The 46,511-nt window shown below is 64.6% G+C and carries 40 protein-coding genes, 1 tRNA gene and 2 pseudogenes (1 of these 43 only partly in view); 22 read left to right on the top strand and 21 right to left on the bottom strand.

Annotation, left to right across the window (positions count from 1 at the left end; translation table 11 throughout):
• The first annotated feature begins 121 nt into the window (after positions 1–121).
• The 5 genes from OP498_RS10950 to mtgA all read left to right on the top strand — a co-directional run bounded on the left by OP498_RS10950 (position 122) and on the right by mtgA (position 4,963).
• A complete protein-coding gene (locus tag OP498_RS10950; RefSeq protein ID WP_280550230.1) occupies positions 122–1,009 on the top strand; it encodes a branched-chain amino acid ABC transporter permease in 888 nt (295 codons plus the stop codon).
• A gap of 4 nt (positions 1,010–1,013) precedes the next feature.
• Positions 1,014–1,997, top strand: a complete 984-nt coding sequence (locus tag OP498_RS10945) for a branched-chain amino acid ABC transporter permease (protein ID WP_280550236.1) — start codon at positions 1,014–1,016, stop codon at positions 1,995–1,997.
• A gap of 164 nt (positions 1,998–2,161) precedes the next feature.
• Positions 2,162–3,271, top strand: coding sequence for an S-(hydroxymethyl)glutathione dehydrogenase/class III alcohol dehydrogenase (locus OP498_RS10940; protein ID WP_280550229.1), 1,110 nt, complete (start codon positions 2,162–2,164; stop codon positions 3,269–3,271).
• 19 nt (positions 3,272–3,290) lie between these two features.
• Complete coding sequence (gene fghA / locus OP498_RS10935; RefSeq protein WP_280550228.1) at positions 3,291–4,145, top strand: S-formylglutathione hydrolase; 855 nt, start codon at positions 3,291–3,293, stop codon at positions 4,143–4,145.
• A 116-nt stretch (positions 4,146–4,261) separates the two neighbouring features.
• Entirely contained in the window at positions 4,262–4,963 is a 702-nt protein-coding gene (gene mtgA / locus OP498_RS10930) for a monofunctional biosynthetic peptidoglycan transglycosylase (RefSeq protein ID WP_280550226.1), read from the top strand.
• Here mtgA and OP498_RS10925 read toward each other — a convergent pair.
• On the bottom strand, positions 4,945–5,859 hold the full coding sequence (locus OP498_RS10925) for a DMT family transporter (RefSeq protein ID WP_280550224.1): 915 nt from the start codon (positions 5,857–5,859) through the stop codon (positions 4,945–4,947). The two genes, mtgA and OP498_RS10925, sit on opposite strands and share 19 nt — an antisense overlap.
• A 420-nt stretch (positions 5,860–6,279) precedes the next feature.
• Here OP498_RS10925 and dctP point away from each other — a divergent pair, with 420 nt between their 5' ends.
• The 5 genes from dctP (at position 6,280) to OP498_RS10900 (ending at position 13,223) form a co-directional block, all read left to right on the top strand.
• Positions 6,280–7,455: a TRAP transporter substrate-binding protein DctP gene (gene dctP / locus OP498_RS10920; protein ID WP_280550222.1), complete on the top strand. Its 1,176-nt coding sequence runs from the start codon at positions 6,280–6,282 to the stop codon at positions 7,453–7,455.
• Between the two features lie 146 nt (positions 7,456–7,601).
• Positions 7,602–9,800, top strand: coding sequence for a TRAP transporter large permease subunit (locus OP498_RS10915; protein WP_280550220.1), 2,199 nt, complete (start codon positions 7,602–7,604; stop codon positions 9,798–9,800).
• Positions 9,801–9,948: 148 nt separating this feature from the next.
• On the top strand, positions 9,949–10,365 hold the full coding sequence (locus tag OP498_RS10910; protein ID WP_280553525.1) for a DUF4168 domain-containing protein: 417 nt from the start codon (positions 9,949–9,951) through the stop codon (positions 10,363–10,365).
• A gap of 214 nt (positions 10,366–10,579) precedes the next feature.
• On the top strand, positions 10,580–12,490 hold the full coding sequence (locus tag OP498_RS10905; protein ID WP_280553523.1) for a DUF294 nucleotidyltransferase-like domain-containing protein: 1,911 nt from the start codon (positions 10,580–10,582) through the stop codon (positions 12,488–12,490).
• Between the two features lie 10 nt (positions 12,491–12,500).
• Positions 12,501–13,223, top strand: a complete 723-nt coding sequence (locus tag OP498_RS10900; RefSeq protein ID WP_280553529.1) for a 3'-5' exonuclease — start codon at positions 12,501–12,503, stop codon at positions 13,221–13,223.
• Between the two features lie 104 nt (positions 13,224–13,327).
• On the opposite strand, the gene OP498_RS10895 is transcribed toward OP498_RS10900, so the two are convergent.
• The 10 genes from OP498_RS10895 to OP498_RS10850 form a co-directional block, all read right to left on the bottom strand.
• Entirely contained in the window at positions 13,328–15,001 is a 1,674-nt protein-coding gene (locus OP498_RS10895; RefSeq protein WP_280550214.1) for a BCCT family transporter, read from the bottom strand.
• A gap of 49 nt (positions 15,002–15,050) precedes the next feature.
• Positions 15,051–15,479 (bottom strand): universal stress protein, encoded by a 429-nt coding sequence (locus OP498_RS10890; RefSeq protein ID WP_280553521.1) that lies wholly within the window; start codon positions 15,477–15,479, stop codon positions 15,051–15,053.
• A gap of 276 nt (positions 15,480–15,755) precedes the next feature.
• Positions 15,756–16,631 (bottom strand): glycine betaine ABC transporter substrate-binding protein, encoded by an 876-nt coding sequence (locus OP498_RS10885; RefSeq protein WP_280553520.1) that lies wholly within the window; start codon positions 16,629–16,631, stop codon positions 15,756–15,758.
• A 76-nt stretch (positions 16,632–16,707) separates the two neighbouring features.
• Positions 16,708–17,541, bottom strand: coding sequence for a proline/glycine betaine ABC transporter permease (locus tag OP498_RS10880; RefSeq protein ID WP_280553528.1), 834 nt, complete (start codon positions 17,539–17,541; stop codon positions 16,708–16,710).
• Positions 17,542–17,546: 5 nt separating this feature from the next.
• Entirely contained in the window at positions 17,547–18,812 is a 1,266-nt protein-coding gene (locus tag OP498_RS10875) for a glycine betaine/L-proline ABC transporter ATP-binding protein (RefSeq protein ID WP_280553519.1), read from the bottom strand.
• Between the two features lie 337 nt (positions 18,813–19,149).
• Positions 19,150–20,025, bottom strand: coding sequence for an AEC family transporter (locus OP498_RS10870; RefSeq protein ID WP_280553517.1), 876 nt, complete (start codon positions 20,023–20,025; stop codon positions 19,150–19,152).
• A 216-nt stretch (positions 20,026–20,241) separates the two neighbouring features.
• Positions 20,242–20,814: a PRC-barrel domain-containing protein gene (locus OP498_RS10865; RefSeq protein WP_280553516.1), complete on the bottom strand. Its 573-nt coding sequence runs from the start codon at positions 20,812–20,814 to the stop codon at positions 20,242–20,244.
• A 117-nt stretch (positions 20,815–20,931) separates the two neighbouring features.
• Entirely contained in the window at positions 20,932–22,908 is a 1,977-nt protein-coding gene (gene fhuB, locus OP498_RS10860) for a Fe(3+)-hydroxamate ABC transporter permease FhuB (protein ID WP_280553514.1), read from the bottom strand.
• On the bottom strand, positions 22,898–23,785 hold the full coding sequence (locus tag OP498_RS10855) for an iron-siderophore ABC transporter substrate-binding protein (RefSeq protein WP_280553511.1): 888 nt from the start codon (positions 23,783–23,785) through the stop codon (positions 22,898–22,900). Before OP498_RS10855 ends, fhuB begins: the two co-directional genes overlap by 11 nt.
• A complete protein-coding gene (locus tag OP498_RS10850; protein WP_280550201.1) occupies positions 23,782–24,552 on the bottom strand; it encodes an ATP-binding cassette domain-containing protein in 771 nt (256 codons plus the stop codon). The genes OP498_RS10855 and OP498_RS10850 overlap by 4 nt, the downstream gene beginning before the upstream one ends.
• Positions 24,553–24,700: 148 nt before the next feature.
• Here OP498_RS10850 and OP498_RS10845 point away from each other — a divergent pair, with 148 nt between their 5' ends.
• Both OP498_RS10845 and OP498_RS10840 read left to right on the top strand, forming a co-directional pair.
• On the top strand, positions 24,701–26,506 hold the full coding sequence (locus OP498_RS10845; protein WP_280553509.1) for an ABC transporter ATP-binding protein: 1,806 nt from the start codon (positions 24,701–24,703) through the stop codon (positions 26,504–26,506).
• A gap of 113 nt (positions 26,507–26,619) precedes the next feature.
• Positions 26,620–28,824, top strand: a complete 2,205-nt coding sequence (locus OP498_RS10840; RefSeq protein ID WP_280553508.1) for a TonB-dependent siderophore receptor — start codon at positions 26,620–26,622, stop codon at positions 28,822–28,824.
• Between the two features lie 67 nt (positions 28,825–28,891).
• Here the strand turns inward: OP498_RS10840 and fhuF are convergent, their stop codons facing one another.
• Positions 28,892–29,632, bottom strand: a complete 741-nt coding sequence (gene fhuF / locus OP498_RS10835; RefSeq protein ID WP_280553506.1) for a siderophore-iron reductase FhuF — start codon at positions 29,630–29,632, stop codon at positions 28,892–28,894.
• A gap of 145 nt (positions 29,633–29,777) precedes the next feature.
• Between fhuF and OP498_RS10830 the strand changes: the two genes are divergently transcribed.
• On the top strand, positions 29,778–30,821 hold the full coding sequence (locus tag OP498_RS10830) for a hypothetical protein (RefSeq protein WP_280553504.1): 1,044 nt from the start codon (positions 29,778–29,780) through the stop codon (positions 30,819–30,821).
• A gap of 12 nt (positions 30,822–30,833) precedes the next feature.
• Here the strand turns inward: OP498_RS10830 and OP498_RS10825 are convergent, their stop codons facing one another.
• Positions 30,834–31,436, bottom strand: coding sequence for a hypothetical protein (locus OP498_RS10825; RefSeq protein ID WP_280553503.1), 603 nt, complete (start codon positions 31,434–31,436; stop codon positions 30,834–30,836).
• Between the two features lie 155 nt (positions 31,437–31,591).
• Here OP498_RS10825 and OP498_RS10820 point away from each other — a divergent pair.
• Positions 31,592–31,668: transfer RNA gene (locus tag OP498_RS10820), tRNA-Ile, on the top strand.
• A 39-nt stretch (positions 31,669–31,707) separates the two neighbouring features.
• Here the strand turns inward: OP498_RS10820 and OP498_RS10815 are convergent.
• Positions 31,708–32,706, bottom strand: a complete 999-nt coding sequence (locus tag OP498_RS10815) for a site-specific integrase (RefSeq protein WP_280553502.1) — start codon at positions 32,704–32,706, stop codon at positions 31,708–31,710.
• Between the two features lie 298 nt (positions 32,707–33,004).
• On the opposite strand from OP498_RS10815, the gene OP498_RS10810 reads away from it, so the two are divergent.
• Positions 33,005–33,253, top strand: coding sequence for a transposase (locus OP498_RS10810; RefSeq protein ID WP_280553500.1), 249 nt, complete (start codon positions 33,005–33,007; stop codon positions 33,251–33,253).
• 194 nt (positions 33,254–33,447) lie between these two features.
• On the opposite strand, the gene OP498_RS10805 is transcribed toward OP498_RS10810, so the two are convergent.
• From OP498_RS10805 to OP498_RS10795, 3 genes are all read right to left on the bottom strand, one after another.
• On the bottom strand, positions 33,448–34,977 hold the full coding sequence (locus tag OP498_RS10805; protein WP_280553499.1) for an IS66 family transposase: 1,530 nt from the start codon (positions 34,975–34,977) through the stop codon (positions 33,448–33,450).
• Positions 34,978–35,069: 92 nt separating this feature from the next.
• Positions 35,070–35,405, bottom strand: a complete 336-nt coding sequence (tnpB, locus tag OP498_RS10800; protein ID WP_280553498.1) for an IS66 family insertion sequence element accessory protein TnpB — start codon at positions 35,403–35,405, stop codon at positions 35,070–35,072.
• Positions 35,402–35,770: a transposase gene (locus OP498_RS10795; protein ID WP_280553496.1), complete on the bottom strand. Its 369-nt coding sequence runs from the start codon at positions 35,768–35,770 to the stop codon at positions 35,402–35,404. Before OP498_RS10795 ends, tnpB begins: the two co-directional genes overlap by 4 nt.
• A 376-nt stretch (positions 35,771–36,146) precedes the next feature.
• Here OP498_RS10795 and OP498_RS10790 point away from each other — a divergent pair, with 376 nt between their 5' ends.
• Entirely contained in the window at positions 36,147–36,896 is a 750-nt protein-coding gene (locus OP498_RS10790) for an XRE family transcriptional regulator (RefSeq protein ID WP_280553495.1), read from the top strand.
• Positions 36,897–36,898: 2 nt separating this feature from the next.
• Here the strand turns inward: OP498_RS10790 and OP498_RS10785 are convergent.
• The 3 genes and pseudogenes from OP498_RS10785 to OP498_RS10775 all read right to left on the bottom strand — a co-directional run.
• Positions 36,899–37,992, bottom strand: a pseudogene (locus OP498_RS10785) (IS1380 family transposase).
• Between the two features lie 64 nt (positions 37,993–38,056).
• Positions 38,057–38,194 (bottom strand): hypothetical protein, encoded by a 138-nt coding sequence (locus tag OP498_RS10780; protein ID WP_280553493.1) that lies wholly within the window; start codon positions 38,192–38,194, stop codon positions 38,057–38,059.
• A 432-nt stretch (positions 38,195–38,626) separates the two neighbouring features.
• Positions 38,627–38,892, bottom strand: a pseudogene (locus OP498_RS10775) (transposase); the annotation flags it as partial.
• 214 nt (positions 38,893–39,106) lie between these two features.
• Here OP498_RS10775 and OP498_RS10770 point away from each other — a divergent pair.
• Positions 39,107–40,945 carry a hypothetical protein gene (locus OP498_RS10770; protein WP_280553491.1) on the top strand — a complete coding sequence of 613 codons (1,839 nt, stop codon included), beginning with the start codon at positions 39,107–39,109 and terminating at the stop codon, positions 40,943–40,945.
• Between the two features lie 708 nt (positions 40,946–41,653).
• On the opposite strand, the gene OP498_RS10765 is transcribed toward OP498_RS10770, so the two are convergent.
• A complete protein-coding gene (locus tag OP498_RS10765) occupies positions 41,654–42,808 on the bottom strand; it encodes an inovirus-type Gp2 protein (protein ID WP_280553489.1) in 1,155 nt (384 codons plus the stop codon).
• Positions 42,809–43,752: 944 nt separating this feature from the next.
• Here OP498_RS10765 and OP498_RS10760 point away from each other — a divergent pair.
• The 5 genes from OP498_RS10760 to radC form a co-directional block, all read left to right on the top strand.
• Positions 43,753–44,721 carry a DUF932 domain-containing protein gene (locus tag OP498_RS10760; protein ID WP_280553488.1) on the top strand — a complete coding sequence of 323 codons (969 nt, stop codon included), beginning with the start codon at positions 43,753–43,755 and terminating at the stop codon, positions 44,719–44,721.
• A gap of 120 nt (positions 44,722–44,841) precedes the next feature.
• Entirely contained in the window at positions 44,842–45,027 is a 186-nt protein-coding gene (locus tag OP498_RS10755) for a hypothetical protein (protein WP_089712602.1), read from the top strand.
• Between the two features lie 10 nt (positions 45,028–45,037).
• Positions 45,038–45,775, top strand: a complete 738-nt coding sequence (locus OP498_RS10750) for an ERF family protein (protein WP_280553486.1) — start codon at positions 45,038–45,040, stop codon at positions 45,773–45,775.
• Between the two features lie 60 nt (positions 45,776–45,835).
• Positions 45,836–46,447 carry a lambda exonuclease family protein gene (locus OP498_RS10745; protein ID WP_280553485.1) on the top strand — a complete coding sequence of 204 codons (612 nt, stop codon included), beginning with the start codon at positions 45,836–45,838 and terminating at the stop codon, positions 46,445–46,447.
• 11 nt (positions 46,448–46,458) lie between these two features.
• Positions 46,459–46,511: the start of a DNA repair protein RadC gene (radC, locus tag OP498_RS10740; protein ID WP_280553484.1), read on the top strand. It continues 445 nt past the right edge of the window; the window shows 53 of its 498 coding nt (coding positions 1–53); the start codon lies at positions 46,459–46,461; its stop codon lies beyond the right edge, outside the window.

Below are 46,511 nucleotides of genomic sequence, written 5' to 3'. Positions count from 1 at the left end.
ATGCCCGCCGCGGCGGCCTACCGGCCGCTCGCCGAGAGCCAGGGCAAGCTGGTCAACAACTGATTGGAAGCGGAAGCGGCGGCGGCCTCGGCCGCCGCCCCTCTAACGGGAGGTCCATGACATGACGATGATTTTCGGGGTGCCGGTGATGGTGTTCATGGGCCAGCTGATGCTGGGCCTGATCAACGGTGCCTTCTATGCGCTGCTCAGCCTGGGGCTGGCGGTGATCTTCGGCCTGCTGAAGATCGTCAACTTCGCCCACGGCGCCCAGTACATGCTGGGGGCGTTCGCCGCGCTGATGGGCCTGCAATACCTGGGGCTCAACTACTGGGCAGCGCTGCTGCTGGTGCCCCTCGTGGTGGGCGGACTGGGCATGGTGATCGAACGCCTGATCCTGCGGCGTATCGCCCATCTCGACCATCTCTACGGGCTGCTGCTCACCTTCGGCCTGGCCCTGATCTTCGAGGGTACCCTGATCAATTTCTTCGGGGTGTCGGGCTCGAGCTACCCGACACCGGCGGCGCTGCAGGGCGGCGTCAACCTGGGCTTCATGTTCCTGCCCATCTACCGTGCCTGGGTGCTGGTGGCGGCGCTGGTGGTCTGCCTGGGCACCTGGTTCATCATCGAGCGCACCCGCCTGGGTGCCTACCTGCGCGCCGGCACCGAGAATCCGGCGCTGATGCAGGCCTTCGGCGTCAACGTGCCACAACTGATCACCCTGACCTACGGCTTCGGCGTGGCGCTGGCCGCCTTCGCCGGGGTGCTGGCCGCCCCGCTGTATCCGGTGTCGCCGACCATGGGCTCGAGCCTCTTGATCGTGGTCTTCGCCGTGGTGGTGATCGGCGGCATGGGCTCCATCCTGGGGGCCATTCTCACCGGCCTGGCCATGGGCCTGATCGAGGGCCTCACCAAGGTCTACTACCCCGAGGCGGCCAACACCGTGATCTTCCTGGTGATGATCCTGGTGCTGCTGATGCGCCCCGCGGGACTCTTCGGCAAGGAGGCATGACGTGATGGCCACCACCCACCACCTGACCCCCGCCATGCAGCGGCAGCGCAACGCCCGGCTGCGTCGCAATGGCCTCTACCTGGTGCTGATCGTGATCGGTCTGCTGGCGCCGCTCGCCATCTACCCGGTGTTTTTGATGAAGGTGCTGTGCTTCGCGCTGTTCGCCTGCGCTTTCAACCTGCTGCTCGGCTATGCTGGCCTGCTCTCCTTCGGGCACGCCGCCTTTCTGGCCACCGGCGGCTATTTCACCGGCATCATGCTGGCCAGTTACCCGGGGCTGACCCCGGAGATGGGCATCCTGATTGGCACCCTCGCCGCCGTGGTGCTCGGCACCCTCTTCGGGGTGCTGTCGATCCGCCGCCAGGGGATCTATTTCGCCATGGTGACCCTGGCGCTGGCGCAGATGATGTTCTTCTTCTTCATCCAGGCGCCCTTCACCGGCGGCGAGGACGGCCTGCACGGCGTGCCGCGCGGCGAGCTGTTCGGGCTGATCAGCCTCGCCGACAACCTCAACATGTATTACTTCGTGTTGGCGGTCTTCGTGATCGGCTTCGCGATCATCCAGCGCACCGTGCATTCGCCCTTCGGCCAGGTGCTCAAGGCGATCCGCGAGAACGAGCCGCGGGCGGTCTCCCTGGGCTACAACGTGGATGCCTACAAGCTGGTGGCCTTCGTGCTCTCCGCCGGGCTGGCGGGACTGGCGGGCTCGACCAAGACGGTGGTCTTCCAGCTGGCCTCGTTGACCGACGCCCACTGGCACATGTCCGGCGAGGTGATCCTGATGACCCTGCTGGGTGGGGTCGGCACCCTGTTCGGCCCGCTGATGGGCGCCGGCCTGGTGGTCAGCCTGCAGACCCAGCTGGCGCAGTCGCCGCTGGGCAACTGGGTGAGCGTGATCCTCGGCCTGATCTTCGTGGTCTGCGTGCTGAGCTTTCGCAGCGGCATCGTCGGCGAGATCCAGAAGATGGTGAAAAAGAACTTCAAGTAGGCCCAAGTGGCCGTAACGCCATCGGGCGCCCCGCGGGGCGCCCGTCTTCTTGGTGCGCAGTGAGGCAGGCGCAGCAATTGATGGGGGTCGCGGGAGCTTAACCCGAGGCACCGAATTGCCTAAACTGTCGTCAGGCTCATTACATCCCCAAGGAGAACGAAGCCATGAAGTCACGCGCCGCCGTCGCCATGGAAGCCGGCAAGCCCCTGGAACTGGTCGAGATCGACGTCGAGGGCCCCAAGGCCGGCGAGGTGCTGGTGAAGATCGCCGCGACCAGCGTCTGCCATACCGACGCCTATACCCTCTCCGGTGCCGACCCGGAGGGCAATTTTCCGGCGGTGCTGGGCCACGAGGGGGCCGGCGTCGTCCAGGAAGTGGGCGAGGGCGTCACCAGCGTCCAGCCCGGGGACCACGTCATCCCGCTCTATACCGCCGAGTGCGGCCAGTGCAAGTTCTGCCTCTCGGGCAAGACCAACCTGTGCAGCGCGGTGCGCGCCACCCAGGGCAAGGGCGTGATGCCGGATGGCACCTCGCGCTTCTCGCTGGACGGCAAGATGCTGCATCACTACATGGGCACCTCCACCTTCAGCGAATACACCGTGCTGCCCGAGGTCTCGCTGGCCGTGGTCTCCAAGGCGGCGCCGATGGACAAGATCTGCCTGCTGGGCTGCGGGGTGACCACCGGCATCGGCGCGGTGATGAACACCGCCAAGGTGGAGCCGGGCAGTACCGTGGCCGTCTTCGGCCTGGGCGCCATCGGCCTGGCGGTGATCCAGGGCGCGGTGATGGCCAAGGCCGCGCGGATCATCGCCATCGACGTCAATCCGGAGAAGTTCACGCTGGCCGAGCAGTTCGGTGCCACCGACGTCGTCAACCCCAAGGACTACAGCGACCCCATCCAGCAGGTGATCGTCGAGCTGACCGATGGCGGCGTCGATTACTCCTTCGAGTGCATCGGCAACGTCAACGTGATGCGCTCGGCGCTGGAGTGCTGCCACAAGGGCTGGGGCGAGTCGGTGATCATCGGCGTGGCCGGTGCCGGCGAGGAGATCAGCACGCGGCCGTTCCAGCTGGTCACCGGCCGAGTCTGGAAGGGCTCCGCCTTCGGCGGGGTGAAGGGGCGCACCGAGTTGCCGGGCTACGTGGAGCGCTACATGAACGGGGAGATCAACATCGATGACTTCATCACCCACGACATGCCCTTCGAGAAGATCAACGAGGCCTTCGAGCTGCTGCACCGGGGCGAGAGCATCCGCACCGTCCTCCACTACTGAGCCTTCAGGAGCCTGACCCATGACCATGACCGAACACATCGAGCTGGTCTCGGCCAACAAGAGCTTCGGTGGCTGGCACAAGCGCTATCGCCACCGCTCCCGGGCACTGGACTGCGAGATGACCTTCTCCATCTATCTGCCCCCTCAGGCCGAGGCCGGGCGGGTACCGCTGCTCTGGTGGCTCTCCGGGCTGACCTGCACCGACGAGAATTTCATGCAGAAGGCCGGCGCCCATCGGGTCGCCGCCGAGCTCGGCATGGCCATCGTCTGCCCGGACACCAGCCCGCGGGGCACCGACCTGCCGGGCGAAGATGACAGCTACGACTTCGGCAGCGGGGCCGGCTTCTATGTCAATGCCACCCGGGAGCCCTGGAAGAAGCACTATCGCATGTACGACTACGTGGCCGAGGAGCTGCCCTCGGTGGTGCGCCAGCACTTCCCGGTCAACGGCCGCGAGTCGATCAGCGGCCACTCCATGGGTGGGCATGGCGCCCTGGTGATGGCGCTGCGTCGTCCCGGTCACTACCGCTCGGTGTCGGCCTTCGCGCCGGTCGTCAATCCCAGCGAGTGCCCCTGGGGGCAGAAGGCCTTCTCCGGCTACCTGGGGGAGGACCGCGGCCTCTGGACCCAGTACGATACCTGCGAGCTGGTGGCCCGCGGGGCCTCGAGCCAGCCGCTGTTCATCGACCAGGGCGAGGCCGACGACTTCCTGGAGGAGCAGCTCTGCCCCGAGCGGCTGGAGGCGGTGTGCGCCGAGCACGACCACCCGCTGACCCTGCGGCGCCAGCCGGGCTATGACCACAGCTACTTCTTCATCGCCAGCTTCATCGAGGATCACCTGCGCTACCATGCCGAGCGACTGAACAAGCGCTGATCGGGCGCAGGAGCTCGCCAGTATGACAGGCTGCCTCCCTTCGGGGAGGCAGCGTCGTTATACTGGCGGGTATTCAGGACGGGGCGAGGGGAGCCCATGGCCGAGCAGGGGGCGTGATGAGGGAGTGGTGGCAGATGGCCTGGCGGGTGCTGTGGCGCACCGTGCTGGGCTTCGTGGTGTGTTCCCTGTTGCTGGTGCTGCTGCTTCGCGTGGTACCGGTCTTCGGCTCCATGGTGATGGTGGAGCGCAAGGTCCAGTCCTGGGTCGCCGGGGAGTCCCTCGACATCCGCCACCAGTGGCAGCCCTGGCAACGCCTTTCCGACCACGCCAAGCTGGCGGTGATCGCTGCCGAGGACCAGCGCTTCCCGTTACATCACGGCTTCGACCTCGGCGAGATGCGCCGGGCCTGGGAGGCCAGCCGCAACGGCGGTCGCCTGCGAGGGGCCAGCACCATCAGCCAACAAACCGCCAAGAACCTCTTCCTGTGGACCGGGCGCAGCTGGGTGCGCAAGGGGCTGGAGGCCTGGTTCACCCTGCTGATCGAGGCGCTGTGGCCCAAGCAGCGCATCCTCGAGGTCTACCTCAACATCGTCGAGTGGGACAGCGGGGTGTTCGGCCTCGAGGCCGCCTCACGCCACTACTTCGGCGTCTCCGCGGGCCAGCTCAGCGAGGCTCAGGCCAGCCGCCTGGCGGCGATCCTGCCCGATCCCCGTGGCCGTGATGCGGCGCGCCCCGGCCCCCTGGTGGAGCGACGCAGCGCCTGGATCCGCCAGCAGATGCGCAACCTCGGCGGCACCGGCTATCTCGAGCGGCTCTGAGGGCCGCTTCGCACCACCAGCACCACGCCGGCGATGGCGATGGCCATGCCAGCGAGCGACAGGGGCGGCAGGCGCTCGTCGAACAGCCACCACGCCTCCAGCGCCGTCACCGGCGGGACCAGGTAGAAGAGACTAGCTACCCGCGAGGCCTCGCCGCGCTTGATCAGCGCCATCAGCAGCAGGATGGCGGAGATGGAGAGCACCAGCACCAGCCAGGCCAGGGTCAGCAGGAAGGTGGGCGCCCAGTCGATCTGCCGGGTCTCGAACAGCAGCGCGCCCAGTCCCAGCAGCGTCCCGGCGCCGAGATATTGCACCACGGTGCCGGAGAGCAGCGGCATGCCGGTGCAGAAACGCTTCTGGTAGAGGGTGCCCAGCGAGATGCCGACCAGTGCCACCAGCACGCTGGCCACCGCCCCGAGGCCGAACCCCCGGAACAGCATCTCGCCCGGGTCGAGCTTGCCGCCCAGCACCAGGGCAATGCCGGCGAGTCCCATCACCAGTCCTAGCCACTGCAGGCGCCCCAGCCGCTCACCCAGCAGGGGGCCGGCGAGCCCAGCGGTCAGCAGGGGCTGCAGCCCTACCAGCAGGGCGGCCAGCCCCGCCGGCATGCCCTGGTAGATGCCATAGAAGACCCCGCCCAGGTAGGCACCGTGAACCAGCAGGCCGGATACCGCGATGTGTCCCCACAGCTGCGGCCCCTGTGGCCAGCCGCCCCGCAGCAGCACGACCAGCGGCACCAGCAGGGCCAGGGTCAGCACGAAGCGCACGAACAGGAAGGTGAAGGGCTCGGCATGGGGCAGGCCGAACTTGGCGCCGATGAAGCCGGTGCTCCACAGCGCCACGAAGAGGACGGGCATGGTGGCCAGCCAGGCCTGGTGGTGACGTTCCGATGTCATGGCAAAGGCTTCCAAGGTCAGGGGGTGGGGGCATCATCGCGGTCAGGCGCACCGGATGCCACTCTCGCGGCTCGTGCTTTGGTCGTAGGCGTTCCCGCGACGGAAAATTGGTCAGACCATGATTTTGCCAGTATGAACAGGATGTTGGATTCAGAGTGTCCATGGTCTGACCAATGGTTGAAGTGGCCTTGCGTTGAAAGCCGCTATTGGCCGGGGGTGGGGTTTTCGCTAACTTTCGCTATGGAAGACGTTTCCAGATAAGTGGAATCTTCCCGGAGGCCCCTAAGGATGGCGGGTCGTGTGTGCCGGCCGATCATCAGGATGAGTTGGCACGCGAGATGGCACAGGGAAGAAAACAACAAGATCCCGTTGATGCCCGCCCACGAGTGCGGGCTCGCTACCCAACCAGGAGACCATGCCATGCAAGACGACAAGCAGCCGTCAAGCATCTCATCCGTCGACAACGACAACGACAACACGAAAGTCCTCAAGGAGTTCAAGACCCCGAGCCGGCGTAACTTCCTGAAGGCGGCGGCCGTCGGGTCGGCGGCGGCCGTGGCGGCCCCCTGGGTCGGCAACGTCCAGGCGCAGGAAGGCATCCGTATCCGCATGCAGTCCTCCTGGCCGCCAGGAACGCCGGGCTATCGCATCTTCGAGCAGTGGGCCAAGGGGGTGGCGGAGGCCACCAGCGGTGAGGTGACCATCGAGCCCTTCCCCGCCGGTGCCGTGGCCGGTGCCTTCGAAGTCGCCGATGCCGTACGTAACGGCGTGCTCGACGGCCAGAACTGGTTCACCGTCTACTGGCCGGGCAAGATGCCCGCCGGCGTGTTCCTGACCGCCTACCCGATGGGCCTGTCGATGCCCCATCAGTGGGACATCATGTTCGGCGCCTACGGCGGCTTCGACATCGCCAAGGACCTGTACCGCAAGCAGGGCCAGGAGCTGCTGGGCTATGTTCACCATGACATGAACCTGATCCACTCCAAGAAGCCGCTGCGCAGCTTCGACGACTTCAAGGGGGTCAAGCTTCGTATGCCGGGCGGCATCGTCGCCGAGACCTTCGCCGCCGCCGGCGCCCGTACCACCCTGCTGCCGGGCTCCGAGGTGTATCCGGCCCTGGAGAAGGGCACCATCGACGCGGCCGACTATACCGGCGCGGCCAACAACTTCGAGCTGGGCTTCTGGCAGGTCGCCGACTACATCATCATGGGGCCGCCCTCCACGCCCTGCCTGCACCAGGCCGTCGACCTCATGGACATCTCCGTCAACCGTCGTGTGTTCGAGCGCATGTCTCCTCATGTCCAGGACCTGATGCACGATCTGGTGGCCGCCTATTCCCGCGAGCATTACGCGGCAATCCAGAAGGCCAACGCCGAGGCCTGGCCGAAGTACAAGGAGAAGGGCGTCGAGGTCATCCACCTCACGGAGAACGACGCTGACCGCTTCCGCGAGGTTGCCGTGCCGCTGTGGTTCAAGTGGGCCAACAAGGACAAGGACGCCGCGCGCCTGTTCAAGGCACACCTCGACACCATGATGGACCCGGCCGTGGCGCTGATCACGCCGGAAGACATCAAGGACTACGAGCTTAACCTGTAAGCTGACCTGCTCTACCATGCCGGGTGTTGCTGCCTGCGGGCCGCAGCACCCGGCTTGGGTAGAGTGACCACTACTAATCCCGCATCCCGTCGACTCGATGTTCCGTTGCCATCGCCGGGAGGTGATGGTGTCGCGGAGGAGTATCCATGAATCTTGAGATTGATTTCGTTCTTCCGCACTGGCTCTACTGGTCGGTGCTGCTGTTGCTGCCGCTGGTGGTGATGTTCTTCGTCAACCGCAGCTTCCGGCGCGGTGGCACCATCGATGGCGGTGATACCGCCGAAGTGCCCGCCGGCGAGGAGGTCGAGGTTGGCTACCAGCCACCCGGCAACCTGTTCACCACCATTGTCGACCGTGTTTCCGGGTTTTCCGGCCGCTATGTGGCCTACTGGGCGCTGATCGCCCCCTTCGCCTTCGCCTACGAAGTGCTGGTGCGCTACGCCTTCAACTCGCCGACCAACTGGGTCCATGAGTCGATGACCCTGATGTTCGGCATGCAGTATCTGGTGGCCGGGGCTTATGCCCTGCGCGAGGGGGGGCATGTGCGTGTCGACATCCTCTACCAGCGGGCCAAGCCCCTGAACAAGGCGGCGCTGGACCTGGTGACCTCGGTGTTCTTCTTCATCTTCACCATCGCGCTGCTGACGACCGGCTGGAAGTTCTTCTCCCAGTCGGTGAGTGACCAGTTCTTCTTCGGTACCAGTTACGCCAACGAGACCTCCTTCACCGAGTGGGCCATCGAGTTCTATCCGGTGAAGTTCATGATGTTCTTCGGTGCGCTGTTGCTGCTGCTCCAGGGGTTCGGCCAGCTGGTACGTGACGCCCAGGCGTATCGCTACCACTGGCGCCTGCATGCCGGTAGTCGGACCTTCGCCCGCGTGTTGCTGATCATCGCCTTCGTGCTGGCGGCCTGGATGGTCTTCGAGATGATCAACATCGCGGTGACCGACTACGACAGCCTGGCGGGCAGCCTCGAGCACAGCCTCGGCTCCGTTGGCATCGGTGCCCTGACGCTGGTGATGTTCGGCTCGCTGATGGTGGTTCTGGTGGCGGGCCTACCGCTGGCCTTCGTTACCGGCGGCCTGGGGGTGGCCTTTCTCTATCTGATCGGCGACCAGGCCATGCTCAACCTGATGCCCTCGCGCATCTTCCCGATGATGACCAACTACCAGCTCTCAGCCATCCCGCTGTTCATCTTCATGGCGTCGGTGCTGGAGAAAGCCGGCATCATCGAGGAGCTGTTCGATGTCGTCTACAAGTGGATGGGCGGCCTCAAGGCGGGGCTGGCCATCGCCACCGTCATCGCCTCGACCCTGCTGGCCGCCATGGTCGGCGTGATCGGCGCCGCGGTGGTGACCATGGGCCTGATCGCCCTGCCGGCGATGCTCAAGCGCAACTACGACCCGGAGATCGCCATTGGCTCGATCATGGCCGGCGGGACCCTGGGCATCCTGATCCCGCCGTCGATTCTGGCGATCATCTACGGCGTGATTGCCCAGCAGTCGGTCGGTGAGCTCTACCTCGGCTCGCTGATCCCCGGCCTGATGCTGGCCTTCATGTACGGTTTCTACTGCTGGCTGCGTGGCACCCTGAACATCAATATGGCGCCGCCGATGCCGGTCGAGGACCGGGTCGACATGAAGGAGAAGCTGCGGCTGCTGCGCAACATGCTGGCGCCCATCGTGCTGGTGATCCTGGTGCTGGGCGTCATCTTTACCGGCATTGCCACCCCGGTGGAAGCGGCCGGCATCGGCACCTTCGGCTCGCTGATCGTGGCGGCGATGCACCGGCGCCTGACGTGGCCCAACCTCCATGCCGCCTGCATGACCACCCTGGTGGCTTCGGCGATGGTGATGTGGATCATCTTCGGTGCCAGCATCTTCGTCGGCTTCTATATCCTGCAGGGTGGTCAGAGCTTCGTGCAGGAGCTGATCTCCGGCGCTGGCCTTGGTCCCTATGCGGTGCTGATGCTGATGATGGTGCTGCTGGTGGCGTTGGGGATGTTCCTCGACTGGGTCGGCATCCTGCTGCTGGCCGTGCCGATATTCGTTCCCTTGATCCAGGGCCTGAGCTTCAACGGCGTGTTCGGCCTGCCCGGGGTCGACCCGGCCGATGTCTCGCTGTGGTTCGGCGTCATCTACCTGGTCAACATGCAGATGTCCTTCCTCAGCCCGCCGTTCGGCTATGCGCTGTTCTACATCAAGGGCGTCTGTCCACCGCATATCACCATGGCGCAGATCTTCCGCTCCTCCTTCCCCTTCCTGGGCATCCAGGCGGTGGGATTGCTGTTGGTGATCCTCTTCCCGGCGCTGGTGACCTGGTTGCCCAACCTGGCCTATGGTTGACGTCAGGCGCTAGATCCGATGAGGTATCGAAGGCGCTCCTTGAAGGGGAGCGCCTTTTCTTACAACCCGTTACAACACTCTGTGAACTCGCCGCGACGCCGGGCGTCACAGGGTGGCACATTCATAACGCAACACCCTGGAGGTATTCATGCAACGGATGACTGCACTGTTCTCGGCCGCATTGCTCTCCCTCGGCCTCGCTGCCACCCAAGCGCAGGCCGAGCAGGATGACGCTGCGGCGAACAACGCAGAGCAGCCGCAGGCGACTGCCCCGGCCCAGGACTTCTCCGACCAGCAGCTGCAGCAGTTTGCCGACGCCTCTCAGGAGATCGCCGTGATCTCTCAGGAGTACACCCAGCAGCTGCAGGCGGCAGAGGATAAGCAGGCCCAGCAGGACGTCCGCAAGGAGGCCAACGATGAGATGGTCAAGGCCGTTCAGAACAGCGGTCTCGAGGTGGATACCTTCAACGCCATCGGCCAGGCCATTCAGCAGGACCCGGAACTGATGCAGCGTGTTCAGGAAATGGCCAAGGCCAGCGCCGCTAGCGACGGCCAGAACTCGTAACACCAGTCCACCGCAGAGTGGCTGTTCCTTAGGCCACCGAAAGGCCGCCCCGTGAATGCCATGGGGTGGCCTTTTTCGTGACGGGTCTCGGTCATGGCATTCGTACCGAGAAGCCGTGGGCAGGGGTTCGCTCCCGTCGGGCTCGGCCCTGCTTTACAGCGCCGGCAGGCCATTCCAGAATGTTGGCCAGACATGAACGGGCGGGAGCAAGGACATGGACGTGGAACTGCTTGAGATCCGCCAGCACCTGGGACGCTTTCCGCCCTTCGACGGGCTCTCCGACGAGCTGCTCGACAAGGTGGCAGGCAGTATCGAAGTGGCCTACTTCAAGGCCGGCATTGACATCCTGGTGCTCGATCAGGAGGTCCATGAATTCTGCTACATCCGCAGCGGAGCCGTGGAGGTCTACCGCCGCGGTGGTGAACTCTACAATCGCCTGGGAGAGGGCGACATCTTCGGCCACTTCAGCCTGCTGCGGAATCATCGTGCTCGCTTCCCGGCTCGGGCCATGGAAGACAGCTTGATCTACTTCATCCCCGAGTCCACCTTCCAGCGGCTCTGCGAGGTCGACGACAACTTCGCCGATTTCGTCGAGCTCGAGCGCCCGCGCCTCGAGTCGACGGTCAAGGATGACAAGAAGAACAGCGACATGATGATCACCCGGGTGCGCAAGCTGCTGACCCGCTACCCGGTGATGGTCGAGGCCAGCACTACGGTGCAGGAGGCCGCCCGCCAGATCACGGACTCCGGCGCCTCGGCGGTACTGGTGCTCGACGCCCCCGGCGATACCCCCCGCTATACCTTCCGCGACAGCCAGGATCGCCACTGGCAGGTGCAGGGCATTCTCACCGACAGTGACTTCCGCAAGCAGGTGGTGGCCGAAGGGCGCCCCCCTGAGACGCCGGTGGGGGAGGTGATCGGTCCCCGCCTGATCGCCATCCAGTCCGACGAGTCGGTGCACGAGGCGATGCTGTGCATGCTGCGCAACAATATCCATCACCTGCCGGTGATGCACCGTCGCCATCCCGTGGGCATCGTGCACCTCTCCGACATCATCCGCTACGAGACCGGCAGCAGCCTCTACTTGGTGAGCAACATCTTCCACCAGTCCAGCGTCGATGGCCTGGCGCGGCTGGCACCCGACGTGCGTGCCGCCTTCGTGCGCATGGTCGGGGAAGGGGCCGACTCAAGCATGGTGGGCAGTGCACTCTCCACCATCGGCCGCAGCTTCACGCGCCGGCTGCTGGAACTGGCTGAGGAGGAGCTGGGCCCCCCGCCGGTGGGCTACTGCTTCATGGCGCTGGGCTCGATGGCGCGCAACGAGCAGTCCATCGTCACCGACCAGGACAACGCCCTGGTGCTCGCCGACGACTTCGACGCGGCCCAGCATGACGCCTACTTCCTGACGCTGGCCCAGCGGGTCAGCGACGGCCTGGATGCCTGCGGCTACCCCTACTGCAAGGGCGATATCATGGCCACCAACGCCCGCTGGCGCCAGCCCCTCTCGGTGTGGAAGCAGTACTTCCAGGACTGGATCGATCACCCCTCTCCGGAGCGCCTGCTGCACAGCTCGATCTTCTTCGACCTGGACGCCGTGCACGGCGAGAATGCCTTCGTCGAACAGCTCCAGGATCTGGTGGCCAGCCGGGCCCCCAAGAGCCCGCTGTTCCTGGCTGCCATGGCCCGCAATGCCCTGAACCGCACCCCGCCGCTGGGCTTCTTCCGGACCTTCGTGATGGAGAAGGACGGCAAGCACAACAACTCCATCAACCTCAAGCGCCGCGGCACCGCACCGATGACGGACCTGATCCGGGTGCATGCCCTGGCCTGCGGGTCGCGGGCCCAGAACAGCTTCGCGCGGCTCGACGATATCGACCGGACCCAGCTGCTGGCCCCGGGGGTGAACCAGAAGCTGCGCTATGCCCTCGAGTTTCTCTCGATGTCGCGGATCCGCCACCACATGATTTCTATCGAGCACGATCGGGTAGCGGACAACAACATCGACCCGGAGAACGTCTCCGACACCGAGCGCCACAACCTCAAGGATGCCTTCCAGGTGTTGAGCAACGCCCAAAAGTTCCTCAAGTTCCGCTATCCCATGCCGTCGCGCTCCCGGTCTCGCTGACATGGCCGTGATGCGCCTGCGCCCGCGCGCCTCCGCGCCCACCCCGGGCTGGCCCGGGTACCTGGCCGGCCGCGCCGAGGCGGTCAGAGACCCACGCCTGGCCCGCTACTTCGCCGCCGGCCTACCGGCCCCCGAGACTCCCATCGGCGAGGCGTCGATGGTGGCCCTGGACATGGAGACCACCGGACTGGACGAGCGGCGCCACGCCATCGTCAGCATCGGCGTGGTGCCCTTCACCCTAGGGCGCATCGCCCTGTCACGGCGCCGCTATTGGGTCGTGCGGCCCCCGCGCCCGCTCAGCGAGGAGTCGGTGACCTTTCACCATATCACCCACGCCGACATCGCCCGGGCTCCGGATCTCGACGAGATCCTCGGCGAGCTGTTCGAGGCCCTGGCGGGGCGCCTGGTGGTGGTCCACTACCGGCATATCGAGCGGCCCTTCCTGGACGCCGCGGTGAAGGCCAGGGTGGGGGAGGGCGTGATGTTCCCGGTCATCGATACCATGTCGCTGGAGGCACGCATTCATCGCCAGTCGTTGCTGGCCCGCTTCAAGCGCTGGATCGGCAGGCCGCCGGCCTCCATCCGCCTCTACGACAGTCGCGCGCGCTATGGCCTGCCCGTCTATGCGGGGCACCATGCGCTGATCGATGCGTTGGCCACCGCCGAGCTGCTGCAGGCCCAGATGGCCCGCCACTACAGCCCGACGACGCCGGTGAGTGCGCTCTGGAGCTGATCGGCGGCAAGGTATTCGTGTGATCCCCCCCTGAACGCAGCGAGGCGGCCCTGGGACCGCCTCGCTGAGTCTTGTTGGCCGTATCGCGGCCGGTGGATTCCGGGTTACTTGGCTTTCGGCTCACTCATCAGTCCCTTGACGATGGCGTAGCAGCCCACCAGCAGCACCAGCGTAAAGGGCAAGCCGGTGGTCAGGGCCGCCGTCTGAAGGGCGGCGAGGCCGCCGCCGAGCAGCAGGGCGATGGCCACTGCCCCTTCGATCAGCGCCCAGAAGATACGCTGGGGCTTGGGAGCGTCCACCTTGCCGCCGGCGGTGATGGAGTCGATCACCAGCGAGCCGGAGTCCGACGAGGTGATGAAGAACACGATCACCAGCACAATGCCGATGAAGGAGGTGATGGCCGTCAGCGGCAGATACTCCAGCATGGTGAACAGCTGCAGCTCCAGCGCGGCATCCTGCACCTTGGTGATGCCTTGGTTGATCACCTGGTCGATGGCAGTGGTGCCGAAGGCGGTCATCCATACCACCGAGGCCATCGACGGCACCAGCAACACCGAGATCAGGAACTCACGCACGGTGCGGCCGCGGCTGACGCGGGCAATGAACATGCCGACGAAGGGCGACCAGGCGATCCACCAGGCCCAGTAGAAGGCCGTCCAGCCTTGGCTGAAGTTGGCATCCTCGCGCCCGAACGGCATGGAGAGCGCCGGCAGGTGGGTCACGTAGCTGATCAGATTATCGAGCACGCCGGTAGCGATCATCAGCGTCGGACCGACGAAGATCACGAACAACAGCAGCAGGGCGGCGAGCACCATGTTGATCTGTGATAGACGCTGCACGCCCTTGTCGACACCGAGCATGACCGAGCCCAGTGCCACCAGAGTGATGCCCATGATCAGAACCACCAGGGTGGTATCGGTGTTGGGTATGCCGAATAGATAGTTGAGGCCACCTGCCGCCTGGGTAGCGCCAATACCCAGCGAGGTCGTCAGGCCGAACAGAGTGGCAAACACCGCCAGGATATCGATCACATGCCCCGGCCAGCCCCAGACACGCTCCCCGAGGATCGGGTAGAAGATCGAGCGCATGGTCAGCGGCAGGCCCTTGTTGAAGGCGAAGATCGCCAGCGACAGGCCGACGATGGCGTAGGCGGCCCAGGGGTGAAAGCCCCAGTGAAAGATGGTGGCCGCCATGCTCAAGCTAATGGCGCCGGCCTGGTTACCTTCGGCAGCACCCAGCGGGGCCCAGTCGGTACGTATACCATCCTCGCCCATGCTGATACCGCCCATGGAAGTGCCAAAGTGGGTCAGCGGCTCCGAAACGCCGTAGAACATCAGGCCGATGCCCATGCCGGCGGCAAACAGCATCGAGAACCAGCCGAGATAGCCGAAGTCCGGCTTGGCGTCGGCACCACCGATGCGCACCTTGCCCATTGGCGTGAAGATCAACACGATCGCCAGGATCACGAAGACGTTGGCGCTGAGAAGGAAGAACCAGCCCAACTTGGTGGTCAGGAAGCTGAACATGCTGTTGAAGATCGGCTCCATCTGATCCTGCAGGGCCAGGGTGATGATCACGAAAAACAGGATCACTAGCGAGGAAAAGATGAAGACCTTGCCGTGCAGGTCCACATTCACGCCCAGCGGCGAGGCGGTGATGTTGTCCTGACCGATCACGTAGTCAGTATCGATGAGATTCGCCGCCCCCTGCGGGGCGGGAATCCCCTCGGAGCCGGTGTTCGGCTCCTGGGGTTTCTCGTCTTGAGGATCTTGAGCCACGAGACATCTCCCTTGCAGTTATTGATGTGCTTGCTTTCGCTGATCCGGCTTATTCGCCGGCGCCGGGACGTACCAGGAATACAGAGGCCCTGGTATGGGTGGCGATCTTCCCACCGTGGGACGGCATGATCACGTCCAGGTGCTTGGGGGGATGGGTCGGCACGACGACCAGGTCGGCGCCCACCTCGTCGATGGCCTCGATCAGGTCGTCATCGAGATCGGCGATCGGGTCGGGACTGACGATGGTATGGGTGCTGACCGGCTGGCCATGGACCTTGTGCCGCTCCTGGGCGAAGGCCTCGAGCTTCTGCGTGTACTCCTGGGGCGTACGCGCCACGCTGCCAGGCGTATTGGCGGTCACCCCCACGTAGCAGATCTCGGCATCATAGTGGCGAGCAAGATCCGCCACCGCCTGCAGCGACGGCTCGATCAGCTCGAGATGTGCCAGGTCAACCGGCACCATGATCTTGTGGAACATGCCTGTATCTCCTTGTTGGCCACGAAGGTCCTGCGAGTCTGTTCAGTGTGACCGTTCCGCGCCACCTTGCCAGGCGACGATTCAACGGCGGTACTGTACATCTCGAGTGGCCATCGTACCCATCCTCGCCGCGGATTGCAGTGGACCTGTCTGCATTTGGCGACAGAACTCGTCAAGATTGGCCGCCTCGACAACAAGAAGGGGAGGCACCCTGCGGTGCCTCCCCTTGCGCTCGATGCGGTCAGCATCGCCGGACAGGCGAAGCTCGGCATGCCCTTACGATTCGGGCAGCCACTCCTGAACCACGTCCTGGTTCTCCTCGACCCATTGCTTGGCGTTCTCGTAGGGGTCGGCGTCGTCCGCCTGGTTCATCAGCATGACCTCACCCATCTGCTCGGGGGTCCATTCGAAGGCGTCCAGGATCGCGTAGGCCTCCGGCATCTCCTCCTCGAGCCCCTGGCGGACGATGGTGTGGATCTGCTCGGCGCCGCCGTAAACGTTCTCCGGATCCTCGAGGTACTTGAGGTCCCAGCGGGCGAACATCCAGTGCGGCGTCCAGCCGGTGACCACGATGTCTTCTTCGTTGTTGATGGCGCTGTCCAGCGCGGCCGTCATGGTGGCGCCGCTGCCGCTCTGGAGGTCGATCTCCTCGAGCTCGTAGGTCTCGACGACCTCCTCGGTGAGGCTCATGATGCCGGCGCCCGGATCGATGCCGGTGATCTTGCCATTGAAGGCGTCGGCGTTTGCGTCGAGCTCGGCGATGGAGTCGACGTCGGTGTAGGCCGGTACCACCAGGCCGAGCTTGGTACCGTCGAGGTTGGGACCCAGGTCGACGACCTCGTCGCCCACGCGCTCCATGTAGTCGGCGTGGGTGGTGGGCAGCCAGGCGGCGACGATGGCGTCGGCATCGCCGCTGGCCACGGCCTGCCACATGGCGGCGGCGGAGAGGGAGGTCATCTCCACCTCAAAGCCTTGCTGCTCGAGTACGGCGCGCACCACGTTGGTGGAGGCGACCTCAGAGGCCCATTCAACGTAGGCCAGGTGCACGCTGCCCTTGTCCTGGGCCTGGGCGGCACCGGCGGTGAGCGCGGTGCCGGCGACCATGGCCAGGCTGGCGAAACGGATGCGACGGTTCAGCGGGTGCTTGTTCATCGTGTACCTCTTTATTTAGCGTTCAACCACATACCCTTGAGGTGCCCCGGGGTGAATTCAAGGGGCCCCTCATGGATCAGGACTTGCGGCCCTTGCGCAGGGACTGGGTCACGCGATCGAGCAGCATGGCGAGGATCACCACGGCGATGCCGGCCTCGAAGCCGTCACCCGGGCGCAGGCGCTGGATGGCGCGCCACACCTCGCTGCCCAGGCCATCGGCGCCGATCATGGCGGCGATCACCACCATGGAGAGTGCCAGCATGATGGTCTGGTTGATGCCGGCCATCAACGTGGGTAGCGACATCGGCAGCTGCACCTTGAACAGCTTCTGGCTGCGGGTGGCACCGTAGGCATCGGCGGCCTCGATCAGCTCCACCGGTACCTGGCGGATACCCAGGGTGGTGAAGCGGATTGCTGGCGGCATCGAGAAGATCACCGTGGCAAAGATCGCCGACACCGAGCCGATGCCGAAGAAAGGAATCGCCGGGATCAGATAGACGAAGGCCGGCATGGTCTGCATGAAGTCCAGGATCGGCATGATGGTCTTGTAGAGCCGTTCCGAGAGTGCCGCGGCGATGCCCACGGGGAGGGCCATCACCACCGCCACGAAGGTGGCGATCACCACCAGGGTGAGAGTCTCGATCATCGGCTCCCAGAGCCCCAGGTTCCAGATCAGCGCCAGGCCCAGGGCGGCACCGATGCCCAGGCGCAGGCTCGCCACCCACCAGCAGAGGCCGACAATGATCGCCAGCAGGCCCCACTCGGGCAGCCACATCAGGCCATCGTTGAGCCCGTCGATGCCGGTCTGGGTCACCCGGGAGATGGCGCGGGTGACGACGGAGTATTCGCTGGTCAGCCAGTCGAGGCCACCCTCGATCCAATCGCCCAGCGGGATGCTCGGAATCTCGATAGCCATCATGCGTCTCCTGCCGCTGCCATGTTTTCGTTCGCCTTTTCGTTGCCGTCTTCTCTCACCTCAGCAGGCTCGGCGGCCCGGGCCAGCTCGTCGAGGACGGCGCCCTTGACCACCACGCCCAGCAGCCTGTGGCTGTCGTCCACCACGGCGATGGGGAAGCTTTTCTCGCTGAACATGGCGAAGAGGTTGTGCAGCGGTTCCTCGGGGCCGACGGCGCGGAAGTCCTGGGTCATGAAATCGCGAATGCTCTCCCGGCCTTCCTTCGAGGCCTTCTCCACGGCGTCCACCACGACGAGCCCCTGTAGCTTGCGGTCGCGGGTGGTGACGTAGATGGAGTCCAGCCCGTGCTCGTGCATCTTGCGCAAGGTGGTGCGCGGGCCGTCCTCCTCGCGGGCGGTCGCGCGCACCGGCCGCATGGCGTGCTGGGCGGTGAGGATCCTGGACATGTCCACGCCCTCGATGAAGCGTGCCACATAGTCGTCCGCGGGATGGGTGAGGATCTCCTCCGGCGTGCCGATCTGCACGATCTCGCCATCCTTGAGCAGGATGATGCGGTCACCTATGTTGATCGCCTCGTCCAGGTCGTGGGTGATGAACACCGTGGTCTTCTGCATGCGGTGCTGCAGCTCGAGCAGCTCCTGCTGCATGTCGCCGCGGATCAGCGGATCCAGCGCCGAGAAGGCCTCGTCCATCAGCAGCACCGTCGAGTCGTTGGCCAGTGCCCTGGCCAGCCCCACGCGCTGCTGCATGCCGCCGGAGAGCTGATTGGGGAAGGCATCCTCCCAGCCGTCCAGTCCCACCTGGTGAAGGGCGTTGCGGGCCACCCGGGTCCGCTCCTGCTTGTCCACGCCGCGGATCTCGAGGCCGAACTCGGCGTTCTGCTGCACCGTGCGATGGGGGAAGAGCGCGAAGTTCTGGAACACCATGGAGAAGTGGCGACGGCGGCACTCCAGCAGCGCCTTTTCACCGAGCTCGGGGATATTCTCGCCGTCGATGACGATCTCGCCCTCGCTGGGCTCGATCAGGCGGTTGAGGCAACGGATCAGGGTGGACTTGCCCGAGCCGGACAGCCCCATGATCACCAGCAGCTCACCCTCGTAGACATCGAAGTCGATGTTCGACAGGCCCAGCGTCTGGCCGGTCTTGTCGAGGATCTCGGGACGTTTCAGGCCCTGGTTGCGCAGTTCGAGCGCCTTCTTCGGCTGGTTGCCGAAGACCTTGCTCAGGTTGCGTACCCGAATCTTGACGTTTCGGTTCTCGTTCATTGGCTCTGCCTTTTGTCGGCTCTCCGCCACCGGGCGGGAAGCGCCGAAGGGTCGAGTGTCGTGACGTAAGTAAATGACGTCATGATGCCACGCTGCTGCGTTGACAGCGGCATCAGGTGACGATGGAGTGGGGACTACCCTAGAGGTTTTTGAATGATCATTCAAATTAAAACCCCGAGTATCGAAGCCCTTCAGGGTGGCGCAAGGGTGGCCCATGTGTCGAATCTGGCCACCTCTTGGCCCACGACGGGCCGCGTCCGCTCGGCCCTCGTCATGGTCAGTCGGCGGGCACCAGGCGGCCCGGACACTCGGTGACCAGCCACTGGCCGTCGGGAAGCTACATCAGGATCGCCAGCAGGATCGGCAGGTAGACCAGCGACAGCAGGGTGGAGCAGAACACCAGGCTCGCCACGTACTGCGGCTCGCGGCCCGCCTTCTGGGCGAAGAGGTAGTTGAACACCGCTACCGGCATGCTCATCTGCAGCACCAGGATGGCCAGCGCCATGGGCGGAAGCGCCAGCAGGGTGCCGATGCCCCAGGCGATCCCGGCCGCCACCGGGATGCGCAGCAGGCTGAAGCCGATGCCGGAGCCGAGGTTGCGGGCATGGATGCTGGCCAGCGAGACCCCCAGGGTGATCAGCATCAGCGGCACCGTGAAGCCCGAGATCAGGTCGACGCTGTTGGCGAGCCAGCGGGGCAGGTCGGTGTCGGTGAGCAGCAGCCCCAGGGCGACCAGGATGGCGTAGACCACCGGCGTCTTGGCCAGCGCCTTCAGCGGGTTGCCGCGGTTCGCCAGCAGGGTGCCCAGGGTGAACTGGAACAGCGAGACCGTGACCATCACCGTGATGCCGAAGGCGAAGCCGGCGCTGCCGAAGGCGTAGAGCACCACCGGCAGGCCCATGTTGCCGGTGTTGGGGTACATGGTGGGGGCCAGCAGCACCCGCCAGTCCTTGCCCAGCAGCCGGGCCAGCAGGAAGGCCATGCCGGCCATGGCGGTGAGTACCAGCGCCGTGGCGAGCATGGTGCGCCCGAAGCTGCCGGCGTCGATCTCGGCGCCGGCAAGCGAGGCCAGCACCAGGGCCGGGGTGCCGATGTTGAACACCAGTCGGGTGACGAAGGCCACCGGGAAGTCGTGGCCGAGGCGCACCCAGATGAAGCCGAGCCCTGCGCCGGTGAGCACGGGCGCCATCACGGCGAAGAGTTCGGCGAGCATGGGCGGCATCCTTGCGTGGCGGTGGGAGAAGGCCACGTATTGTCGTGAATCCTGGCCCCTCGGGGCAACTTCGGCGTGACGCCGGCATGAAAAGGCCCCGGCACGAGCCGGGGCCAAGGATCGAAACGCCAGCCTCTTCAGAGTAGAACGCGTAGCTGGCGCCCAGCAAAAAGCCCGGTCGATGACCAGGCTTGGCAGGCAGAGGGCGGCCGGGGGTTACTCGGCGGGTCGGTCGGCGGCCTCGCGGGTCCGTTCGCCGACGTTCTCCAGGGCCTCGCCGATGTGGTCCAGGGCGCGGGACGCCCCTTCCTGGGTGGTTTCCCAGGCACTGGCTGCGCCCTGCTTGGTGCTCTCCCAGGCCTGATGGGCCCCTTCCCGGGCGTTCTGCCACCAGTCGTTGGTGTACTGCGGCTGCTGGGCGATCTGCTCCTCGCTGAGGTCGACATTCACCCGGTAGTCGATCTCCTCGAGGCTGTTGCCGTTCTGGGTCTCGACGGTGAACTTGCCGGCCTCGATGACGAAATGCTGGTCGCCCTTCAAGTCGAACAGGTTGCCGGTATCGATGACCAGGGCGCGGACCTGCATGTCGTTGTCGAGCAGGATGTCCTCGACCTCGCCGATCTGTTCGCTGCCGGAGGTGGCGTAGACATCGGCATCCAGCAGTTCGTCGGCCGAGTAGAGGCCCTGGGGCTGGGCCAGGGCACTGCCGGTGACGGCCAGACCGCCGGCGAGCAGCGCCCCGAGGGTGGCCTGCCTGATGGCGTGATTCAGCGGTTTGTGTTCGGCCATGCGTTCACTCCTTGTGATCCGTGAAGGGCCCTGTGATCCATGGCGCCTGTCGACGCCTCACCTGGTTAGTGTGGTCAGCGGCCGGCGAGTTCAATGGCGAGCCCGCCGCGGGCCCGGTCATCGGCGACCGAGGCCCCACATGAAGTAGGCGCCGCCCAGCAGCGAGGCCACCAGGCCGGCGGGGATCTCGGCGGGGAACAGCAACTGGCGGCCCAGCCAGTCCGCCAGCACCATCAGCAGGGCGCCGATCAGCGCGGCCCCCAGCAGGTGGGCGCGGGCCCGGGAGAAGCCCGCCAGCCGCGCCATGTGAGGCGCCAGCAGGCCGACGAAGGAGAGCGGGCCCACCACCAGGGTGGCGCAGGCGGTCAGCAGCGCGACCAGCAGCAGCAGCGCCAGCCGGGCCCGCTCGACCCGAATGCCCAGCGCCGCGGTCGTGGCCGCCCCCAGCGGCAGGATATCCAGCCAGCGGGCGAAGGGGCGGGCCGCCAGGGCCAGCACCACGGCGAGGCCCGCGACCACTGCCGCGCTGACCGGGTCGACATAGTAGGTGGAGCCCGATAGCCAGGCGATCACCTGCTGGCCGCGAGGGTCGCCGCCGGCCAGCACGATGGCGCGCACGGCGTCGAACAGGGCGGTGATGGCCACGCCGCTGAGCAGCAGCCGTTCGGGCACGAAGCCGCTGCGCCGGTTGAGCACGACCAGCACGGCCAGGCTGGCCAGTGCCCCCAGGGTGCCGGCGGCGACCAGGGTCAGGTTGCCGGGAGCGGGCAGCAGGAAGAGCGCCGCGATCAGGGCCATGGCGCTGCCGCCGCTGATGCCCAGCACCTCGGGGCTGGCCATGGGGTTGGCGGTGAGGCGCTGGATCAGGGTGCCGGCGATGGCCAGCATCACCCCGCTGGCAGCGGCGGCCAGCAGCCGCGGCCAGCGCCACGCCAGCACCGCCTCGTCGAGGGTCGCGAACCAGCCGCCGGCCGCCTGGCCCAGCAGCAGCCCGAGCAGGGTTGCGACGAGCAGGCCCAGCGCCAGCCCCGCGGCCAGGCGCCCGGGGGCCGGGTGGCGCGGCGCCAGGGCCGTGGCGTTGGCGGACGGGCGGCCGGCCGCCAGGCGCAGCCGGGGAATCAGCCACAGCAGCAGCGGCGCCCCCAGGGCGGCGGTGGTGGCCCCGGTGGGGATCAGCGTGGGCAGGGTGCCCGCGAAGCGCTGCAGCAGCAGGTCGGTGGTGGCCAGCAGCAGGGCGCCGAGCAGCGTCGACCAGAGGAGCCGAGCCCCCAGGCGGCGCGCCCCGGCCAGGCGCACGATATTGGGCGCCGCCAGGCCGATGAAGCCGACCACCCCCACCACGCTGACCACGCAGCCGGTGAGGAAGACCGCCAGCCCCAGCCCCGCCAGGCGCAGATGCTTCAGCGAGACGCCCAGGCTCCTGGCGCTGGCATCGTCGAGTTCGAGCACCGTCAATGGCCGCAGCAGCAGCCAGGCCGCCAGGCCGCCCAGCAGCAGCCGCGGGGCCAGGAAGGCGGCGTCATGCCAGCTGTTCTGGGCCAGCGAGCCGGCGCCCCAGATCAGCAACCCCTTGAGGGTCTCCTGGTGGAAGAGCAGCAGCACCATGCCCAGGGCCCCGGCATAGAGGTTGACCACCAGGCCGGCGAGGACCACCACCGCGGGGGAGAGGCCGCGGCGCCAGGTCAGGGCGAAGACCAGCACCATGGCACCGGCGCCGCCGGCCAGGGCCACCCATTCGCGCCCGGCCAGCAGCAGGCCGGGGGCGAGCAGGGTGGCGGCCATCAGCGCCAGGTTGGCGCCGCTGGCCACCCCCAGGGTGGTGGGCGCGGCCAGCGGGTTGCGCAGCACCTGCTGCATCAGCACCCCCGCCAGGGCCAGGCCGCCGCCGGCCATCAACGCCATGGCGAGGCGCGGCCACCAGCTGTAGTGGCGCACGAGTGATTCTGCACTGGCCGGCGTCACCGTCGTCAGCGCGCGCAGGCCATCGAACAGCCCCTCCTCGGCGAGCGAGCCGAGTATCAGGGCCAGCAGCGCCAGGCCCGGCAGCAGGCAGACGAGGGCAGGGGCGTGGCGGTGGGCGGTCTCAGTCGTCATGGGGCGCCTCCGCCAGGGCGGCCACCAGGTGGTCGGCGAAGCGCTGCGCCGAGGGCAGGGCGCCGAAGCTCCATACCGGGGGCAGGGTGATCAGGGTGTCATCGCGCACGCTGGGCTGCCGCTGCCAGAGGCCGCTGTCGGCCAGCGCGGCCTCGACCCCCACCGGGTAGGGTTCGACCACCACCAGCCGGGCCTCCAGGCCGGCCAGCTGCTCGAGGCCGACCAGCGAGAAGCCCCAGGCGTTGGTCTCGCCGCGCCAGGCGTTCTCCAGCCCCAGGCGGGCCATCACGGCCTGGTAGAGGCCGCCCTCGCCGAACACCCGGACGTGGCGCTCGTCCATGAACTGCACCACCAGCAGCGGCGGCACCCGCGCGGGTAGCCGCTGCCGCAGGGCCGCCAATCGCGTCTCCGTCTCGGCGATCAGCCGCTCGGCGGCCGCCTCCCGCTTGGCCAGACGACCGACCTCGCGGGTCAGCTCGTGCAGCTGGGGCCAGGGCTCGCGGCCCGGGGCGTAGAGCGGCAGGGTCGTTACCGGGGCGATGCGCGACAGCCGCGGCGCCAGGTGGGCGAACATCGGCGAGATCAGGATGTGGTCGGGCGCGAGGCTCGCCAGCAGCTCCAGGTTGGGCTGGCTGCGTAGGCCGAGATCGACGCTGGCCTCGGGCAGGCGCGGCGCGCGGACCCAGGCATGGTAGGCATCGATCTGGGCGACCCCGGCCGGCGTGACGCCCAGCGCCACCAGGGTCTCGGCCAGGGTCCAGTCGAGGGTGGCAATGGCCGGCTCGGCCAGGGCGCGAGGCGTCGGCAAGAGTGCCAGGGCCAGCAGCAGCGTAGGGACGAGACCGCGGAGCAGCCGGGCGGGCGCGTCATGCGTCATGCATGGACCAGGGCGACGGGATGGTGGCCGGTGGGATGCGCCATCACGCGCATGGGAATGCCGTAGATCGCCTCCAGGGTGGCTTCGTCCATCAGTTCGGCCGGGGTGCCCCGGGTCAGCACGCGCCCGCCGTGCAGGGCGACCAGGTGGTCGCAGTAGCGTGCCGCCATGTTGACGTCGTGGAGCACGATGACCACGCCGAGCCCCAGGGTCTGACTGAGCTCGCGGATCAGCGCCAGCACCTCCACCTGGTGGGCGATGTCCAGCGCGGCGAGCGGTTCGTCGAGCAGCAGGAAGTCGCTGCCCTGGGCCAGCAGCATGGCCAGCCAGACCCGCTGGCGCTCACCCCCGGAGAGGGTGTCGACCAGGCGCTCGGCGAAGGCCTCGGTGTGGGTCGCAGCAATAGCCCGCTCGATGGCCGCCTCGTCCTCGCGGGTGTGGCGGCCCAGCAGGCCTCGCCAGGGGTAGCGCCCCATGCCCACCAGCTCGCGGCCGAGCAGATTCTCGGTGGCGGGCAGCTGCTGGGGCAGGTAGGCCACGCGGCGGGCGAACTCTCGCTGCCCCCAGCGGGCCAGGGGGCGCCCGGCGAAGGCCAGCTCGCCTTGGCTCGCCGGCTGCTGGCGGGCCAGCAGCTTGAGCAGGGTCGACTTGCCCGAGCCGTTGTGGCCGATCAGGCCATGCACCCGGCCGCCCTCCAGGGTCAGGTCGGTGGGGGCGAGCAGCGGCCGGTCGCTGACGGTGAAACCGGCTCCGCGCAGTTCGAACATGCAGGACGCTCCTTCGGCGGGCCCCGGGCGGGGTGGGCGATGGGCGCTACCTTACCCCTGGTGATAATGGTTATCAATAAGATCTGTTTCGGGACGGCCGCCTTACCGGTATGCTGTGGCGTTTCACCCTCCAGGATCCCCGATCCCCATGCCTGACGCCACCACTTCCAGCTTCCGGGCCCTGGCGCGCCTGCTGCGCTATGCCCGCGGCTATCGCCGCCGGATCATCGCCGCCAGTGCCTGCTCGGTCATCAACAAGCTGTTCGACATCGCCCCGGAGATCCTCATCGGCGTGGCCATCGACGTGGTGGTCAACCAGGAGCAGAGCTTCGTGGCGGGGCTCGGCTTCGAGTCCGCCCGCGAGCAGATCCTGATCCTCGGCGCGCTGACCTTCTTCATCTGGGCCGGGGAGTCGCTGTTCGAGTACCTCTTCCAGGTACTGTGGCGCAACCTCGCCCAGCGGCTGCAGGCCGACCTGCGCCAGGACGCCTACGAGCATGCCCAGCGGCTCGACATGGACTTCTTCGAGTCGAGGAGCTCCGGCCAGCTGGTGGCGACCATGAACGACGACGTCAACCAGCTCGAGCGCTTCCTGGACGGCGGTGCTAACGCCATGATCCAGGTCGGCGTCACCGTGGTGGCGGTGGGGGCGGTGTTCTTCGTGCTCTCGCCGTTGATCGCGCTGCTCGCTTTCACGCCGATCCCGCTGATCGTGTGGGGCGCCTTCTACTTCCAGCGCAAGGCCGGGCCGCTCTACGCCGAGGTGCGCGAGCGGGTCGGCGACCTCTCAAGCCGGCTCTCCAACAACCTGGCCGGCATCGCCACCATCAAGAGCTTCACCGCCGAGGCCCGCGAGGCCGAGCGGCTGCGCCAGGCCAGCGAGGCCTATGTGGAGGCCAACCGCCGGGCCATCCGCATCAGCTCGGCCTTCATCCCGGTGATCCGCATGGCGATCCTGGCCGGCTTCCTGGCCACCTTCACCGTGGGCGGGATGATGGCGCTGAAGGGCGAGCTCAACGTCGGCGCCTACGGCGTGCTGGTGTTCCTCACCCAGCGGCTGCTGTGGCCGCTGACCGGCCTGGCCCAGGTGATCGACCTCTTCGAGCGCGCCATGGCCAGCACGCGGCGCATCCTCGACCTGCTGGCCACGCCGATCCGCGTGCGCGACGACGGCGGGCGGGCGCTGGCCGAGCCGGTGCGCGGCGAGGTCCGCTTCGAGGCGGTGGCCTTCCGCTACGGCGACGCCGGGGCCGGGGTCCAGGGCATCGACCTGGCCGTGCCGGCGGGCCATACCCTGGCGCTGGTCGGCGCCACCGGTTCGGGCAAGTCGACCCTGATCAAGCTGCTGCTGCGCTTCCATGACCCCGAGGCGGGGGAGATCCGCATCGACGGCCAGCCGGTCCGCGAGCTCGAGCTGGCCTCGCTGCGCCGGGCCATCGGCCTGGTCAGCCAGGACGTCTACCTGTTCGAGGGCCCGGTGCGCGACAACATCGCCTACGGCAAGCCGGATGCTCCGGAGGCCGACATCATCGCCGCGGCGCAGACGGCGGAGGCCTGGGAGTTCATCCAGGCGCTGCCCCAGGGGCTCGACACCCCGGTGGGGGAGCGCGGCGTGCGCCTCTCCGGCGGCCAGCGCCAGCGCCTCTCGCTGGCCCGGGCACTACTCAAGGACCCGCCGATCCTGGTGCTGGACGAGGCCACCAGCGCCGTGGACAACGAGACCGAGGCGGCCATCCAGCGCTCGCTCAAGCGCATCGCCCACCAGCGCACCGTGATCATGATCGCCCACCGGCTCTCGACCATCGTCCATGCCGACCAGATCGCCGTGGTCCACGGCGGTCGGGTGGTCGAGCGCGGCACCCATGGCGAGCTGCTGGCGCGCAACGGGCGCTATGCCGCCCAGTGGCGGGTGCAGACCGGCGAGATCGAGGCGGCGGACGCCCCTCTGGCATAGCGACATCGGGGCCGGCATGGCCCCGTGGCATGAGCGGGATGAATCATCGTTGTTAAACGTGATGCGAATCATTATCATAATGATTAGAACCCATGACACGAGGCTCATCCCCCATGCCATTCCCTCCCCGCCGCCGCGGCGACATCCCTCCGTTGCTCCGCGCCTTCCGTGGCTGCCTGGGCCTGACCGCCGCCGGCAGCCTGCTGCTCTCCCCGGTGGCCCTGGCCCAGCAGGGGGCGACCGCCCCGGAGGCGGCCACCGACCTGGAGACCCTCACCGTCGAGGCCGAGGCCTTGTCGGTGATTACCGAGGACACGGAGCAATACCGGGTGCCGCTCACCAGCACCGCGACCAGGCTCGACCTGACGCCCCGCGAGACGCCTCAGTCGGTCTCGACCGTGACGCGAGCGCAGATCGACGACTTCAACCTCGACACCACCAATGACGTCCTGGAGAGCACCCCCGGGGTGACGGTGGAGCGCCTGGAGACGGACCGCACCTACTACACGGCGCGGGGCTTCGAGATCTCCAACTTCCAGGTCGACGGCCTGCGCGTGCCGATGCCCTACAACAACGTGCACGGCGACATGGACACCGCGATCTACGACCGGGTGGAGGTGGTGCGCGGCGCCACCGGCCTGATGTCGGGCTCGGGCAACCCGGCGGCGACGGTCAACTTCGTGCGCAAGCGGCCCACCTTCGTGCCCCAGGCCTCGGTCTCGGCGAGCGTCGGCGCCTGGGACCAGCGGCGCCTGGAGGCCGATGTCGCCGGGCCGCTGGACGACGCGGGGCGCGTCCGCGGGCGCCTGGTGGCGGCGGGCATGGAGAGCGACGCCTACCTGGACCGGCTGAGCCGCGAGCGGAGGCTGCTCTACGGCGTGCTGGAGGCCGATGTCACCGACAGCACCCTGGTGACCCTGGGCCACACCTGGCAGCAGAACGACACCGACGGCAACATGTGGGGCTCGCTGCCGCTCTATGATTCCGCCGGCAACCCCACCGACTACGACGTCGAGACCTCCTCGGCGCCCGACTGGTCCTACTGGGACGTGGAGACCCACCGCAGCTTCCTCGAGGTACAGCAGGAACTCGGCGATCGCTGGTCGCTGAAGGGCACGCTTACCCACCTGGACATGCGCTCCGACACCCAGCTGTTCTATATCTACGGCACGCCCAATGCCGCCACCGGTCGCATTTCGGACGACCAGCTGACCCTCAGCCGCTACGACCGCCACCTGGAGCAGTGGGTGGCCGACCTGCATGCCAAGGGCGACGTCGAGGCGTTCGGGCGCAGCCACCAGCTGGTGGTAGGTAGCGACTGGAGCCAGAGCCGCAACCAGCAGCGCTCCCGCTACCCCACGGCGGACTTCGATGCGGGCGGCCAGGGCCTGCCGCCGCTGGACGACTGGAACGGTCGCTACCCCGAACCCGATGCCTGGGTGGCCTTCCCCGGCACCGACGGCGATGCCACGGTCAAGGAGCGCAGCGTCTATGGCGCGGCCAGGCTGGACCTCGCCGAGCGCTGGACCGCGGTCGCGGGTGCCCGGCTGAGCTGGGCCGACGCGGTTGGCGAGCAGTACGGCAGTTCCCAGGAGACCGACGTCGACAACGAGCTGACCCCCTATGCCGGCCTGATCTATGACGTCACCGATTCGGCGTCCCTCTACGCCAGCGTCACCGAGATCTTCAATCCGCAGACCGAGATCGACCGCAACGGCGACTACCTCGACCCCGTCGATGGCGTCAGCCAGGAGGTCGGTCTCAAGGCCGAGCTGTTCGACGGCGGCGCCGATGCGTCGCTGGCGCTGTTCCGCACCGAGCAGAACAATGTCGCCCAGCCGACGGGCGAGAAGCGCGGAACGCAAGACGTTTACACGGGGGCCGACGGCATCACCAGCGAGGGGGTCGAGGTTACGCTGGCAGGCGAGATCGCCCCGGGCTGGCAGGCCAGCGTCGGCTATACCTACCTGGAGATCGAGGACGCTGACGGCGAGGCCACCAACACCTACATTCCACGTCACCTGGTGCGTGCCACCACCAGCTATCGTCCGGCTGCCCTGGATGCCCTCAAGGTGGGCGCACGGCTGCGCTGGCAGGACGATATCGAGCGCGACCGTGACTTCGCCGAGGGCAAGACTCGCCAGAATGCCTACGCCCTGGTCGACCTGATGGCGAGCTACGATTTCAGCGACAGCCTGACCGCCTCGCTGAACCTGAACAACGTTACCGATGAGGCGTACCTGACCAGCCTCAAGTGGGACCAGGCCTTCCACGGCGCGCCGCGCCATGTCATGGCCAACCTGACCTGGCGCTACTGAGCCCGAAGCAAGGCGTACCACCAGGGCCCATCCCGCAACGGGGTGGGCCCTGGCGTTGGTGAGGCGGTCAGGGCGTCTCGGCGGCGCGGGCCCTGCGGCGGCAGGCCAGCGGGCAGTTGCCGCACACACCCAGCTCGTCGATCAGATAGCGGAGGCAGCACAGGCGACGCACCCGCCGCGGGGGGCCGTCCTCGCCCTCGACGTAGCGCACCGGGCGATGGAGTGGATTGCGTCGGCCGTCCGGCAGGGTGCGGCTCGCCAGCAGCGCCCGGGCAGGTTCAGCGACGTCCGCTGCGGCCATGGGATGGTCGGCCAGGGCGCCGGCAAAGTGCTCGACGTAGTTGCCGGCGTTGCTCCAGAACACCCTGGGCGAGGCGCCGCTGGCCGTGGCCAGGGCCTCGACCAGCGGCGTCAGGTGGCCGTCGAGCAGGGTGGCGAAGCGCGAATGGGGCGCGAGTTCGGCCAGGTGGCGGCCGGCATGGGGCAGCACCAGGCCGGTGGTCTGTCCCTCTGGCGATTGCTGGAGATGGAGCTCGTACAGGTCCAGCGGCAGGTCGCGCTCGAGCAGCAGGTTGGCCGCCAGGCCGTGGGCGATCAGGGGGCTGAAATGCCACTTCGACCACAGCGAGGCCACCGCCCGGAGGTCGCCCTCATCGTAGCGGGCGCCGAAGCGCTCGAGCAGCGCCGCCAGGCGTGCCGGGTCGAGGAGCTCGCGGGCTGGCATGCCGTCGGGCGCCACCGGCGCGATCGCCGGCGGGGTGAGGTGCTGCAGGGGGCCGACATAGAGCCGGGCCAGGGACGAGGGCATGGCGAGACCACCGGATCCGCGGAAAGTTTCATTATACAAACAATAATCATTATCGATAATGGCTTTCCGGTCACCGCCCGGACGGTTCCCGGCGCGCGTCCCAGCGTAGTAGGGTGAGGCGTCCATCAATCCAGAGGGTGACGACATGGTGAGTGCCAGGATCCTGCAGCAGGGAACCATCCACTGCTTTCCCGCCGGCCTCAAGGATGCCAGGGGGCGGCTGGTGTACGCCGAGGTCTCGGCGGTGGCCTACGATGGCGAACGCCTGCTGCTGGCCAGCGACAAGCCGATCCCCGGCGAGGCGCGCTCGGCGGTGTTCGCCGTGCCCCTCACTCCCGAGGGCCCCGACGACAGCCGGCTGACCTACTTCACCCAGCCGCTGGTCAAGCAGGCCGAGAAGTACGAGGACTTCGCACTGACCGCCGATGGCCGGCACGTGCTGGCCACCACCGGCTTCGACCGCATCGACGACGAGAGCCACGCCCTCAACGACTACAACCACCTGCTGATCTGGCCGCTGGGCGAGCCGGACCGGGTGCAGGTGGTGGACCCCGACCCGCGCGACGGCGTGGCGGGCTCGCTGGAACTGCGCGACAAGCTGAACGCCGCCATCGGCTTTCCCTACTACAAGATCGAGGGGCTCGCCGCGATCCCCGGCGAGCGGGGCGACGGCCTGCTGCTGTTCGGCGTGCGCGAGCAGGGCCAGTCTCACGACGACTTTGCTTACGTGAGTCGGGTGGTGGGGGCCCACTACGAGATGAGCGAGAGCGGCAACCTGGTGTTCCTCGATGCGCTGCGCGAGCACTATGCCTTCGACCCGGGCGAGCATCCCGAGGTCCGCTACGACTGCGGCCTCTCGAGCCTGGAGTACGACCCCTACCACGCGCGGCTCTACCTGCTGAACAGCTTCGAGGTGGAGGAGGCCGGCGAGGAGCGCATCGGCGGCTACCTGTGGGAGATCGGCCTGGAGGATTTCCGGGCCGGCCGGCGCCCGACCCTGGTGACCACCCCGGCGGGCCTGCCGCTGGAGTTCGAGCACAAGGCCGAGGGCCTGGCGGTGCTGGACCATGATCGCCTGTTCGTCGCCTACGACAACGACCGCAACCTGGGCCTGGGCAGCGTTGACGAGCGCGACGAGCGCCACGCCTGCGAGGCGCCCTTCACGATCCTCGAGGTCTCCGCGACCTGATCAGTCCCCAGCTCAGCGCCTCAGCAGCACGGCATCGAGAAAGACCGGCACCTCGTCGCCGATCTGCTCGTAACCGAGCAACAGCAGCACCGAGCGCAGCGTCGGGTTGGCCATCAGTTCGCGGCCATCCAGCGCTACCCGCTCGGCGTTGGTGACCCGCACCCGGCCTGGCGTCTCGCGGGTGAAGCGCACCGCCAGCGGCTCGCTGTGGGTGGCGCTACCGGACTGCACCGAGAGCTCGAGCACCTCCACCAGCGACTCGCCCACGGCCAGCGCCTCCAGGCGCTGGGGCGGGAAACGCGTGGTCACCGTGGCCAGGGGTTGCTCGGTGAGGCCGGAGAGCCACGGCGGCAGCGCCCCCAGGCGCTCGATCACGTCGCTCTGGGCCAGCCGCAGGGGCAGGCGCAGGGTGCCGTCCGCCTCGGCGGTGCCGGCTAGGCGACGCATCTCGTGCTGATGAGCAATGGGGCCTGTCGGGGCGATCTGCACCACGGTGGCGGCCACCCGCGAGCGTTCGGGGTCCAGCTCCCAGGCGGCCGCCGCCGGCAGGGCCAGCAGCAGGGCGAACAGGGCAGTGCCAAGGGCAGGGAAACGGCAAGAGGGGAAAGATTCCACCGGTCGATCTCCAGAAGGGCAGGCCCCCTGCAGACCACGGCCGGGGAAGGAAGTGCCGCGGCGGGTGATTCGGCCAGCCAAGGGCGGCCGGCTATGGTCACCTCCATCGCCATTCGCTATCATACGGCGGCGCCGCTCGGCGCCATCCGCTGCAAGGGCCTATAGCTCAGTTGGTTAGAGCAGGGGACTCATAATCCCTTGGTCGCAGGTTCAAGTCCTGCTGGGCCCACCAATGAAATCAAGTGGTTATGCGGCCAAGGCTCGGTTCGCACTAATGTGTGGTTGCTGATTGGTTGCTGATCCGCGGCAGCTTCGCCACCACGCTTTCCCACCTTGCCGGGTCGGCATGCGCATAGCGGCTGGTCACCGTGAGTGACGAATGACCGAGCAGGTCCCTGATGCTCGTCAGTGCCTCCCCCTTGCTTGCCAGCAGCGAGGCATAGCAGTGACGCAAATCGTGAAAGCGGATGTCGGGGCGACCAATCTTCTCCCTTGCTTTCTCGAACGCACCACGCACCCTGTCTCCCGTCGTGTCAAACGGCAAACCTTCCACCAGCGGTAGGGCTTCCTCCGTAAGGGGTATGACCCTCGGCTTCCCGCTTTTCGTCTGATTGGGCCGGAGCACGATGCGTCCGTTGTAGACGTTCCCTGATTCCAGTGCCATCAACTCTCCACGCCTCATGCCGGTCAGCATCGCCAGCAAGATCACCTTTCGCTCGACCCTGTAGCGCTCCGGCACTGCTTCAAGCAGTTCGGCAAGCTCCATCTCGGTCAGGTAGACATGGCGCTCGTTCTTGGGCGATGGCTTGCGTAGCTTGCCGTCAAGCGGCAGGTCGAGCCAGTCCCATTCGCGGTACGACAGCGAGAGGACTCGCTTGACGACCTGAATACGATTGTTGATGGTCGACTGCGCCAGTCCCTTCTCCTTGAGGGTTTTCTGCATCCTGCGTGCTGCGTCCAGCAGCTCCTGCCCGATGATCACGCCAGAAGCATGCTCATCCATCCACCTGGCCACCAGCAGGATGTGCTGCTTCTGGGAGCGGACATCGTACTCGCTGACCATGCGTTGCAGCCCCTCGGAGAAGGTGTACTTGGGCTTGCGGCCCATGACACCGTTGAACTCATCCTCCTGACGCTGAGCCTCCGCCTTCAGCGCATACTGCCTTGCCTCTCCTTCTGAGCGAAAAGTTCGCTGAGTACGCTGGCCGTTGACGGTGCAGCGGACGACCCACGTGTCACGATCTTTCCTGTGCGAGACTGTGTATCCCATTTCCGGTCCTCCTTCCGCTGAGGACCGCGCCTGCACCGCTGAGCGTACTCCTCAACCTCTGCCTGATCAAAACGTACCGCGCTGCCGAACTGGATGAAGCCGATTTCGTGCTTGTGTCCGTAGACCCAGCTCAAGCTCATGCCGAGCTTTTGCGCGACCTGTTCTGGGCGAAGCAGTTCTCGTTTCATTTTTGCCCTCCCCCCGCTCTATCTGTGTCCCATCGTTAGGCGTTGCTGAACTTAATAATACTCAAACGAATTGGACAGTCAATACGTTTTCGTATTAGCGGAGGGGTGGCTTGGGGTGGCCCAACCAGTACCGACTGCTGCTCTCAGGGCTGGCCTACCTGCTGCTGGAGCGACTGCGCCGGGTCTACCTGAAGCGCACCACCTTCGCCCACGCCCAGGTCAGTACCATCCGCCTGAAGCTGCTGAAGATCGGTGCCGTCATCACCCGCAACACGCGCACGGTCCGGCTGATGCTGAGCAGCCAGTACCCGGAGCAGGACCTCTTCCTGACGCTGGCCAGCAAGCTGGTGCCGGGATAGCGACTCCGTGCTGTCCCCGGCACAAAAAACACATGGGGGTAGGGGGAAGTGCGTCCTGAGCCCAGAATATTGATCAATATGTAGCCAATTTCAGGCCCCGAGAGCCATCATGTCCACCGAGCCCCACATCTGGGTACATCTGACCAGCCCGGTGCAACATCCGTAAGCGAACGGGCAACACCGCTTGCCAGTGATCAGTCGGTGTGCTGCCAGTGGTGAGGCAGGAGTTCGTGGAGCTGGCTGGCCTTCTGGGTCGGCAGCCGTTCCAACACGTCCTTCAGGTAGGCGTAGGGCTCGTGGCCGTTCAGCTTGGCGCCCTGGATCAGGCTCATGATGGTGGCGGCGCGCTGGCCACTGCGCAGTGACCCGGCGAACAGCCAGTTGGAACGTCCGAGCGCCCAGGGGCGAATCAGGTTCTCCACCCGATTATTGTCAATGGGCAACCCGCCGTCGTCGAGGTAGCGCGTCAGCGCCGCCCAACGCTTCAGGCTGTAATCCAGCGCTTTCGCCGTCGCCGAGCCGTTCGGCACCTTCTCGCGATGAGCCAGCATCCAGCGGTGCAGCGCGTCGGCGATGGGCCTCGCTTTTGTCTCCCGCAGTCGTTGGCGTTCATCAGCGCTCAGTGACTGGGCCTCGCGCTCCACCTGGTAGAGCTGGCCGATCAGCTCGATGGCCTGCCCGGCGATCTGGCTCTTGCCGGCCACGTGCAGGTCGACGAACTTGCGTCGCGCGTGGGCCATGCAGCCGATCTCGGTGACGCCGTTGGCGAAGCTCTGCTTGTAGCCGCTGTAGTCGTCGCAGACCAGCTTGCCCCGCCACTCGCCGAGGAAGTCGCGGGCATGCTGGCCGCCGCGCCCTTCGCTGAAGTCGTAGACCACCGCCTTCAAGCCGGCGTAGGGCGTGGTGGCGTAGGCCCAGAGGTAGGCGCGGTGGGTTCTCTTCTTGCCCGGGGCCAACATCGGCACCGGGGTCTCGTCGGCGTGCAGCACTGGCTCGTCGAGCAGCAGATCACGCAACGCATCGATCAGCGGTTGGAGCCGTACGCCGCAGATCCCGACCCATTCAGCCAGGGTGGAGCGCGGGATCGGCACGCCGGCGCGAGCAAAGATCTGCTCCTGGCGATAGAGCGGCAGATGATCGGCGTACTTGGCGATCAGCACCTGGGCCAGCAGGCCGGCGGTGGGGATGCCCTTGTCGATGATCTGTGCCGGCATCGGCGCCTGAGTCAGCGTCTCGCACTGGTCGCAGACCCACTTGCCACGGATATGGCGCTCGACGTGGAACACGCCCGGCGTGTAGTCCAACTTCTCGCTGACCTCCTCGCCGATCCGCCGCAGCTTGCAGCCACAGGCACAGTGCTCGCTCTGCGGGTCATGGCGGATCTCGGTGCGCGGCAGTTCGGGCGGCAAGGGGGCGCGCTTGGGCGCCTTCTTGGGCGCCGGCGACGTGGAGGTGGAGTTGAGATCCTCCAACTCGGTCTCGATGGCGGCGATGTCGGCATCCACCACCTCGTCGAGCAGGCTGATCTGCAGGACGTTGAGTTGCTCGCTGCGCTTGCCGAAGGCATGGCGCTTGAGCAGCGCCAGTTCGTAGGTCAGCTTCTGGTTGACCTGCTCGCTGTGACGCAGCGCCTTATCCTTTTCCTCCACCTGTGACATCAGCGTTGCCGCCAGGTGGCGGAGCTGATCGGGTGAGAGCTGAGACAGGTCGGAAGGCACATTCATCCGGCGAGTATGCCAGCCCGCCGGGGGCAGTGGGATTAGCGCATCAGCGAATAGCGAGTCGGGAGTTTCTGTGCCGCTCCCGGCCTGACGCATCAGACCAATGAGATCACGCCACCGACGCCGAGACGCTGCCAGGGCAGCCCCTGCACCAGCGCCGTCACCTGCTCGGGACAGAGCTCGACGCGATCACCGTGCCAGTTACCGACCCAGTGGAACTTGCCCTGGTTCAGGCGCCGGGCACACAGCCAGACGCCCAGCCCATCGTGAACCAGCACCTTCATGCGATTGCCGCGCCGGTTGGCAAACAGGTAAGCGCAGTGCGGTCTCGCGGCGCCGAACACCTTCACCACCCGGGCCAGCGCGGTATCCGGGCCGGCCCGCATGTCCAGCGGCTCGGTGGCCAGCCAGATTTCGTCGATGCGGATCATCCCAGCAGTCCCTTCAGCCAGTGGGCACACTGGGCTGCCTCGGCGACGGGCCAACGCACGGTGATCGTGCCCCGTGATGAGGGCAGCTCGATGCAGATCTCGCCAGCGGTGGAAGGTGACGTTGGCAGATCGGCCGGTCCTGGCGGCACCGGCAAGGGCACAAAATCCGGCACGGCCGGCAGTTGGCTCTGCCGCTTGGCCTTGCGGATCCAGGTCTGGACGAGGTTGGTATTGAGCCCATGCTGCAGGGCGACTTGGGCAATGGAGGTATCGCCCTGCAGGCAGGCCGCGACGATCTTGGCCTTGAACGACGGGGCGTAGCGACGGCGACGACGGATCTCACGCTCGGTGTTTGGGGACGTCATGAATAGGTGCCCATCTATTGTTACGTGGGCACCTAATGTCACCGGACAAGGCCTTCCGCGGAAGATGTGTTCAGCAGCCGGTTACCAACATCCGGGCTAAAGCGGCAGTTCCGCTTCAAAGGGTGGCGAGATCGAACTGTTGATCGACAGCGCGGTGCACGTGGTCGATGACGTGCTCCAGGAGGTACCGAGGCACGCCCCCTAAGAGGGCATGAAGAACATCGTTGCCACCATCCAGCGCAACGAGGAGGCCCAGGCGCTGACTGTCAAGGATCAGTTTGCTTAGTATCACTTAACGAGAGCCAAACTGGACAAAGACCCGCCCTATCAATACGATTGCGTATAACGCAATGACTTGACTTGGAGCCAGCCGAACATGACCGATGAGAGCACGATAGGCGCCAGACTCCGCGAGCTCATGGAAGCGGCACAAGTGAGTGAGAACGAGCTCGCGCGCCGTGCAGACGTGCCTCAACCTACTATCCACCGCATCTTGAACGGCACTAGCAAATCACCAAGAAGCTCCAATCTGGAGAAAATTGCACAAGCTCTAGGCACCTCCACCAGCTATCTTGCTTACGGGGAGACCACCCCTCGTCCCACTAGGACTGGAGCCAAGATAAGTGCAGCAGGCTCCCTACTGGGCCCCTTGGGGTCGGTCTTGGTTCCAGTAGGCTTGGCTATTGATGCGATGAGCAATGCTAGGCAAAAACCGGCTTCTCACGTATACAACTACCCCTTTCTCGAATGGCGTCAGACGGCCACACTGGACGCTATCACCTCGTCTGTCATTCGCAACAAAAACTCTTTTGAATCAAGTAGCTACAAGGCACAAGGCATTGGATTCTGGCTTGAGATCAAAGGTGACGCCATGTCGGCCCCTCCTGGAGCGTCTCCAAGCCTGCCTGAGGGCACCAAAGTGCTTTTCGATACAGGATTGACGAGCGTGCCCGGCAAACTGGTGCTCGCTCAACTTCCGGACACGCCAGCCCCCACCTTCCGCAAGCTCATCGAAGATAGCGGGCATTGCTATCTTCAACCACTGAATCCTTCCTTCCCTTTGATTTCATTAGATAAAAACTGCTCGATTCTAGCCGTTGCCGTTGAAGCAAAGACCCTTCTCTAATCCTACCTTCTGGCTGGCCACCATTCGTGGCAGCTGGTGCGGTCTGAGAACAGGAACTGCTGCTCCTTGATGCGATTCTCCATCTCGCCCCGGGCGCAGTAGCGGTGATCGTAGAGCCACTCGGCGCTGCAGCCGCGCAGATTGGTGACCACGTAGCGGGTGTTGACGCCACGCACGCTGGTCTCGGATTTGACGATCACCTTTCGTCGGCGCTTCTTCCAGCTTTCGGCGGCGTACTCGATAAAGCCGAAGACGCGCTGCTTCTCCCAGGTCTTCTCGAAGCGGAGGGCCGACGCGTAGTCGATGTCCAGGGCCAGCTTGGCCAGGCGCTGGTTGCCGGCGAGGCCGATGATGTAATCGACGCCGTGGCGGTCGCACCAGTTGAGGATCCGCGGGCGGCAGAAGCCGCTGTCACCGCGGAATACGACCTTTACCTCAGGCCATGCCTGGCGCAGCCGCCGGACCAGCAAGGCGAGGATGGCGCCCGCGTGGTGAGCGGCATCCCGGTAGGCCGGGCGAAGGTAGCTGACCAGCAGTTGGTCGCCACAGAACACGAACAGCGGCAAGAAGATGTAGTGATCGTAGTAGCCGTTGAAGTGCCGGCCGAGCTGCTGGCCATGGACCCGGTCGTCGGTGGCATCGAAGTCGAGGTAGAGCGGCTGCTTGGGTGGCCGCCGGAACGAGCGGATGAACTGCTCGATCATCTCCTCGTGGATGGTGACCGCCCAGTTCCGGTCGGCTTGCTGCTCGAAGCGACACAGGGTGGACTGGCTGGCCAGCACGCCATCGGTGTCGACGGCGGTCTGCAGGGCGATGTCGTGACGCAGGGCATGATGGTCGTTGAGATCCTCATAGCCCAGCGCCAGGCCGAACACGCCTGTCGGACCAGAGTTTCGGTGCGATGCAGGCAGCGGTGCGGGTCGCGATCATCGTTGAGCCGGCGAGCGACGGCGCGGGTCAGGCCCATCTCACGATCCAGCTGCCGCAGCAGCAGGATACCGCCGTCAGAGGTGACATCACCGCCATCGAAACGGGCGATGATCTGACGGCCTCTACAGCGTGGAAAGTAAGCGGTCGGCGTGATACATTTTGACATGGCGGCTGAAGCGGTTGATTCTTGTGTAGGAGCTTGAATTATAACCGATTTTCAGCCGCCTTTTTCATGTCTGGTGCAATATCAGGGTTAGGAAGGTCTCGCCGGTAACCGGGATCTCGGGGCTCTCGTAGGTGGCGGGGCCGGTCTCATAGTCGTAGAACAGCGAGAGGATGGGCGCCCGCCAATTGTAGACGCGGCTCACCCGGTAGGTCGTTGTGGAAGTGGTTAATGCCGATGTAGACCGGAGCGGCCTTCCCCCCGGGCGAAGTCGAAGCGCTCGAAGTAGGGAGAACTCCGGAACTTCTCGAGGTTTTGGCGTCGGGCCAGGGCGTTGTCGTCGGTCATCACCACCTACTTGATGAATTCCCGCGCCGAGATCTTCTCGATATGGTCAATCTCCTCGCGACTCGTCAGAGATACTCCTTCTGCGCCTTGATGTCATCAGCATAGGCCGCCAGTCGCATGTCGAGCGCCTCCAGGTTGGCCTCGATACGCACAAGGTATGATCGAACTGCCGCCGCTCGGCAACTCGCTCGGGGATATCGGCTTGATGGTTCATCATGGACCGTTCAGGTCGGCATTCGGGGTAAGGGGATTAGGTCGCGCCCACCTCATGGGTGCTGTGGAAGTCGAACTCAGGCCACTCCTCGATGGACAGATCGATGCCGATGAAGTCACGCATGGTCTGGATGTTGTAGATGGCATCTTTCAGCGACTCGTCATCCAGTGCGTACCTCTGCTGGAGAAATGTAGATGCGCATCATGCGCTCTAGAACGATCGGCGGCCAGCCCCGCTTTTGCTGGCGGCGCTCGGAAGTAGGACGGCGACAGCGCTTCGATCAGCCGTTGCCACGGCTCCAGGGCCTCCATCTGGGACAGGAATCGCTCTCGACGGGTAATCTTATTCTTGTTCTGGTATGCCTAGGCGAACGAGATCTGCTTCATCGGGTGGGTCGGTCAGGTGGTGACAGGGTGGCCAGATGTTACCCCGCCGACGACTGTCAGGAAGCTGTGGCGGGATTTGTGCAGCGTTTCTTTAGTAAGAGACGATGTTAGCGATCCCTGTGATAGGCTTTGAGTGATATTCGATGACGCAGCACGCAAGAGGTAGGGGATGACGGATCACAGGCAGAAAAACGGCGATGCTCCCTTTGAGGATGACGAGGGGAGCAATGCTCGTTTTCGTAGGGGGAGGGATGGACTGCGCGAACATATGCGTGAAATGGCCAAGCAGGTGTTATCTGACAAGCCTGATGATGTCTCAGAAGATTCACCAAGGGCTGATGCCAATCTGTATACTCCATCTTCCGAAGTGACATACCATTACTGCCGGCCTGACCCAGTCGATCCTCCGGTCGCTGTAAAGTCTTTGTGGAGAGATTTCAACTTACAAAATTTATCAGATATCCCCTCGCCTGGTAGAACGCTAGGTACTGATCTGACTATATATCCGGAAACTGGGGGTATGGCTTTTCCTGGGCCGAGCCAAGAGCTAAAGCAAACCCGTCGAGACAGGCAAGTGGCGGATGTAGTTTCTATGCTGCAAGGTCAATTTTATCTGACCCAAAATGAGTCTCGAAACTCGCTTTTAACCGATAAGGATACAGGGGAGACCTTGCCTTATACGGACCAAAAAATTCTTGAGAGAGTGAAAGTTTCTTATTGGCGAGCATCCGCAGGGAGGCAGCAGGATATCTCTTTTGGTGTCATTAAGTCGGCCATTAGTATTTTTATTAACAGTTCTTACCCAACCCAAAATCTTCCGTTCTACGGCCGAGCAGGTGTTGACTCATATACTGGAAAACGTTATCTAGCTACGGGGAATAACTGCCTTGTTTTTTTTCCGGGTCTGCCTACCTACCAGAGGTGGGTGGATATTCCACATGTCTTGCCTCGCGAAAGCTTACCGATAATTGTGCCCGAGAACATTGGGAATACCCACCCTCTCATAGTTAATACTTTATTCGATATCACATTACTCCCTACGGGCAGTGATCTGTTGGTGATCGCCTGGATGGTCATGGTCTGGCGATCAGATAGCTCTTCCGTCATGCTTGAGTTGTTAGGTGAACCGACTCCTGGATTAGCTGAGACCCAGCAGATACTCAAGCGCGTGCTCGACCCGGCAAGCTGTCTGCTTGAGAGGGAAGTTCCCAAAACGCTCAAGCAGTTGGATATTCGTGCTCAGTGCCATTATCTGCTGAGCTTCCATCAAGTTGATAAGCTGTCTGATACACAACAGAAAGGTCTGCTCACCCTCATGCAAGGTAAGGTGGTGGAATGGCGAACCAAAGACAAACGAACGGGTGTGGATATTAATGTCCGCTGTCCAGTCATGCTCAACAGTGTTGAGAGTGTGGCGACCTATGCACCTCTGGCAGACTCCACCCTAAGTATAGAGATCTGTAGTGGGGAAAGTGGATCCACGCATGGTCGTCCTGAGCTAGCCCCCAACATGGCGGAGGCAACCATCTTTCACGGCCTGCTCCGAGTATTTGGTCATGTTAACCAATTCTGGAGCCATGTTGAAAATGATCGGCAATTCGACCGCTATGGCGGTTTGCGAGACCTATGCCGGATAGGTGTGTTGGTGGCAGGTGCACTGGGTCGAGAGACTGACGAATTCTGGCAACAATTTCGGGCTAACCAGCAAAGTCGTCGTGATTATGAGCTGGAGGAGAATCCTATCGCAATGGCAGTGAAGAGTGTCATCGATGAGTCGGATGATGGACAGATAGAGGCCACAGTCAAGGATTGGCTTGCGTTGCTCGATGGTTATCGCCCTGAACCTGATCCATCAGGTGCCTGGCCTGCCACATCCCGAGGGTTGGCGGCCAAGTTCAAGCAGAGCCGGGCCTTGCTCGAGACTTTCGGGATTCAGCTCGTACCTCTCGAGAAACGTGGTCCCTATGGGCGCTGGCGTGCCTCATGCGATGCGTCTCGCCAGCAGTAGCAATGGGCTAACGAGAGTCTGAGGACAGGTACAAGGCTAGACATTGTGCCTTTAGAAAATCAAAAAACATGCAAACCGGTATCTTTTGGTGCCCATGTTGGCTTATATTCCACCTCGATGTCTCAATCTCCATCGCTTTGGTGGGTCTCTACCCACTGTCTGAGCAGGGCATGGCCGACCCCCGAAGGCAGCCGTCGACCCTGCTCCCACTCTTGCCAGGTACGTACGTTGATCCCTAACCGGCAGGCGAACTCCGCTTGCGTGAGCCCTCCATCATGGCGCAGCGCAATCGCCGCCTGGACGATGGCCTGAGCGTTTTGACAAGCAGGAAGTATGGCGGGCCGGGGTGTCGGTGAGAACGTTTGTGCATCCCACGGCTCACCACTCCTAGAGGGCGGTAGAGCAGAGGTCGTTGCCACCCTTGGTCGCGCTGGACACGCTGGCGAGGGAAGTGACGAGCCGAGTGGTGAGGAAGTTGTATATCTTGCTCTGGCTTTCTCAGGGTGGTTAGCTTCGAAGTCGCGTACCCAGCGATCGGCAAAGCTTTCTGTCATGATGAACTCCTGTTGGGTTTGGGTAAGGCACGACGGCAATGTCGTGCCATACCATAGGCGTGGGCGAATAACTCCCAATTTTCGGGGGTTATGACCTAGTGAGTCCGTGGCTGACGGAGTCCCGGGAAGTAAAAATGTGACGTGGCACGGCGCCTTAAAATACCGACTGATACTCACGAGGCCGTCCGCGGCACGGCCCATTGGGTAATTGTGGTGTCCTGCTATGAAAGAAGGTCTTACCCGAAACCGCTAAAGAGGCGTACTCATCGACCTTGGTCAGGTAATTGATAAGGTATTGGAGGCCTACGCGCTTTTCAGCATCGTAATAACTCATTTTTCCGAGTGCGTTGTAGCGGTATTTTTTTTCAGCATTGAAATTGCAGTTGTAGTAGGTGCCATCTCCATTTGTGATTGCCTTGCTCCAGAGTTCGCCGATCCATTGAGCTCGTATCACATCTCTCTTAACTTTTGATGCATCGAAGAAGAACAGCAGGTGGTAGTGAAACCCTCTGCTTTTCCCCCACTCCAGCTTCCAAGCATAGCCTATGATGTGCTTAAATATCGGGTGGTAATGAATGGCTTTACACAGCTTCGCACGGTGGTCATTGGCAAACGCGTACGGAACACTGGTCGCGATCTCTTTCCGGTAGCCAACGTCAACTCGTATCACCTGGAGGTAGGCGTTCACTTGAAATAAATCGCTAACCCACCCATTCATGCTGTTTCGATTTTCTCGACTGTTTCTATAGCCCTTATTGCACTGGTATTTGAAGTTTTTGGTCCATATGTAAGCCCGCCAGTTCCGTAGCCGGTTGTTGAGATCGCTCACCGTGCTCTCGGCATCGGTCCAAGACATGAAGGGCATGTCGGTATCGATGCAGGTGTGCAGGAATACACAACCCCTGAAAGAACATAGAAAGCTTTCAGCGTATGGACTGGGACGGTAAAGCTGGCCAATCGATGAACGATTAAAAATTTCCTCGAGCTCCACGAAGGCTTCAATAAGAGTGTCGAGCAGTGGGTCGCCTCGTAGTGCATAGCTATCGCTATTGTACGCAACCGGCTGGGCCAGCATGGACACATCCAGGTAACGGGTCTCAACGCAGCAGGCCTTGAGTTTCTTATCGACCGCAATCAATTCGTTGAGCCACGCTTGATCATTCTCGATGTATTCCGTGGTTCCAGCAGCCGTCGTCATGCCAATAAGCTCGTCGGAGGGTGCAGCCTCCAGCATGATCGCCCGCATGGCGTCTTCGCTGATGATATCGTCATTCAACGGTGTGAGGTTGCCGTCATCAAAGGGAGTCATGGGTAAATCTCGTGTGGGTGAATGAATTCGCTCTTAACATTCTCACATGCTTTAAAAAATTACATGCACCCAGAATATTATTAATCTTTCTTTTAACTCATTGATCCCCATGCTGCGCATGACGCTGACGTTGCTCGTCAGCTCGAAGGGCTATCTACGCTTTGCATGTTTACTCCCAGCCCAATCGTCTTACTCTCCCCCGAGTGATCCTTAGATCACTGAAGGGGTTCTGTTTATTTACAGGACTTCTTGTTTGTAATAATAAATATATCCTAAATTCTTTTTACTTCTATAAGGGGTGTTTCCTGGAGATCGTTCAGTCGATGCATGGATTTTCTGGGGAATATTTTCTTTAGACCGATTGAAAACTAGCGTTATGCGCTCCCGTCTTGTCGGGGTTAGATCCCGTCTCAATATGATTCAAAAAAATCTCAGCCCCATACTACCTCCATGAAGCACTAGACGACTGAATGTTCTCAACCGTCATCATGGAGGTCATGCCATGTCCACAAGCTGCCCAAGCTGTGGCTCTACCCATATCATCTTTCGGCACCATGGCCGCAAGGTCTTTGGTGTCGCAGGCGCTACTGTTGGCACCGCCTCGGGATTGGCAAGGGCACTGAGTGGTGCCAGGGCCGGTGCTCTCGTAGGCGCGTTTGCTGGCCCGGTCGGTATCAGCCTCGGGAGCATCACCGGCGCCGTTATGGGTGGCCTGATTGGCTGTGCCGCAGGCGGTGTCACCGGCGCGCGCCTTGGCGCACAACTCGACGACACGCTGCTCGAAAATCATCAGTGTGGTGATTGCAGCCACACTTTCCGCCCGCTGGGGGACTGACCCCCCCTCCACATCATTTTGATTTCCAACCTTCCTGACATACATCAGCCCGCTGCCATGGGGTGGCGGGCCGCTATGCCGTGCTTTTATGAATCAAGGAGATAGACCTATGGCACATCTGGTCGAGCAAATGGCCTACGTCGGCGACACCCCCTGGCATGGCCTGGGGCAGCAGCTGTCGCGACATCAACCGTTGGAGGTCTGGCGTCAGCAGGCCGGCATGGACTGGCACATCGAGGCCTCCCCGGTGCGCTTCATCGCCGATGGCGCCGGCCACCTCGGCAGCATCCACTCCTTCCCGGAACAGAAGGTGCTCTACCGCTCCGACACCCGGACGCCACTGTCGGTGGTCTCCCAACGCTACAAGGTGGTGCAGCCGGAGGAAGTCCTGGAGTTCTACCGGGACCTGACCGAGTACGCCGGCTATGAGCTGGAGACCGCCGGGGTGCTCAAGGGCGGGCGCAAGTTCTGGGCGCTGGCCCGCAGCGGCCTGGGTACCGCCCTCAAGGGCCAGGACCAGGTCAACGCCTACCTGCTGCTGGCGACCTCCTGTGATGGCTCGCTGGCGACGGTGGCGACCCCGACCTCGGTGCGGGTGGTGTGCAACAACACCCTGACCATCGCCGTGGACGGCATGGCCCAGGGCGTGAAGGTGCCGCACAGCACTGAATTCGATCCCCAGCGGGTCAAGCAGCAGCTGGGCATCTCGGTCTCGCAGTGGGACGACTTCATGTACCGCATGAAGACCCTGGCCGAGCGCAAGGTCAGCCAGGAGGAGATCAAGAGCTACTTCCAGTCGGTGATCTGCAACGCCGAGGCACCGCTGGACGATCCCTCCAAGCTGCCCAACGTGCGGGCACTCAACCGCGTGCAGAAGCTGTTCCATGGCGAGGGGCGTGGCGCCCGGCTGTGTACCGCCCAGGGCACCGCCTGGGGCCTGCTCAACGCCATCACCGAGTACGTCGACCACGACAAGCGCGCACGCAGCAACGACTATCGCATGGATTCCGCCTGGTTCGGCCAGGGAGCCAGCCTCAAGGACAAGGCCCTGGCGTCGGCCATGGCGTTGGTGGGCTGATCCTCAGGGAGCCTTGTGTCACGGCTCGCTCCCTGACTCACCGTCGTAATCCATTGTTCCCATACCACGGCATAGCGCCCGGCCCACCACGGCCGGGCGTTTGCGTTTCAGGAAGTACCGATGCAACCGCCCATGACATTCGAGATCTGCCGCGCCCTGACCCAGCTGACCCGTCAGCTGCTGGAGGCCAGGGAGCACCAAGCCCAGACCCACGTGCTGGCCAAGGGCCATCTCTACCGCGTGGTCGTGTCGCTGGAGCCGGTCCCTACCGACCAGCTCCAGGACGTCATCAACCGCTACCAGTAAGGAGGTCCCCATGGCCACTCCCATCCACCCCGATGCCAATGGCAAGGCACCCGTCACCCAGTCCCTGCAGGAGAGCACCGCGATCATCCAGGTGATCGAGCGGGCCGCCCTCAACCCCGAGGTCGACATCGACAAGATGGAGCGCCTGCTGCAGATGCAAGAGCGGGTGCTCGATCGGCAGGCCTTGATGGCCTACAGCGCCGCCATGGCGGCCATGCAGACGGAGCTACCGAGCATCGCCGAACGCGGCCAGGGCAACAACGGCGCCTACGCCACCCTGGAGGACATCGTCGACACCGTACGCCCGATCATGCAGAAGCACGGCTTCGCGGTGAGTTTCCGGATCCAGACCCAGGAGCGCGGCATCCAGGTGACCGGGGTGCTGATGCACCAGGACGGTCACCGTGAGGAGACCAGCATGCTGCTGCCGGCGGACACCAGCGGCAGCAAGAACGCCGTGCAGGCCTTCGGCTCCTCGACCAGCTACGGCAAGCGCTACGTGCTCTGCGCCCTGCTCAACATCACCACCCGCGGCCAGGACGACAACGGCCATGCCGCCGCCCCGGTCAAGCTCGTCACGCCCTTCCAGGCGGGACAGCTCCGGCAGCTGATTGCCGTCTGTCCTCCCGCCACCCAGGAATGGTTCGTCGGCAAGTACGGCGAGGCCGAGCAGGTACCGCGCGGCGACTTCGACAAGCTGCGGGCCTCCCTACAGAAACGGGCCCAGCCTAACCGTCAACGTCACTGACCGGCCAGCGAGGGGGCAGCCCCTCGCCGCCTATGCCGTGTTATCAAGAAGGAGATCATCATGCAGATCCTGACACTGGAACAGGGCACGCCCGAGTGGCATGCCGCGCGTCTGGGCATCGTCACCATGTCCGAGCTGAAGACCCTGCTGGTCAAGGGCAAGGGGCCGGCAGGCTTCGGTGCCGGCGCGCTGAGCTACATGCATCAGCTGATCGGTGAACGCATCACCGGTGAGCCCTCCGATGCCTTCCCGGGCAATGCCCACACCCAGCGGGGCCATGAACTGGAGCCCGTGGCCCGCGAGCTCTACCAGGAGGCCACCGGCCTGCCCTGGCTGGAGCAGGTCGGCATCATCCTCAACCACGGCGTGGGCTATTCCCCGGATTGCCTGGTTGACAGCCGCGGCCTGGTCGAGATCAAGACCAAGCTGCCCAAGTACCAGATCGAGTTGCTGCTCGAGGGAGAGCTGCCCCAGGAGCATGTCGCCCAGTGCCAGGGCGGGCTGTGGGTCAGCGAGCGAGAGTGGATCGACTTCGTCAGCTACTGGCCGGGGATGCCGCTGTTCGTGAAGCGGGCCTACCGCGACGAGGCGATGATCCGCACCCTCGCCGAGCGGGTCGAGGCGTTCTACGCGGAACTGGAGCGCCGCATGGCGCTGGTGATGGCTGCCTGAGGAGAACGACCATGAACCACCGCAAGCTCAAGGCCGGCGAAATCGCCGGCACCTATGACATCAC

The organism is Halomonas sp. 25-S5, from assembly GCF_029889845.1.
GTDB lineage: Bacteria > Pseudomonadota > Gammaproteobacteria > Pseudomonadales > Halomonadaceae > Halomonas.
This window is presented reverse-complemented; position numbering and strand designations above follow the sequence as displayed.

Excerpts from the sequence above, each read along its gene's own strand:
- OP498_RS10950 (WP_280550230.1), top strand. The coding sequence starts at position 122 with ATGACGATGATTTTCGGGGTGCCGGTGATGGTGTTCATGGGCCAGCTG.
- OP498_RS10945 (WP_280550236.1), top strand. The coding sequence starts at position 1,014 with ATGGCCACCACCCACCACCTGACCCCCGCCATGCAGCGGCAGCGCAAC.
- OP498_RS10940 (WP_280550229.1), top strand. The coding sequence starts at position 2,162 with ATGAAGTCACGCGCCGCCGTCGCCATGGAAGCCGGCAAGCCCCTGGAA.
- fghA (WP_280550228.1), top strand. The coding sequence starts at position 3,291 with ATGACCATGACCGAACACATCGAGCTGGTCTCGGCCAACAAGAGCTTC.
- mtgA (WP_280550226.1), top strand. The coding sequence starts at position 4,262 with ATGAGGGAGTGGTGGCAGATGGCCTGGCGGGTGCTGTGGCGCACCGTG.
- OP498_RS10925 (WP_280550224.1), bottom strand. The coding sequence starts at position 5,859 with ATGACATCGGAACGTCACCACCAGGCCTGGCTGGCCACCATGCCCGTC.
- dctP (WP_280550222.1), top strand. The coding sequence starts at position 6,280 with ATGCAAGACGACAAGCAGCCGTCAAGCATCTCATCCGTCGACAACGAC.
- OP498_RS10915 (WP_280550220.1), top strand. The coding sequence starts at position 7,602 with ATGAATCTTGAGATTGATTTCGTTCTTCCGCACTGGCTCTACTGGTCG.
- OP498_RS10910 (WP_280553525.1), top strand. The coding sequence starts at position 9,949 with ATGCAACGGATGACTGCACTGTTCTCGGCCGCATTGCTCTCCCTCGGC.
- OP498_RS10905 (WP_280553523.1), top strand. The coding sequence starts at position 10,580 with ATGGACGTGGAACTGCTTGAGATCCGCCAGCACCTGGGACGCTTTCCG.
- OP498_RS10900 (WP_280553529.1), top strand. The coding sequence starts at position 12,501 with ATGCGCCTGCGCCCGCGCGCCTCCGCGCCCACCCCGGGCTGGCCCGGG.
- OP498_RS10890 (WP_280553521.1), bottom strand. The coding sequence starts at position 15,479 with ATGTTCCACAAGATCATGGTGCCGGTTGACCTGGCACATCTCGAGCTG.
- OP498_RS10885 (WP_280553520.1), bottom strand. The coding sequence starts at position 16,631 with ATGAACAAGCACCCGCTGAACCGTCGCATCCGTTTCGCCAGCCTGGCC.
- OP498_RS10875 (WP_280553519.1), bottom strand. The coding sequence starts at position 18,812 with ATGAACGAGAACCGAAACGTCAAGATTCGGGTACGCAACCTGAGCAAG.
- OP498_RS10870 (WP_280553517.1), bottom strand. The coding sequence starts at position 20,025 with ATGCTCGCCGAACTCTTCGCCGTGATGGCGCCCGTGCTCACCGGCGCA.
- OP498_RS10865 (WP_280553516.1), bottom strand. The coding sequence starts at position 20,814 with ATGGCCGAACACAAACCGCTGAATCACGCCATCAGGCAGGCCACCCTC.
- fhuB (WP_280553514.1), bottom strand. The coding sequence starts at position 22,908 with ATGACGACTGAGACCGCCCACCGCCACGCCCCTGCCCTCGTCTGCCTG.
- OP498_RS10855 (WP_280553511.1), bottom strand. The coding sequence starts at position 23,785 with ATGACGCATGACGCGCCCGCCCGGCTGCTCCGCGGTCTCGTCCCTACG.
- OP498_RS10850 (WP_280550201.1), bottom strand. The coding sequence starts at position 24,552 with ATGTTCGAACTGCGCGGAGCCGGTTTCACCGTCAGCGACCGGCCGCTG.
- OP498_RS10845 (WP_280553509.1), top strand. The coding sequence starts at position 24,701 with ATGCCTGACGCCACCACTTCCAGCTTCCGGGCCCTGGCGCGCCTGCTG.
- OP498_RS10840 (WP_280553508.1), top strand. The coding sequence starts at position 26,620 with ATGCCATTCCCTCCCCGCCGCCGCGGCGACATCCCTCCGTTGCTCCGC.
- fhuF (WP_280553506.1), bottom strand. The coding sequence starts at position 29,632 with ATGCCCTCGTCCCTGGCCCGGCTCTATGTCGGCCCCCTGCAGCACCTC.
- OP498_RS10830 (WP_280553504.1), top strand. The coding sequence starts at position 29,778 with ATGGTGAGTGCCAGGATCCTGCAGCAGGGAACCATCCACTGCTTTCCC.
- OP498_RS10815 (WP_280553502.1), bottom strand. The coding sequence starts at position 32,706 with ATGGGATACACAGTCTCGCACAGGAAAGATCGTGACACGTGGGTCGTC.
- OP498_RS10805 (WP_280553499.1), bottom strand. The coding sequence starts at position 34,977 with ATGAATGTGCCTTCCGACCTGTCTCAGCTCTCACCCGATCAGCTCCGC.
- tnpB (WP_280553498.1), bottom strand. The coding sequence starts at position 35,405 with ATGATCCGCATCGACGAAATCTGGCTGGCCACCGAGCCGCTGGACATG.
- OP498_RS10795 (WP_280553496.1), bottom strand. The coding sequence starts at position 35,770 with ATGACGTCCCCAAACACCGAGCGTGAGATCCGTCGTCGCCGTCGCTAC.
- OP498_RS10790 (WP_280553495.1), top strand. The coding sequence starts at position 36,147 with ATGACCGATGAGAGCACGATAGGCGCCAGACTCCGCGAGCTCATGGAA.
- OP498_RS10770 (WP_280553491.1), top strand. The coding sequence starts at position 39,107 with ATGACGGATCACAGGCAGAAAAACGGCGATGCTCCCTTTGAGGATGAC.
- OP498_RS10765 (WP_280553489.1), bottom strand. The coding sequence starts at position 42,808 with ATGACTCCCTTTGATGACGGCAACCTCACACCGTTGAATGACGATATC.
- OP498_RS10760 (WP_280553488.1), top strand. The coding sequence starts at position 43,753 with ATGGCACATCTGGTCGAGCAAATGGCCTACGTCGGCGACACCCCCTGG.
- OP498_RS10755 (WP_089712602.1), top strand. The coding sequence starts at position 44,842 with ATGCAACCGCCCATGACATTCGAGATCTGCCGCGCCCTGACCCAGCTG.
- OP498_RS10750 (WP_280553486.1), top strand. The coding sequence starts at position 45,038 with ATGGCCACTCCCATCCACCCCGATGCCAATGGCAAGGCACCCGTCACC.
- OP498_RS10745 (WP_280553485.1), top strand. The coding sequence starts at position 45,836 with ATGCAGATCCTGACACTGGAACAGGGCACGCCCGAGTGGCATGCCGCG.